Annotated in this window: 50 protein-coding genes (2 of these 50 only partly in view); 24 read left to right on the top strand and 26 right to left on the bottom strand. The window is 45.3% G+C overall.

From position 1 onward, the window contains the following. The 6 genes from gldD to DDT91_RS12890 all read right to left on the bottom strand — a co-directional run. Window positions 1-50 carry the beginning of a gliding motility lipoprotein GldD gene (gldD, locus tag DDT91_RS12865; RefSeq protein WP_187176590.1) on the bottom strand. Its footprint begins 523 nt before the window's first position, so 50 of the gene's 573 nt are visible here — the first part of the coding sequence; the start codon lies at window positions 48-50; its stop codon lies off the left edge, out of view. A 173-nt stretch (window positions 51-223) separates the two neighbouring features. Further along, on the bottom strand, window positions 224-1,471 hold the full coding sequence (locus DDT91_RS12870; protein WP_187176591.1) for an FAD-binding oxidoreductase: 1,248 nt from the start codon (window positions 1,469-1,471) through the stop codon (window positions 224-226). A gap of 172 nt (window positions 1,472-1,643) precedes the next feature. After that, window positions 1,644-2,693 (bottom strand): hypothetical protein, encoded by a 1,050-nt coding sequence (locus DDT91_RS12875; protein ID WP_187176592.1) that lies wholly within the window; start codon window positions 2,691-2,693, stop codon window positions 1,644-1,646. A 136-nt stretch (window positions 2,694-2,829) separates the two neighbouring features. After that, window positions 2,830-3,834 carry a 4-hydroxyproline epimerase gene (locus DDT91_RS12880; RefSeq protein ID WP_187176593.1) on the bottom strand — a complete coding sequence of 335 codons (1,005 nt, stop codon included), beginning with the start codon at window positions 3,832-3,834 and terminating at the stop codon, window positions 2,830-2,832. Between the two features lie 158 nt (window positions 3,835-3,992). After that, window positions 3,993-5,438: an aldehyde dehydrogenase (NADP(+)) gene (locus DDT91_RS12885; RefSeq protein WP_187176594.1), complete on the bottom strand. Its 1,446-nt coding sequence runs from the start codon at window positions 5,436-5,438 to the stop codon at window positions 3,993-3,995. 100 nt (window positions 5,439-5,538) lie between these two features. Continuing rightward, entirely contained in the window at window positions 5,539-6,429 is an 891-nt protein-coding gene (locus DDT91_RS12890; RefSeq protein ID WP_187176595.1) for a dihydrodipicolinate synthase family protein, read from the bottom strand. Between the two features lie 159 nt (window positions 6,430-6,588). Here DDT91_RS12890 and DDT91_RS12895 point away from each other — a divergent pair, with 159 nt between their 5' ends. Further along, a complete protein-coding gene (locus DDT91_RS12895; RefSeq protein WP_187176596.1) occupies window positions 6,589-7,458 on the top strand; it encodes an AraC family transcriptional regulator in 870 nt (289 codons plus the stop codon). Window positions 7,459-7,463: 5 nt separating this feature from the next. Here the strand turns inward: DDT91_RS12895 and DDT91_RS12900 are convergent, their stop codons facing one another. The 3 genes from DDT91_RS12900 to DDT91_RS12910 are packed head-to-tail and all read right to left on the bottom strand — an operon-like array spanning window position 7,464 to window position 13,099. Next, entirely contained in the window at window positions 7,464-8,510 is a 1,047-nt protein-coding gene (locus DDT91_RS12900) for an SMP-30/gluconolactonase/LRE family protein (RefSeq protein WP_187176597.1), read from the bottom strand. A gap of 43 nt (window positions 8,511-8,553) precedes the next feature. After that, window positions 8,554-12,201 carry a M1 family aminopeptidase gene (locus DDT91_RS12905; RefSeq protein ID WP_187176598.1) on the bottom strand — a complete coding sequence of 1,216 codons (3,648 nt, stop codon included), beginning with the start codon at window positions 12,199-12,201 and terminating at the stop codon, window positions 8,554-8,556. Between the two features lie 10 nt (window positions 12,202-12,211). Next, window positions 12,212-13,099, bottom strand: a complete 888-nt coding sequence (locus tag DDT91_RS12910) for an ABC transporter ATP-binding protein (protein ID WP_187176599.1) — start codon at window positions 13,097-13,099, stop codon at window positions 12,212-12,214. A gap of 442 nt (window positions 13,100-13,541) precedes the next feature. On the opposite strand from DDT91_RS12910, the gene DDT91_RS12915 reads away from it, so the two are divergent. From DDT91_RS12915 to DDT91_RS12925, 3 genes are all read left to right on the top strand, one after another. Further along, a complete protein-coding gene (locus DDT91_RS12915; protein WP_187176600.1) occupies window positions 13,542-14,774 on the top strand; it encodes a VOC family protein in 1,233 nt (410 codons plus the stop codon). Window positions 14,775-15,157: 383 nt separating this feature from the next. Next, complete coding sequence (locus tag DDT91_RS12920) at window positions 15,158-15,568, top strand: GxxExxY protein (RefSeq protein WP_187176601.1); 411 nt, start codon at window positions 15,158-15,160, stop codon at window positions 15,566-15,568. A gap of 188 nt (window positions 15,569-15,756) precedes the next feature. Then, window positions 15,757-17,439: a DUF885 family protein gene (locus DDT91_RS12925; RefSeq protein WP_187176602.1), complete on the top strand. Its 1,683-nt coding sequence runs from the start codon at window positions 15,757-15,759 to the stop codon at window positions 17,437-17,439. A 129-nt stretch (window positions 17,440-17,568) separates the two neighbouring features. Here the strand turns inward: DDT91_RS12925 and DDT91_RS12930 are convergent, their stop codons facing one another. The 3 genes from DDT91_RS12930 to DDT91_RS12940 form a co-directional block, all read right to left on the bottom strand. Then, window positions 17,569-18,339, bottom strand: coding sequence for a hypothetical protein (locus tag DDT91_RS12930; RefSeq protein ID WP_187176603.1), 771 nt, complete (start codon window positions 18,337-18,339; stop codon window positions 17,569-17,571). 47 nt (window positions 18,340-18,386) lie between these two features. Continuing rightward, entirely contained in the window at window positions 18,387-18,707 is a 321-nt protein-coding gene (locus DDT91_RS12935; protein ID WP_187176604.1) for a hypothetical protein, read from the bottom strand. A 129-nt stretch (window positions 18,708-18,836) separates the two neighbouring features. Continuing rightward, the gene (locus DDT91_RS12940) at window positions 18,837-19,343 is read right to left on the bottom strand and encodes an RNA polymerase sigma factor (protein ID WP_187176605.1); all 507 of its coding nucleotides are present in this window, start codon (window positions 19,341-19,343) and stop codon (window positions 18,837-18,839) included. 604 nt (window positions 19,344-19,947) lie between these two features. Here DDT91_RS12940 and xerD point away from each other — a divergent pair. Continuing rightward, window positions 19,948-20,844, top strand: coding sequence for a site-specific tyrosine recombinase XerD (gene xerD, locus DDT91_RS12945; RefSeq protein ID WP_187176606.1), 897 nt, complete (start codon window positions 19,948-19,950; stop codon window positions 20,842-20,844). Between the two features lie 25 nt (window positions 20,845-20,869). On the opposite strand, the gene DDT91_RS12950 is transcribed toward xerD, so the two are convergent. Next, window positions 20,870-21,526, bottom strand: a complete 657-nt coding sequence (locus DDT91_RS12950) for a peptidoglycan DD-metalloendopeptidase family protein (RefSeq protein WP_255502111.1) — start codon at window positions 21,524-21,526, stop codon at window positions 20,870-20,872. Between the two features lie 348 nt (window positions 21,527-21,874). After that, on the bottom strand, window positions 21,875-23,782 hold the full coding sequence (locus DDT91_RS12955) for an ABC-F family ATP-binding cassette domain-containing protein (RefSeq protein ID WP_187176608.1): 1,908 nt from the start codon (window positions 23,780-23,782) through the stop codon (window positions 21,875-21,877). A gap of 183 nt (window positions 23,783-23,965) precedes the next feature. On the opposite strand from DDT91_RS12955, the gene DDT91_RS12960 reads away from it, so the two are divergent. Continuing rightward, window positions 23,966-24,451: a peptide deformylase gene (locus DDT91_RS12960; protein ID WP_187176609.1), complete on the top strand. Its 486-nt coding sequence runs from the start codon at window positions 23,966-23,968 to the stop codon at window positions 24,449-24,451. 249 nt (window positions 24,452-24,700) lie between these two features. Continuing rightward, window positions 24,701-25,645, top strand: a complete 945-nt coding sequence (locus tag DDT91_RS12965; protein ID WP_187176610.1) for a pyridoxal-phosphate dependent enzyme — start codon at window positions 24,701-24,703, stop codon at window positions 25,643-25,645. Between the two features lie 73 nt (window positions 25,646-25,718). Here DDT91_RS12965 and DDT91_RS12970 read toward each other — a convergent pair whose 3' ends face one another. From DDT91_RS12970 to DDT91_RS12980, 3 genes are all read right to left on the bottom strand, one after another. Continuing rightward, complete coding sequence (locus DDT91_RS12970; protein ID WP_187176611.1) at window positions 25,719-27,428, bottom strand: GMC oxidoreductase; 1,710 nt, start codon at window positions 27,426-27,428, stop codon at window positions 25,719-25,721. Next, a complete protein-coding gene (locus tag DDT91_RS12975; RefSeq protein ID WP_187176612.1) occupies window positions 27,421-27,993 on the bottom strand; it encodes a gluconate 2-dehydrogenase subunit 3 family protein in 573 nt (190 codons plus the stop codon). Before DDT91_RS12975 ends, DDT91_RS12970 begins: the two co-directional genes overlap by 8 nt. 92 nt (window positions 27,994-28,085) lie before the next feature. Beyond that, window positions 28,086-30,137, bottom strand: coding sequence for an alpha-L-fucosidase (locus DDT91_RS12980; protein WP_187176613.1), 2,052 nt, complete (start codon window positions 30,135-30,137; stop codon window positions 28,086-28,088). 133 nt (window positions 30,138-30,270) lie between these two features. On the opposite strand from DDT91_RS12980, the gene DDT91_RS12985 reads away from it, so the two are divergent. The 3 genes from DDT91_RS12985 to DDT91_RS12995 all read left to right on the top strand — a co-directional run bounded on the left by DDT91_RS12985 (window position 30,271) and on the right by DDT91_RS12995 (window position 34,906). Further along, the gene (locus DDT91_RS12985) at window positions 30,271-32,502 is read left to right on the top strand and encodes a TonB-dependent receptor domain-containing protein (protein WP_187176614.1); all 2,232 of its coding nucleotides are present in this window, start codon (window positions 30,271-30,273) and stop codon (window positions 32,500-32,502) included. Between the two features lie 223 nt (window positions 32,503-32,725). Continuing rightward, window positions 32,726-34,237, top strand: coding sequence for a S10 family peptidase (locus DDT91_RS12990; RefSeq protein WP_187176615.1), 1,512 nt, complete (start codon window positions 32,726-32,728; stop codon window positions 34,235-34,237). 60 nt (window positions 34,238-34,297) lie between these two features. After that, entirely contained in the window at window positions 34,298-34,906 is a 609-nt protein-coding gene (locus DDT91_RS12995; RefSeq protein WP_187176616.1) for a nitroreductase, read from the top strand. Between the two features lie 347 nt (window positions 34,907-35,253). On the opposite strand, the gene DDT91_RS13000 is transcribed toward DDT91_RS12995, so the two are convergent. Next, window positions 35,254-35,817, bottom strand: a complete 564-nt coding sequence (locus tag DDT91_RS13000) for a TIGR00730 family Rossman fold protein (protein WP_187176617.1) — start codon at window positions 35,815-35,817, stop codon at window positions 35,254-35,256. Between the two features lie 101 nt (window positions 35,818-35,918). On the opposite strand from DDT91_RS13000, the gene DDT91_RS13005 reads away from it, so the two are divergent. The 11 genes from DDT91_RS13005 (at window position 35,919) to DDT91_RS13055 (ending at window position 46,501) form a co-directional block, all read left to right on the top strand. Then, window positions 35,919-36,500, top strand: a complete 582-nt coding sequence (locus DDT91_RS13005) for a non-canonical purine NTP diphosphatase (RefSeq protein WP_187176618.1) — start codon at window positions 35,919-35,921, stop codon at window positions 36,498-36,500. A 33-nt stretch (window positions 36,501-36,533) separates the two neighbouring features. Continuing rightward, window positions 36,534-37,154 (top strand): uridine kinase, encoded by a 621-nt coding sequence (udk, locus tag DDT91_RS13010; protein ID WP_187176619.1) that lies wholly within the window; start codon window positions 36,534-36,536, stop codon window positions 37,152-37,154. 56 nt (window positions 37,155-37,210) lie between these two features. Beyond that, window positions 37,211-37,555 (top strand): hypothetical protein, encoded by a 345-nt coding sequence (locus DDT91_RS13015; RefSeq protein ID WP_187176620.1) that lies wholly within the window; start codon window positions 37,211-37,213, stop codon window positions 37,553-37,555. Window positions 37,556-37,648: 93 nt separating this feature from the next. Continuing rightward, a complete protein-coding gene (gene secDF / locus DDT91_RS13020) occupies window positions 37,649-40,633 on the top strand; it encodes a protein translocase subunit SecDF (RefSeq protein ID WP_187176621.1) in 2,985 nt (994 codons plus the stop codon). Window positions 40,634-40,761: 128 nt separating this feature from the next. After that, on the top strand, window positions 40,762-41,127 hold the full coding sequence (locus tag DDT91_RS13025; protein ID WP_187176622.1) for a molecular chaperone DnaK: 366 nt from the start codon (window positions 40,762-40,764) through the stop codon (window positions 41,125-41,127). A gap of 14 nt (window positions 41,128-41,141) precedes the next feature. Further along, window positions 41,142-41,900 (top strand): hypothetical protein, encoded by a 759-nt coding sequence (locus DDT91_RS13030; RefSeq protein ID WP_187176623.1) that lies wholly within the window; start codon window positions 41,142-41,144, stop codon window positions 41,898-41,900. Continuing rightward, the gene (locus DDT91_RS13035; protein ID WP_187176624.1) at window positions 41,893-42,648 is read left to right on the top strand and encodes a sensor histidine kinase; all 756 of its coding nucleotides are present in this window, start codon (window positions 41,893-41,895) and stop codon (window positions 42,646-42,648) included. Before DDT91_RS13030 ends, DDT91_RS13035 begins: the two co-directional genes overlap by 8 nt. A gap of 71 nt (window positions 42,649-42,719) precedes the next feature. Continuing rightward, complete coding sequence (locus DDT91_RS13040; RefSeq protein ID WP_187176625.1) at window positions 42,720-43,346, top strand: response regulator transcription factor; 627 nt, start codon at window positions 42,720-42,722, stop codon at window positions 43,344-43,346. A gap of 8 nt (window positions 43,347-43,354) precedes the next feature. Continuing rightward, a complete protein-coding gene (locus tag DDT91_RS13045) occupies window positions 43,355-44,401 on the top strand; it encodes an oxidoreductase (protein ID WP_187176626.1) in 1,047 nt (348 codons plus the stop codon). A gap of 60 nt (window positions 44,402-44,461) precedes the next feature. After that, entirely contained in the window at window positions 44,462-44,899 is a 438-nt protein-coding gene (locus tag DDT91_RS13050; protein ID WP_187176627.1) for an outer membrane insertion C- signal, read from the top strand. Window positions 44,900-45,034: 135 nt separating this feature from the next. Continuing rightward, window positions 45,035-46,501: a glycine--tRNA ligase gene (locus DDT91_RS13055; RefSeq protein WP_187176628.1), complete on the top strand. Its 1,467-nt coding sequence runs from the start codon at window positions 45,035-45,037 to the stop codon at window positions 46,499-46,501. Window positions 46,502-46,597: 96 nt separating this feature from the next. Here DDT91_RS13055 and DDT91_RS13060 read toward each other — a convergent pair whose 3' ends face one another. Next, window positions 46,598-47,086, bottom strand: a complete 489-nt coding sequence (locus tag DDT91_RS13060) for a DUF6702 family protein (protein WP_187176629.1) — start codon at window positions 47,084-47,086, stop codon at window positions 46,598-46,600. Window positions 47,087-47,168: 82 nt separating this feature from the next. Here DDT91_RS13060 and DDT91_RS13065 point away from each other — a divergent pair, with 82 nt between their 5' ends. From DDT91_RS13065 to DDT91_RS13075, 3 genes are all read left to right on the top strand, one after another. Then, window positions 47,169-47,747 (top strand): HupE/UreJ family protein, encoded by a 579-nt coding sequence (locus DDT91_RS13065; RefSeq protein WP_187176630.1) that lies wholly within the window; start codon window positions 47,169-47,171, stop codon window positions 47,745-47,747. An 82-nt stretch (window positions 47,748-47,829) separates the two neighbouring features. Next, window positions 47,830-50,157, top strand: a complete 2,328-nt coding sequence (locus tag DDT91_RS13070; protein WP_187176652.1) for a M1 family metallopeptidase — start codon at window positions 47,830-47,832, stop codon at window positions 50,155-50,157. A gap of 291 nt (window positions 50,158-50,448) precedes the next feature. Beyond that, complete coding sequence (locus DDT91_RS13075; protein ID WP_111393628.1) at window positions 50,449-51,225, top strand: NIPSNAP family protein; 777 nt, start codon at window positions 50,449-50,451, stop codon at window positions 51,223-51,225. 60 nt (window positions 51,226-51,285) lie between these two features. On the opposite strand, the gene DDT91_RS13080 is transcribed toward DDT91_RS13075, so the two are convergent. The 7 genes from DDT91_RS13080 to DDT91_RS13110 form a co-directional block, all read right to left on the bottom strand. After that, complete coding sequence (locus tag DDT91_RS13080) at window positions 51,286-53,331, bottom strand: hypothetical protein (RefSeq protein WP_187176631.1); 2,046 nt, start codon at window positions 53,329-53,331, stop codon at window positions 51,286-51,288. Window positions 53,332-53,468: 137 nt separating this feature from the next. Continuing rightward, window positions 53,469-54,584 carry an amidohydrolase gene (locus tag DDT91_RS13085; RefSeq protein WP_187176632.1) on the bottom strand — a complete coding sequence of 372 codons (1,116 nt, stop codon included), beginning with the start codon at window positions 54,582-54,584 and terminating at the stop codon, window positions 53,469-53,471. 76 nt (window positions 54,585-54,660) lie between these two features. After that, complete coding sequence (locus tag DDT91_RS13090; protein ID WP_187176633.1) at window positions 54,661-55,272, bottom strand: hypothetical protein; 612 nt, start codon at window positions 55,270-55,272, stop codon at window positions 54,661-54,663. A 99-nt stretch (window positions 55,273-55,371) separates the two neighbouring features. After that, window positions 55,372-56,484, bottom strand: a complete 1,113-nt coding sequence (locus DDT91_RS13095; RefSeq protein WP_187176634.1) for a Fic family protein — start codon at window positions 56,482-56,484, stop codon at window positions 55,372-55,374. Window positions 56,485-56,620: 136 nt separating this feature from the next. Beyond that, window positions 56,621-56,770, bottom strand: a complete 150-nt coding sequence (locus DDT91_RS13100; RefSeq protein WP_187176635.1) for a hypothetical protein — start codon at window positions 56,768-56,770, stop codon at window positions 56,621-56,623. Between the two features lie 55 nt (window positions 56,771-56,825). Next, a complete protein-coding gene (gene purE / locus DDT91_RS13105) occupies window positions 56,826-57,341 on the bottom strand; it encodes a 5-(carboxyamino)imidazole ribonucleotide mutase (protein ID WP_187176636.1) in 516 nt (171 codons plus the stop codon). Beyond that, window positions 57,338-57,671, bottom strand: the 3' portion of a protein-coding gene (locus DDT91_RS13110) for a 5-(carboxyamino)imidazole ribonucleotide synthase (RefSeq protein WP_187176637.1). The gene runs 812 nt beyond the window's last position; only the last 334 of its 1,146 coding nucleotides appear in the window; its start codon lies off the right edge, out of view; the stop codon is at window positions 57,338-57,340. Before DDT91_RS13110 ends, purE begins: the two co-directional genes overlap by 4 nt.

Raw genomic sequence — 57,671 nt, forward strand, 5'->3', positions numbered from 1 at the left:
CAGGAAAACAAGCAAAGGGAAAGCAGGCCTATCGTCAAAAGTCTCTTCATGACCTAAAATTAGGTGTTCTGTTTGGATTGATTTTAGAATGAAGAAACTTTAACCTCAACACTTTTTCATTTCATTCTGAACTCAATAAAGCCTCCCAATGACGTAGCGCTATTGAACAAGTCAATAAAAGAGGCTGAATTTGTTGAATTAGTAAATTAGCCGGTCTGCCGGATTAGCTATACCTCCCCACTTCAAATCCCTTCATTTCCAGAGAAGTTTCCTGTTGCTGATGCAACTCGGTGAGTAGTTTTCCTGTAGCAGGTGCCATGGTCAGCCCAAGCATAGCATGACCTGCTCCTACGAGCACATTTTCATAGCCCGGGGCCATTCCTATGTATGGCAATCCATCTGGTGAGCAGGGTCGGAGGCCTTTCCAAATCTGATCTTCATTAGGGAACTTGGCTTTGAACGTCGGGTAATACTGATTGATGGATTCAAAAATTCCTTTTACTCGATTGAGGTTCACCTTTTGATTGGTGCCCGCAATTTCCAGGGTTCCTCCAAATCGAACAAAATTGCCATAAGGGCTTACCGCTACCTTTCGTTCAGTCAAAATGGTGGGGATTTGGATGGCTGGATTATTTTCTTGGATGAAGCTGTATCCTTTACCTCCCATAAGCGGAAGAGAGAAGTTGAGCTTTTTAGCCAATTCAGCTGTCCAAGCGCCTCCGCAAAGGACGACTTTTCCTGTATCGATTTTTCCTTTATCAGTCAAGACAGCATGGACTTTATGCTGGTTTTTTTCAAAACCCAAGACCTGTGTATTAGGATGGAATTTTACTCCCTTGGCCAAAAGGTTCTTTTTCAAATAGGTATAAAGCACTCCCGGATCAAGATGTGAATCTCCAGGGAAATACACGGCCCCTCGGGTATGTACTTCCAAGTTCGGTTCAAGCTTTTGTACTTCTGCCGCATTCAGCACCTCCGCCTCCAATTTGTATTTTTTGGCTAAATGGGCCAGTTCAATTTCTTCCTTTTCCACCGCCTCAGTTTGATAGATCATCATCAGACCTTTTTGAGACAGTTGAACCGAGGATACGGGATGCTCCTCCTGAAACTCTTGGTACAAGGCCTTGCTAAAAAGCGTCAGGTGATTGAGGTAGGGAATACTTCGTTTAACCTGAGATTCAGACGTTGCCTTGAAAAAAAGCAAACACCACTGCACCAGTTTATAATCCAATCTAGGATGGATGTAAAACGGACTTTTGGAAGAAAACATCCAAGCAATCCCTTTACTAATCATTCCTGGAGCTGCTAAGGGAATGATGTGGCTGGGGGTAATCATGCCGGCATTGCCTGTGGAGCAATTTTCCTGCATGTCGGTCTGGTCTATGATTTCGACTTCTATTCCTTCTTTATTGAGAAAATAGGCGGTAAACAAACCGACAATTCCGCCGCCGATGATTAGGGTTGGTTTCATAACTTCGATTGCAAAGTCACTCAGTAAATCAGTATTTTAATTGATGCCTTCCATTCGTTTATAAAAGGGAATCCGAAACGAAGGTAAAATGGAAATCTTGATTTATGTTGGCCTGAATTGACAAGAAATGATGGTGTATTGATTGGATTTTCTGATTTTTTCATCCAAAGCGTCAATTTCCTATCAGCTCATACTTTTGACAGGCCCCGGCCAGTTGGGCTTGGAACTCAGTTTCATTTTTGAGTATGGAGAAAAAGTCAACCAGGTAGTTTCGTGCCGATTCAAATTCGGGATTTGGTAGAAAGGAACTGTATTTTTCCAAGGTCTTTAAAATTTGAGATTCGCTTTGCATAAAGTCATTTTTGACCAGTTGGGTAAGCGCTTCATTTCTGCAGATTCCCCGGTACAATCGTTCGGTTACCTTTTTGATGGGTAAATAATCATAGGGTATCGCATACGACGCATTGACAAAGCCCGAATAGTCAAAATCATACGCCACAGGAATAAACTTCTCCTGTCCTTTATCCAGCATTTTTACATTGTGTTGGGTCGTATTGGACCAATCGGTATTTCCGATCATGAAGGCAAAAAAATCCTGTTTTAAGGCCAGTGTGTCATTGACTAAATGAGGTAAAACCAAGCCTGAGTCTTTTGTATTTGCATCATAATTTTCGGCCACATTATCCACATCTTCAAGAACAAACGCTGTCAAGGAATAGGACTTACTTTTTTTGTTTTGCCTGTCTGTCAGGATTAAATTGATTAATCTGGTTTGGAAAAAGTAGGGACTGACCTGTTCGTAAAGTTTATATACAATAAACTCCTTCATGATCAGATGATTGTAATATTCACCTTCCTGACAGGGGAGCACCAGCTTTAGGCTCCTGTTTCCCTCAAAAGGGGTGTTTTCGGAGGCTCCTTTGGGAATTTTTAGCCAAAGTGGTATGAAAAAGCATTGGGCTCTCCTGGAATTTCCCCTTCCTCTCAGATTTACGGGGACAGAGTCAGGCTTACCCTCTTGGTCTTTGAATTTGATGAATGTCGGGAAAAACACCGTATCCGACTTTGAACCCTTGATCAGTTTAAAATTGGTCACTATCTCAAGGTCAAATGGCGTCTCGGAAGCAAAAAGGATGTCTTTTTGAAAGGCGGATGCCCGAAGTGATAAACCAACCAACAATGCAAAAGTCAGGGCTCTTGCGATAAAAGAAATTCGCAGCATAAAAATCAAGGGATAAGTACTCCATTAAGTTAGGAATAATTCGACCTTCCAAACCAAAATTTTCTCGAAGTTCTGATAAACAACAATGACTTCCTTTTGGGGAAGTCATTGCCGTAAGTCGATTGTAAAATTTTGATTAAATCACCTGAAATCCATGGACATAAGGATCATCGTCATCCAGGATGATGGTGTTATAGCCATAGACTTTAGCCCAGCCTTCGATACTGGGTATGATGGCCGGCTGGCCGGCAATTTCGGTTACTTCTTCGATCCTTCCGATAAACTTGGACCCGATGAAACTTTCGTGTACAAATTCATCCCCAGACTTTAGCCAGCCTTTGGCAAACCACTGCGCCATTCGGGCAGAGGTGCCTGTGCCGCAAGGAGAACGGTCGATGGCTTTGTCACCGTAGAACACTGCATTTCGGGCGGTGCTGCTTTGATCCAGGATTTTGCCAGTCCACATCACGTGAGAAAGTCCTCGGATACGGTCGTGCTCCGGATGAACAAAGTCGTAGCGCTCGTTCATTTTTGCGCGGAGATTTCGTGCCATGGAGATCAATTGCTCCGCTTTGAAATGCTCCAAACCGGGGAAATTTTCCTGTGGATCCACGATGCAGTAGAAATTGCCACCATAGGCTACATCCACGGTCAGTTTGCCAAGCTCCTCAATTTCGATTTCCAGGTTTTCTGCTGCGAGGTAGCTTTTCACGTTGGTCAGCTTCACGGACTTTACTTTTTTCCCTTCCTGCTTGTACTCGACTAAGACCAATCCGGCTGGAGCTTCCATTCTTAGGAAGCCAGGGGTTTTGGGATGAATCAAACCCTCCTCAATGGCAATGGTGATCGTACCGATGGTGCCGTGGCCACACATGGGCAGGCAGCCAGAAGTCTCGATAAAGAGAATGGCGAAGTCATTTTCCGGATCGTGCGGAGGAAACAGCATCGAGCCCGACATCATGTCGTGGCCCCGAGGCTCAAACATCAGTCCCGTGCGAATCCAGTCTAGGTTTTCCATGAAGTATTGACGCTTTTCCAACATGGTGTTTCCTTTGAGAAAAGGGACACCACCGGAAACCACCCGGACGGGATTTCCGCAGGTGTGAGCATCGATGCAAGAAAAGGTATGGCGAGAAGGCATTGAGATTTAAAATTCGAAGTTTGAAACTATAGTGAGAAATACTGTTGAAATACACCAGAAATAAGTCCCGCAAGCGGGACGAAATACTTTAGAAATCCATTCTGGGCAGAGCATATTTCACTGAGCGAAACGAAGTGTATTTCCACGGTATTCCCATTTTATTTAGTGTAAGCACCATTCACCAATCTCCAGATCCCAAGCGGATTATCGTCTCTCAAGGCATCCGGAAGAAGGTCTTGAGGCATATCCTGGAAAGCGATCGGTCTGGCAAATCGCTTGATGGCATGAGCACCAACCGAAGTACTGTTTGGAGCGGTGGTCGAAGGGAATGGTCCTCCGTGCTGCATGGCATAGCCGACTTCTACTCCGGTAGGCACACCTTTGAAGAGTAATCGGCCACACTTTTCTTCTAGGAGATTAATGAGAAACAGTTGGTTTTGGAGTTCCTCGGCATCCGCCCATACGGTGATGGTCAACTGTCCGTGAAGATGCTTGGCGATTTCCAAGAGTTCGTCTTCATTTTGGTACACCACCATTATAGCAAAGGCACCAAAGACTTCTTTTTGGAAAAGGGAGTCCTTCAGCCAGTCGGCTGCCTTAATTTCCGCCAAAGCTGTACTTCCGTTGATCAGGTGCTTGGGATCCGCCACCTTCACCCAGCGGAGTTCTTCACGCGACTCCAAAAACTGAATGGAATCGTAATACGCTTGAGCAATTCCCGGATGGAGCATGGGGGCGGCGGCAATGTCTTTCAGTTCGGCCGCAATGGCGTTTTCAAAGACTTTTGCCTGTTTTTCCGGCACAAAGATCAACCCGGGATTGGTGCAAAACTGGCCTACACCTAGGGTCAGTGAAGCGATGAAGGCTTTTGCCAAGGCATCGTTTTCTTTTTCCAGTTTTTGAGGAAAGCAGAAAATTGGATTGACTGAACCCATTTCGGCATATACAGGAATGGGTTCCTCTCGCTGATTGGCGAGTTGGAAAAGTGCCATGCCACCTGCATGAGAACCTGTGAAAGCGACAGCTTTTGCCATCGGATGCTTGACCAAGGCTTGTCCCTCAGCAATTCCTCCTTCCACATGAGTGAAAAGCGCAGAAGGAAGTCCGCATTTCAAAATGGCCTGATGGATGCAATCGGCGACTTTTCTGGAAGTCTCCGGATGTGCTGGGTGCGCTTTGTAAATCACAGGGCAGCCTGCTGCTAAAGCGGAAATCGTATCTCCCCCGGCAGTCGAAAAGGCCAATGGGAAATTGCTTGCCCCAAAGACTACTACCGGTCCTAGCGGCGTCAAGAATCTGCGGATATCTGCTCTCGGTAGCGGTGTGCGGTCGGGCATGGCCGGATCGATGGTCGCTTCTACCCAAGAACCTTCTTTTACCAGATTGGAGAAAAGCCGGATTTGACCCGTGGTTCTACCCAATTCCCCGTTGATCCGGCCTTCGGGCAGGTTGGATTCCTTGACCGCCAAGGGGACGATTTCAGCGCGATGGGCTTCTAAGGTATCCGCGAGTGTATCCAAAAAGGCTCCTTTCTCCTTTCCTGGAAGGTTTTTGTAGAAAAGAAAGGCCTCTTGGGCGGCACTGAAAAGGTTGTCGAGGTTCATGGGAATTGAAATATTGTAAAATTGAAATATTGTAAAATTAGCTTCGCGAAGCTCCAGAGCAATTAGTCTTGTGTCTAATGTCTAGCTTCTTGCGTCTATTTTACAATTTCGGTCTTTTTGCCAATCCGTCTGTAATTATTTTCTCGATTCTCGCTCTTTCTTCCCCGATCAAAGTCAATCTTGGAGCGCGGACATGCTCAGAACCGATGCCGCAATGCTGCTCGGCAAGCTTGATGTATTGCACGAGTTTTGGGTGAATGTCGAGCTCCAGCAAAGGCAGGAACCAACGGTAAATTTCACGTGCTTCTTCGATTTTGCCTTCTTGAATAAGGTTATAAACAGCCACTGTCTCCTTTGGAAAAGCACACACCAAGCCAGCAACCCAACCAACTGCACCCATCAGCAACTCCTCCATAGCCAGGGTATCTACTCCACAAAGCAATTGATATCGATTGCCGAATCGGTTGATCATTCGGGTCACATTGGAGATGTCGCGGGTAGATTCTTTGATGGCTTGGATGTTTTCGCACTCTGCCAACTCGGCAAACATGTCGATGGTCACCAGGGTCTTATAGTCCACCGGATTGTTGTAGATCATCATTGGTAGTTTGGTGGAGTTGGCGACCGTTTTGAAGTAAGTCACTACTTCGCGAGCATCTGCTGCATAGCGCATCGGAGGCAAAATCATCAGTCCGGAAGCTCCTAATTCTTCTGCTTTTTTTGACCAAAAGAGAGCGTCTTGTGTAGCTCCTTCAGCTATGTTTAAAATCACCGGAACCCGACCGTTGATGTGGTTGACGGTTTCTTTTGTGAGTTTGATTTTTTCCTCATGAGAAAGCACGGAGCTTTCCCCTAATGTACCGCCAAGGATGATTCCATGAACTCCGCATTCAAGCTGGAAGTCCAGGTTTTTGAAAAACAGGTCCATATCCAGACTTCCGTCTGCGTGAAATTTGGTCGTGACCGCGGGGAATACGCCTTTCCAGTTCATAGTTTGTTGATTTTAACCACAGAGGGCAGGAAGATTTTTATTCAAAAGTAAAATAAGCCCATAGGAAAATCTTTCACTGGATTAGTTCATATTGACACGATATTGACTGATTAGTCAAATTTTGAATCTATTTTTACTCAATCTGATACTATTTGCACCATGGCCAAAGTCATTTCCTTTCAGATCCCAAAATCTCAACGTGAGTTTGCTCGCTATCAAGAGGATCGGGGAGCCTATTTTTATGACAAACTGCATCAACATCCTCAGTTGCAGTTAACGGTGATTTTGGAGGGGAAAGGGCAGTTTCTTAGCGGGGATTACGTCGGTAGATTTCAGGCCGGGGATGTGTTTTTTTTAGGAGAAAATGCACCTCATGTTTTTCGCAGCGATCCTGAGTTTTTTGAAAAAGACACCCAGCTTAAATCGAAAGGCAATACCATTTATTTTGATTTTCAAGCATTGGAAAATGCCCTCGTTGAATTGGACGAGCTTCAGTCCCTGAAAAAATTTCGTGGATTTGAGGGCCTTTGCTTCCAGATTCAGGGAAAGACTGCCGCTCAGATCAAGGAACTTTTTTGGCTTTTGGGCTCAAGTGAGGGACTGCAGCGGTTTCAATTGGCCTTTCAATTATTGGCTTGGGTAGATCAAGCTGGGGAGGATTTGGTTCGGTTAAACGAATCGGGTCTGATGCGTGGCCTATCCGAGAAAGACGGGAGCCGCATGGACCGGGTGATGCAGTTTTTGCTGGAAAACCGCTTCAAGCCCATTTCTCTTGAGGATGTGGCAGGCAAAGCTAATCTCTCAAGGGAAGCTTTCTGCCGGTTTTTTAAACTCCGCACAAGAAAAACTTTCACTGCATATTTGATTCAGCTTAGGATCAGTGAAGCCCAAAAGCTGTTGCAGGAAAGCGATTGGCCCATTTCTGAAATAGCCTATCGTGTTGGTTTCGAAAATTTGGCCTATTTCAACCGTAGCTTTAAGAAAATTTGCGGAGTAACTCCCAAAGAGTGGCGGGCCATCAGTTCCTGATCAAATTACTTTCCCTTCCTGAGGACAATCATTTTAGAGTCCATCACATTGCCCAGAAAAAGATACTCTCCGAAAGGAATGGCCACTGAGCTGGCAGACATGGTTTCGCCTTTGTCCAGCCAAACTGTAGTCTGTTTGAGCTGCTGATCAGAAAAGTGGATTTTTAAAATCTCCGAAGGAGCAGTGGTTTTTTTACCTGCTGCATACGCCGAAAAAGTCATCAAATCCGGATGTGCTCCAGACCAGATGCCTCCTTCTTCATCCCTCTCTAGGTTATCTACCCCTGTGGCTGTAGGAATGTCTTCCAAGAAGGTGAGATCTCCGTTTTCTTGGATCTCAAAAACCCGAATCAGGAAATGTCTGGAAGAAGCCACGAGAAGATTTTTTCCGGATTGATCCAACACCAGCCCATTGGGGTAGGCCATGTTTTCTGCCACGATGCGAAAGGATTCTCCGTCATAATAGCCCACATTGGCTTTGGCTACTCCAAGGTAATTTTCTGCAAAAATTCCCAAGTCAGAAGTAGAGCCATGATCATTGGAGTAGTAAAACCGATCAGCATCTACCCATACTAGGTCATTTGGAGAGATTAACTTGGGATCTCTTAGGCTGTGGCTATACCGCACGGTATCCTGATCGATAGTGAAAACCTCAATAGAATGTTTTCCCTCTACATGGTTGATCACAGCCAACCGATACTGCTTTGGTCCGGTCTCGATCAGGCTAATACCATGAGGATAGAGCACCAATTCGGAAGGTAAGGGAATGGGATGCGCTGTAAAAGGCGCATCCTTCAGGTCCATCCAATACAAGCCATGAAGTCCTTTTTCGCCTGAGCGCCTTTTGGCTCGATCATCAACGGACAGGATCATAAAACTGTCCGTGCGGGAAATAGCCATGTCTTCCACTCCGGGCAAACCTATAGTTTGCTCAATCCCTCCAAATTCATGGTAGGTTTCAATTTTTCGAAAGAAGCCCGTACTCCAAAAGGTATAGAGAACAAAGAGCCCAAGTGCCAGTAGCACAAGACCCAGAGAGATGCCGATTTTCATGGACATGGTTATTGTTATTGGAAGTTTTTGATTGGGTGGTAGCTTACTGCCTTTCTACTGAAATCGTATTGTCATCCGGAATGCGATCGATAAGCTTGTTGTAGGGATCGATGCCGGCCTTGACGGGTTCACCCTTTATTTTGACAGTGATCGTGGATTGACCGGGTTTGATCTTATGCTTTTGGATATAAAGCGGATTGACTCGGGTGCGGCCATTTTCGTCCTTATCCTCTGCCGCAAAAACGCCTACATCGATGTAGTCGGCTTGGTAATCCGCATTCGATTCCTTACCGGTCTCATCTGCATAGAGTTTCTGGGAGCGAAGATTGAGCGTGACTTCATATTCACCTTCTCCAATCTTTTTGGCCGTAACACTTTCAGCTTTGTTGTCATAAAGGGTGATTTTGTTCCAGGTGTCCTCCAGGTAGTATTTGACGCTATCAGGAGTCACTGCTTCCAGATGACGGTACAAATCATAGCTCCCGGGAAAAGGTGGAGTTTCCTTCAGCCCAAATTCCTGATTGAAGGCAAAAAGAGCCGAATCCATCGTCTCTGCACCAATCAAGTCCCGAAGTCCATACAAAATCAAACTTCCTTTATAATACCATTGATAGGCCCGATTGCAATTGATAAAGGTGTTTTCTTTTTTGCTTTCAGTAGCCCTCCCTCTCAGGTAATTATCCAGTTCTTCTTTTAGGAAGCGCTTCATGTTGTCTTTTCCATACCTTCTTTCGGTAAGGATCAAGGCGGAAAACTCCGCCAAAGCCTCCGAAATCAGGTTGGATCCACGGGTATAATTCGGTGTAATCTGATGCCCCCACCACTGATGGGCCAGTTCGTGGGCAGTCACGTAGTAGACAAAATCAAAATCGTCCGGTTTTTTGAAATCTGCCACCCAGCCAAAACTTTCCGAAAAAGGCACGGTGTTAGGAAACGATTGGGCAAACCCTGCATACCGAGGAAACTCCAAGAGGCGCATTTGCCTAAACTGGAAGTTGCCATAGGTCTCCGAAAAATAAGTCAAGCCGTCTTTGTAGGCTGCTAGGAATCGGTCCAGATTGTAAATGTGTGTGGGATGATGGAAGATCTCGATGTTGACTTCTTGTCCATCCGGGAGCACAGCCTTGTCTTTGAGCACTTCATACTCAGCCGACACGAAAGTGAAGAAAGCCTGAATCGGAGTGTCCTGTATGTAGTGGAAGTAACGCCTGCCATTTTCCTCCCATTCCCGCTGCAAATAGCCCGGTGCGACAGCAATCTGACTTGGGATCGTGCTTACAATGGCTTCAAAAGAAATCAGATCCGCGTCATTGACAAACAGCAAGGTAGATTCTCCGTATGGATCTCGGTGCTCCGGCAAGTCTTCCGGTTTGGGAGGGAGCCCGTATTTCTTTCTGTCCTCGTCGCTGTTCATTTCGTTGTTGGGATCATAGCCCATGGTAGGGATTCCCCCAGAAAAGAAGGTGCCATTATAGACGATATCTCTTCCATAGCCTGAATTGGGGATGCCCGAATATTTCTTGTTGCTGACGATGAGCAGGTTCAGTGTATCACCAGGCTGCATCGGCTGTGGCAAAGCGGTGATCTGATACCAGTGTTTCTCCTGCTTCTTTCCCAAAATCTGGAATTTTGAGGGTTCATAGTTCAGTGGGAATCGGTAAGGCAGCGTATCGCCTTGATAGATGACCTTAAAATCGCTCAAGTCACTGGAATTGAAGTGAATCGAATCGATGGCTGACTCGGTCTTGTTGACCAACTGAACTTCCGCTTCAAAATAGGCTTCGCGCTCCATTGGAAACAGGTCTGCCTTTATCTTGATTTTGGTGACTTTGGGCTGAGGAATCCGCTCGTATTTTTTGAGTTGTTGCTCATAGGCCACTTGACGGAGTTTTCCCTCTTCTACGGTTCGATAGTCATTTTGGTACACCACAGATTGGAAAATATAAGCACCTGTGACCAATGCCAAGACCAAAAACGCAAATCCAAATCGGGTGGAAGGCAAGGAAAGTCTTCGTTTGGCAGTAGCCCAACGGCTTTTCCAGGAATCTTCTGTTCCTCTGCTGAAGAAAATACTGAAAAACAGTACCAGAAATATCCCAAATGAGGTCCAATAAATATTGAACCAAACGAGTGCATCGCCAAAGTGTCCCAGCCCGTTCATGTCACTCCAAGTGTACCCAGGCTTGTAGCTGAAGAAAAACAGGTTGAAATTATAATCTGCAAAGCTTCTCAGCACAATCATCACCACCCAAATCCCAATGGCCGCGGCATGGCCGGCAAACTTGTTGTTGACAAGCAAGTGGACAGCAAACACCAGCATGACCATTTGTAGGTAATCGGGGAAGGTAATCAGGTAGCTGTCGATCAAGTAGACGGGCAAATCAAAAAGGAAATACCCTTTCAAAATCTGAACAATCAGACCAACAACAATCGGCAAGGAGGTCAGCACCAAGCAGACAAAGGCCATCCCCAAAAACTTGGAAGCAATCACCACTCCGTCCTTGACCGGAAAAGTGTCATTGATGATCGAGTACCCTGTAGAGCGATCCCGATGTAGGGCCTCCCCGGTAAAAAACACAATGATGATGAAGACAAACAGGTTGTAATCGTACCCTTTGTACTCCATCAGAAAGGAGGTCGAGGGCAAAATCGGAACACTGTAGGTGGTATTTCCAATCCAGAAGTCCAGCACCAAAAAGATCATTCCACCCAGCAAAATGGATCGGAAATAAATGTCTTTGAGGACATTTTGGACTTCGATTTTGGTGAGGGTTTGTAAGGATCGCCATTGGTAAGAAGAAGAAAAGTCCGGCAATACCTTTCGGAAAGCCCCCGTGATGACAGATTCCTCTTTTGTGGATTCGGCTTTTTTGCTTTTTCTGGAAGCTTGGAAAAAATAAGAGAAACTGAATCGGTAGTAGGAGGCAATGAAAAAAGCCAAGCCCACGCATGTCCAAAGTACCCGGTTTAGCAGAAGATTACCGGTGACGGAGAGCAAAAAGGTATTTTGCTCATAGGGTGTGAGGTAACGTGTTTGAAGATCAAAGGAATTCAAGCCAAAAGGATCAATCAGCTGAACCAAGTCCTTGTTTTCAATATCCTGAGCCAAAAAATTGGCAAGCAGATATCCTATGAAAATCACAATTCCTCCCGAGTAGATCGAGCGGATATTGCGCGTAAAAATGATCAAAGCAAAAAACAAAGCTCCAGCCAGCCAAAGGTTGGGAAGCACCAAAGTCAGCCAGGGATGGAGGTAATTCATCAGCTCGTTTGGGCCGTATCGCTCTGCATCTGTGCCGAACAGCGGACCCAGTACGCTTCCCAAATAAATCCCCAAAAGCGAACCCAAACTGATGAAAAGCAAGGTGGCAAAGGAACCCCAAAAACGCCCCATAAAGTACCCAAACTTGCTGATCGGGTAGCTGAAGAGAAAGGTACCGGTGCCATGCTCCAAATCCCGATAGATAGGTACCCCCATGATGGCAGAGGCAATCAGAATCCCGAAAAGAGAAACCAAAATTTCAAAATTAGCGATCACGATTGGAGAGTTGTGATAGACTTTTTCGGAGGCCGGCGTATTTCCAAATCCAAAAAGCAGAAGAGGCACAATCAGCAAAAGGGCAAAATAGATGTAAGTCGCCGGTCTGCTAAAGCGGTACTTTAGCTCAAATAGAAAGATGTCCTTAAACATACGATTCCGATTAAATGGTGATAGGATCCACTTTTTTAGAAATCACACTGAAGTACACATCTTCCAGATCTCCCGCTACAGGTTCAAAGTCATTTCCCAGCCTTTCTTCGCTTTCGATGCGAAGGCTCAGCTTTCCTCCGATCAGCTTGGTGGAGATCACGTGGTAGTCTTTTCGATAGTGATCCAATTCACTTTTTTCAATCGCTTTTTGATAGATTTTTCCCTGTACCATGGCGAGTCCGTCTTTTGGCTTGCCTTGCATGAGCACCTCTCCCGAGCAGATGATGGCCATGTTGGAGCAAAGGGTATTCACGTCCTCGACGATGTGTGTGGAGAGAATCACAATCGTGTTTTCTCCGATTTCGGAGAGCAGGTTATAAAAACGGTTACGCTCGGAAGGGTCGAGACCTGCGGTAGGTTCGTCCACGATGATCAGGGACGGGTTTCCCACCAAAGCCTGCGCAATCCCAAATCGCTGACGCATCCCGCCCGAAAAAGTACCGAGGCCTTTTTTTCGGTCTTTGAAGAGATTCACTTTTTGTAAAAGAGAGGCAACGAGTTCTTTTCGGTCACTTTTGCTGCCGATGCCTTTCATTTGGGCAATGTGATCGAGCATGGTCTCGGCATTGATCCGGGGATAAAGGCCAAAATCCTGTGGGAGGTAGCCCAGACGCTCACGAACGGATTGTTTATCCTTCAGTACATCGATTCCGTCCAGCTGAATACTGCCAGAGTCCGCATCCTGAAGAGTGGCGATGGTACGCATCAGGGTTGATTTTCCGGCACCATTAGGGCCTAAAAGTCCAAACATCCCCTGTGGAATAGTCAGGGAAATATCATTGAGTGCTTTCACTCCGTTGGAGTAGGTTTTTGAGAGATTTTTGATGAGTAATTCCATGTCGAAAGATTGGGGTTAAGTAATAATGGGACTCGAGAATTTATTTTCTAATCGGTAAAAAACGGTACTCAAAAATTTGCGAAGGATAAGATAATCAAATGATTCTAAAGGTGATTTATAAAAACATACTAATGCATGTTCTAGAGGTCAGATGCAGATTTTCCAAGATTGGTTGTCGGGAAAAGAGATTTTTTCTCCTAATTCAAACCTTGTCTCAACCTTGGGCTTTTATACTGATGATGAAATGCCCATGTGAAAATGTCTCACACACGGGAATGATTATTTAGGGCATTCTCCCGATGAAAAATCGGGACAGGCTATGTGGCAAATGAAAATCAAATAATAATCACCTGAAATCGAGCATGACGCAAGCGACACACAGAGGGAGGATTATAATCCATGCGAGATTCTATCTGACCAATGAAAAACAAATTATAAACAGATGAAAAGACAATTCCTTACGCCACTACTCCTGCTTTACCTCTTTTTTCTGTATTCCTGCGAGCAAAGGAGCTTCGATAAGCAGTCGGGGCAAATCGAATCCTTTGCCGAAATGGTCAAATCTGGGGTCAAACCCCTAGCCCTAGGTCCTCCGATGACCTCGGCCGAGTTGGATCTTTTTATGCCGGAGGTGGAGCGCATCAGTCAGAAATACGGGGTGAGTTTCTATCGGGAAGCCGACTTAGTGCAGACCGATTTGTTTCCTGCCTCAAGTGTGGAAGGAAAGGAAGTCGTGTTGTTTTACAAAGGAAACACGCTCAAAGCCTATGAAGATCTCAAGCAGGAGTTGGCCAAAGACAATCTCACCGCTGAGAGAAAAAGGGAATTGAGCCGGAGATTTGGCAGGTTATTAGGCTATCCAACCGAGCGAATCAATGACCTGTTAGCCGAGAACAGCTCCTTCAGGGACCTGGAGGATTTTGGCATTCAAGGACTGGAGTTTAAGTGGTTTTACAAGGATCTGGCTAAAGCAAAGGCCTTTTACCAAACTACGCTCGGGTTGGAACTGGTGCAGGAAAATGACAGCTTGGCCAAATTTCTCATAGCCGGGGATTCTTTTTTGACGCTTCATTCCATTGCCAATTCAGGCTATACCGGAGCTGAATCCAAATCGGTCGCTTTGGCTTTTCTTACTGATCAGTTGGAGGCATGGTATGCCCATCTGCAAGAGCAAAAAGTGACCATCAAGTATCCGCTCAAGCAAAATCCGGGAGGTCCGCATGACGGTTTTGTGGCAGTGGATCCGGAGGGGTATCTCTTGGAGTTTGAGACATTTTTTCAGCATCCGGAAAATGAAGTCTTTATGCCTGAACTGGACGAGTTGCAGCCAAAGTCCACGCGTCATGGAGAAAAATTGCAGTTTAAGGGATCGGTGGTTTGGTTGTATTACAAGGATATGTTGCCTGCCGAACTCTTTGTGGAGGAAAGCCTGGGATTGACCAAAAGTGCGGATCAAGGATGGGCTAAAGTGTACCGATTTTCCCAACATGGTTACCTCGGCTTGGTCGATGGACTGAGAGGCATGAATACCTTTTCCCCTGAAAAATTGGTGGAAATCAGCGTCGATCTGGAAAACCCCGGCCCTTGGGAAAACTACCTAAAAGCAAATTTTCCCGACTCCACCCGAAAAGCCAATTCCTTAAAAGATGCCGGTGGGTATCTGTTTAGGTTTTGACCTTCTTTCAAGACACTAGATTTTTTATTGACCACATAGACAAATAGAAAGCATAGAAAAATGAGTACAATATTTTAGAACTGTGTAGACTTAAGTGGCTAAGTGGAACCAAAAAAACCGATGTACAGAAAGTGTGATTTTCATTAAAAACCACATAGACACATAGAAAAAATAGGAAATGAGTTTTCCTATTAGAAACTATGCTAACCTATGTGTCTATGTGGTAGTCCTTATTTTTAAATTATGTAATTGATAAAGAGAAAAGAGCATCCAGCTCCCCTGGGACCTAAAGACCTTCTTTCAATACATTGGAAATCAATCGAAATCTTGTTTTTTTAAATTTTTAAATGAAAAGTGATCAAAGATTTTTAACGATAATTTTTATGAGAAATACAAGAAAACAAATTGATGAGCTTTCCTATCAAATCATCGGGGCAGCCATTGAGGTTCACAAGCATATCGGGCCGGGAATGCTGGAAAGTGTGTATCAAACCTGTTTGGAGATAGAATTAACAGAGCGAGGCTTGTCATTTCAACAAGAACTGGAAATACCGATTGAGTACAAAGGGCACCATGTCCAAGGTTTGTTCAGATGTGATTTCCTGGTTGAAAACCAAATTGTGATAGAACTGAAGGCGGTGGCTGAACTTTTGCCAATTCATGAAGCACAAGCAATCAGCTACATGAACCTGCTAAAAATCCCAAAGGGAATCCTGTTGAATTTCAATGTGACCAATTTATTCCAACACGGACAAAAAACCTTTGTGAGTAAATACTATAGCTCACTTTGTTGATATTATTTAACCGCATAGACACATAGAAATAGGCTAATCCTCCTAAAACTATGTGTCTCTATGTGCCTATGTGGTGTTATTCTTCTTTTTGAAATCCAATTTAGCCATTGAGGATTTTGTGGTTTTTTAAAGAGCCAGAATATTCTATGTTTATATTCCTTCTACTGCTTTCTTGAAAAATAAAACTTATGAAAAAAATAGCGCTTTTCGTATTTCTCGTTTTAGGCTCCTTGTGGGCTGAAGCCACCGAGCTGGCCAATCTGATCACCACCTATCAGGCGGATCGGGGGGCGCTTTCTCGTCTGTACACCAATCGGTTATCAGCGGAGTATTTTGCCCGAATGGAATCCTTCAATCAGGACTACCTCAAGACCCTCCAAGCCCAAAACTATGAAGCCCTCTCTGAAGACGGGAAAATCGATTACGTCCTATTCCGCAATTTTCTCGAAAAGCAACTCGCCGAGCTTGACCTCGAAAAGCGGGATTTTATGGCTATTCAGTCGGTAGTTGCTTTTGGTAAGCCATTGGAAGACTTTGTGGTAGCCCGTCGCCGTGCCAAGCAACCGGACGCTCAGGCCTTGGCTGCGTCTTGGGATGCCGTGGCTAAAGCCGTGGCCGCCCAACACAAAGCCCTAGCCTCATCTTCCAAATATACGTCTTGGCAGCAGGCCGACTTGGCTGCTCAAGCTGTAGAAAGCCTCAATCGGGTGGTTAAAGAAGCCTATGATTTCTACTACGACTACGATCCAGCCTTCACTTGGTGGATGCCAGAGCCCTGGAAAAAACTAGACGCAAGTATGAAAGCCTATGCAAAAGCCCTTCGCGAGCACTACACCAACTCAGTTAAAGACGACGGCTCAGGTATCATCGGGAAGCCGATTGGAAGGGAAGCGTTGGAGAAGCAATTGGCCTTCGAAATGATCGCCTATTCTCCCGAAGAGCTGATCGCCGAGGCAGAGAAGCAATTTGCCTGGTGCGAAAAGGAAATGCTGAAAGCCTCCAACGAACTGGGTTTTGGCAATGACTGGAAAGCAGCCTTGGAAATGGTGAAGGAAACCTATTTGCCAGCGGGAGCATGGCCGGAAGAAGTGGCTAGACTCGGAGAAGAGGCAATTGACCTCATGGTGAAAAACGACTGGCTGACTGTGCCACCGCTGGCAATCGAAACCTGGCGGACCAGCATGATCTCTGCGGAAAGACAGCGGGTGAGTCCTTTTTTCCTTGGAGGTGAAGTAATTCAAATTTCCTACCCCACCTCTGAGATGAGTCACGAGGAAAAGATGATGTCTATGCGGGGCAATAATCCGCACTTTTCAAGAGCTACTGTGCAGCACGAACTCATCCCGGGCCACCACCTGCAGCAGTTTATGAATCAGCGCTACATGACGCATCGACGACCTTTCGGCACGCCATTCTGGACTGAGGGCTGGGCTTTGTATTGGGAGTTTGTGCTGTGGGATCGCAACTTCCCGAGAGATGCCAAAGACAAAGTCGGCATGCTCTTTTGGAGAATGCACCGCTGCGCACGGATTATTTTCTCCTTGAATTATCACTTGGGAAAAATGACTCCTCAGCAATGCATCGACCTGCTTGTGGACAAAGTCGGTCACGAGCGTGCCAATGCCGAGGCAGAGGTGAGACGCTCCTTCGAGGGAAGCTATGGACCGCTCTACCAAATCGCTTACATGATAGGAGCCCTAGAAATCTACTCCATGAGAAAGGAAATGGTGGATTCCGGCAAAATGCCTGAGAAGCAATTCCATGATTTGATCATGACCCAAAACGCCATGCCGATCGAGATTCTGAGAGCGAAAGTCACCGGCAAGCCTTTGGATAAAAATCACAAGGCGAGTTGGAGATTTTTGGATTGATTTATTTCCCGCAGATTTTCGCAGAAAAAGACACAGACCTGCCTACGGTAGGTAGGTTTCCGCGGATAATAAAAAAAAGGAAGGCCAAGTGACCTTCCTTTTTGAGTTGAAAATTAACCAATTGAGTACTTAATTTTCCAGGGGAGCTTCCTCTTTCTTTTCCTTTAGGGTAAAGATGATTGCACCGTTTTTTCCATTCTGCCCAAACTTTTCAATGGCTTTATCATCTTTCAATACTTCGATCGCTTCGATATCGTCGGGGTTTATTTCGCTGGCACTTGGGATTTTTAGGTAATGATTGTCCTTTTTTATGTAATAAGCCGGGCTGGCTTCCGATGAAGTCAAACTTTGGACATATACCCTTGAATTAGTTTTTCCAGAGACACGGGTTTCATCAATAGACGAGGCTTGTGGCGATTCTTTTCCAATTCTGTACTGTGGAGTGGATACGGAAAGACTGGTGGCTGTTCCTCCTGGCGCATATTCCCAAGAGGTCACACGACCCATTACCTTGGTTTTTTTGAGGTCGCTTTGTTGGGCTTCGGTAAGTTCACTTTTGATGGCTACTAAAGTAGAAAGCTGTTTTTTCTTGAGCTGGTTTTCCAGATTCAAGACGAGATCCATTTGTTTGGAAACTGCCGCGACATCGGGCTTGGGTTGTTCGAGGAGCTTTTTCAGCTTTTCGGTGGCGGCATCCAGATCCCATTTCAGCGTACTGAAATCTGCGGCATTAGTGCTGTGGATTTTCTTGATTTTTTCGGCCTGGGCATCTGTCAGGGAGATTCTGTCCCGGTTTTTCATCACCAAGTCGGCGGAGAATAGGTATTCCTGAAACATGTCCTGAGCCTGAGTCAGGCTAGAAGTCAGGAAAAAGAGTAGGAAAAGGCTTCGTTTGATCATTTAAATTCTTGTTTTGATTGTCTTGTATCTTATGTCTAAAGTCTTTTTCAATATTCCGCCAAAAGAGACTCCGTAGGCGATTCCCAAATGTCGAGATAGGTTTTTTCCTCGATCACGATCTGCTGCTCTTGATTTTCATCTTCCTGCAGGGTAATGATGATTACCTCTGTGGGAGGTGCTGGAGCCGGTTCTTCACTTGGCCAAAGGAAAAATCCTAAAGCCAGTGAGGCTGCGATACCCAAAGGAATCCACCAGGAAAAGCTTTGTTGCTTGGTCATTTCAGGGAATTCAGGAGTGGGTATAGCTTGGTCTTTTTCCTTGAGTGATTTGAAAAAGGCGTGTAGTTCGGGGTCTTTATCGATGTTCATTTCTTTATTTTTTCCCGTAGATTTTCGCAGAAAAATCCACAGATGTACACAGATTCTTTTCGATTTGGGAGGGGTCCCTCCTTCGAGGTCTTGGGTCACTCAAAGGATCTTCGGTGTTCAATCCATTCTCTAGCCCGAGGCAGTGTCCTCATTGCCGCAATTACGATTTCTATCCATAATCCATTCTTTCAGTTTCTTTTTCCCCCGATCGTAGTGGGTTCTGACGGTTCCGATATGCAATTGAAGGACTTTGGCAGCTTTTTCCAGTGTCATGTCGTGGTAAAAGACCATCAGCAAGACTTCCTGCTGCATCTTGGGTAGTCGTCGAATCAGGTCCTCGTGGCTTTCGGATTCTGTGGGTTCGGACTCCCAAGCCATGTCTTCCTCGATTTCCACGGTCAGCCACTTTACTTTGGTACGGAGTTCATCCATCGCCGTGAATCGAATCACCGAAAACAACCACGTCTTCGGATGGTCATCCGCTTTTAGTTTGGCTTTTCCCTCGAGCACCTTCAAGTACACCAGCTGGATCACATCCTTGGCCAGTTCCCCATCAAATCCGCAGCACTGTCTGGCCCAAAGAAAGGCCTCCCGGTGATGCTGACGGAGAAAAGTTTCGAGCTGTGATCGGTTCATGTACACTACTTAATCGGAAATCGTCTGGATTTATATGACAACTGAAATGAAAATTTTTGAAAACAAAATAAAACTTGTCAAAAAGGGGTTTGGATCCTAAAAGTTTTTGATTTGCCAATAAGGGTTTTAAACCTCATAGACACATAGAAAACATAGAATAAAGCATCAATGAAAAATCTATGTGCCCCAAGTATCTATATGGTGAATATTCTCAAAAGGTGGTAAAGTTGACTTAACCTTTTTTCCCATCTTTAGAAAGAATAGTTTAAAAACCACATAGTCACATAGAATACATAGAAAAAAGACCCATATAACTATGTGAACTTATGTGCCTATGTGGTGAATCCTTTTTAAAAAATTATGAGGTGGTGAAATTGCCTCAACTTTTCCAATCACATGAAGGAAGATGGCTATACCAAACAGTTGAATAAAAACCACATAGACACACAGAAAACATAGAGTAAAGTATCAATGAAAAATCTATGTGGCCCTATGTGTCTATGTGGTAAGTCTTCTTTTGTAATAGTTCTTATTGGTACTTTTGGAAATGTAACTAGTTGTAAGGTTAGACCAACTTTGCAACTTCACCACTCTCTTTCATCCCATGTGGCCCCAACTGATTCGCCAATTCCGTCATTACCTTAAGCTGGAGCGCTCTCTGAGTGAAAACTCCATCGAAGCCTACTCGCTCGATGTGCAGAAGTTGGCGGATTTTTCAGAAAAGGAGTTTCCCCAAAAAAGCCCCCTCGAACTCGAACTGGAGCATCTCCGACGCTTTGTGAATACCTTGGCTGCCTTGGAAATTTCGGCTTACACCCAAGCACGGATTATCTCCGGGATCAAAGCCTTCTACCGCTTTCTGATGTATGAGGACCGGATCAAGGAAGATCCTGCCCAACTCCTCGAAGCACCCAAGCTGGGGCGCAAACTCCCCGATACCCTGAGCTATCCCGAGATCGAGCAGTTGCTGGAGGCCATTCCGCTCGGTGAACCCGAAGGCCACCGCAATCGAGCCATACTCGAAATGCTGTACAGTTCTGGCTTACGTGTCAGCGAGCTGGTTGAGCTTAAGAAAAGCCAGGTCTTTGCCGATATCGGATTTCTGAGAGTGGTGGGTAAAGGTAATAAGGAACGCCTGGTACCAATCGGAAAGGATGCCTTACGCTACCTGAAAATTTACCAAGAGCAGGTTCGCGTCCATCAGACTCCCGCCAAAGGGCATGAGGAATATGTGTTTCTCAACCGGCGAGGTCAAAAACTCACTCGGGTGATGATATTTCTGATCATCAAAAAGACCGCTGAGCAAGCAGGTGTAAAAAAGAACATCAGCCCACACACCTTCCGGCATTCTTTTGCTACGCACCTGATCGAAGGTGGGGCAGACCTGCGTGCGGTGCAGGAAATGCTCGGCCACGAAAGCATCACCACCACAGAGATTTACACCCATTTAGATCGGGATTACCTCCGACAGGTGCTGACGGAATTTCATCCGAGAAAGTGAGGCCATTAGCTATCGGATTTCCGAATTAGTTTAAGACCTCACAACCCAAAACCCAATTCGGATCCGGGCAATTTCCCCGATAATACTCCAAATCCTTTTCTGCCGCCACGCCCGGATAATCTCCCCAATTTTCGCCCAAATCCCACATCAGCTGAAAGTGGAGGTGAGGTGGCCAATCCCCGTTTTCGGGAAAAGGACCTACATGACAAAGCAGTTCTCCGGCTTCGAGTCGCTGACCAATTTTCAGAGCTTCCAAGTCCTTTCGGAAAAGGTGTCCATAAAGTGAATACAGTGTTTTTCCCTCGATCTGATGCTCCAAAATGATGGTCGGACCGTAATTGCCAAAGCCGACATTGTCCTGAAAACTGTGGATTTTTCCCGGATATGGAACAAAAACCGGTGCTCCGGCCTCCGTCCAAATATCGACTCCCAGGTGGATGTTTCGGAAGTCGGCTGATTCCGTCGCAAAAACTTCACTCCGACGGTAAATTGCCCGATTCTCTAGATAACCGCCGATGCCATAGGTTTTCCCTGCGCTGTTTAACCGAGCAAATACAAACTGATCAAATTCAGCGGTATCGCCTAGGTTCACAGCGTCTAAGGCCTGATTGGCAGCTGTAAAATCAAGAGGAAGGGTGTTTTCAGCGGTCAATTTTTCTCCCATAATGGGGAAGAATTCCATTCCGATTAAATTCATTTCGCAAAATATAAAACCTTAACCCACATTGCTTCTAACTGATCTTTACCCATTGCATTTGAGTTATTTCCGTTTTTCCGGTTTCAATCGTGTGTATTACAGATTTTCTCTTGGTTGAGAGTGAAGATTTTCTTTGGAGGATAGTTTTTAATCTGCTCGGGGTTAGTAAAGACTGACTAAACTAAAATTAGGACAACTCCTTGATTTCAATGATGCTTTAATTAAAGACGGGATTAAGAGATTGGTAAATCATTTGAAAATCATCCATTATCGGTTTGATTCATCGCAAGTCTTTTTTCATTCTTTGAGGCTTTGTGAGAAATACAGGCTTCCTCAATCCGCTATCCCATCCAATTCACTCAGTTCCAACCAAGTCAGTTCCAATTCCTCGAGTTCGCCATCGATTGCTTGCAAGCGATTGGTCCAGGTCATCAACTGATTGACATCAGAGGTGCCAGCAGAGATTTGGTCAGTGATGGTGGCTTTTTCTACTTCAAGCTTGGCAATGCTTTCGTTGATCTTCTTGAATTCCTGCTTCTGCTTAAAGCTCGCTTTCACTTTTGGCGCGGATTCTTGCTTCTCGCTTCTTGATTCTTGCTTCTCAACCTTGGGCTCTTCGATCTTCTGTCCTCGGTCTTCCTGCTGATTCTCCTTCTCCCACTCCCTGAAATCGGTATAATTCCCCGGGAAATCCTTGATTTTCCCTTCTCCCTCAAACACAAACAAGTGCTCGACCAATCGGTCCATAAAGTATCGGTCGTGCGACACGATGATCAGGCAGCCCGGAAAAGTGTCCAAAAATTCCTCCAGGATATTCAGGGTCATCAAGTCCAAATCGTTGGTTGGTTCGTCCAGGATCAGGAAGTTGGGGTTCTTAATCAACACCATCAGGAGCTGAAGTCGGCGTCTCTCTCCTCCACTCATCTTACCGATCGGGGTGAATTGTTGCTTGGGAGGAAAGCCAAACTGGGTCAAAAACTGACTCACCGTGATCGTTTGCCCCTTGTCCAGCACGACGACTTCGGCCACTTCTTTTACCACATCGATCAGTCGCTTCTCCTCGTCAAAACGGTCTTCTTCCTGACGGTAATAGCCGAAAGCAGTGGTTTGACCGACTGAAATTTTACCTGAATCAGGATCAAGCAGTCCGGTGATCATTTTCAGAAAAGTCGTCTTTCCGGCACCGTTTGGTCCGACGATACCGATCCGATCTTTCTTTTTGAAGATGTAAGAAAAGTCCTTGACAAGTGTTTTTTCGTCAAAGGACTTGCTGATTTTCTCGATCTCAAGAATCTTATTTCCAAGTCGTTGGGTTGATACCGACAACTCAATATCCCGCTCTTCCCGCTTGGTGAAGGCTTTTTCTTTGGTTTCTTCGAAAGCATCCACGCGGTATTTGGCCTTGGTGCCTCGGGCCTTAGGTTGACGTCGAATCCAGTCCAACTCCTTTTTGTAGAGGCTTTTGGCCTTTTCGATCTCAATATCTTCGATCTGAAGTCTCTCAGCTTTCTTATCCAAAAAGTAGCCGTAATTACCTTGGTACCGATGGATTTTTCCCTGATCAAGTTCGAGAATTTCGTTGGTCACTTTATCTAAAAAGTAACGGTCGTGCGTGACCATAAAAATGGACAAATTGGCTTTGGCCAAGTAATCTTCCAGCCACTCGATGGTCTCCAAGTCGAGGTGGTTGGTGGGTTCGTCCAGCAGGAGCAAGTCCGGCTTTTCCAAAATGGCTTTGGCCAAAGCCACCCGCTTTCGCTGACCACCGGAGAGGTTGCCTACGGGAAGTTCGGTATCGTGAAGACCCAATTTCCCCAGAACTTCTTTCACCTGGTACTCAAAATCCCATGCCTGCAGCGCGTCCATTTTCTCAAACAACTTGGACATTTGAGCCGAATTGTCAATGCCACGCTCGGAGTCCAGCATGGCTTTGTAGTAGTCCTCGATCACTCGAAGGACCTCCGAATTACTTTGGTCAAAGATGGTCTGATAGATCGTCAGGTTGGAATCAAACACCGGATTCTGATGCACATAGGCAATCTTCACAGAGTTGTTGATAGCTACCTGACCGGTATCGGGGATTTCCTGACCCATGATGATTTTCATCAGGGTGGACTTGCCGGCGCCATTGATACCGACGAGGGCGATTTTCTGTCCTTGGGAAATGCCGAAAGAAATATTTGAAAAAAGCTTCCGTTCCCCGAAAGCCTTACTGAGATTCTCAACTGAAAGGTAATTCATGGGGCAAAAGTAAGGGAATTACTGCTGAAACACGGTAGAAATACAATTGAATTAGGTCCTCCTTCGTCTGACGAAATATTTTGCAATACACCTTTTAGGAGAAAAAACCATTCTAACTTATTTCACCGACCGAAGGGAGGTTTATTTCTAATGTGTTTCGCAAAGCATATTTATTTTAGCACCATGAAAACCATCCACGACATTCTCAAACTTGGCGATCCTCGACTCTATGAAGTCTGCGAACCAGTTCAAAAATCTGATCTTCCCTTGGTTCCCGAATGGACTCAACAGCTTCATGAAGCCATGGAGGATATCCGTCGGGTGTATGGGTTTGGAAGAGGAATCGCGGCTCCTCAGTTGGGCATTATGAAGCGGATGTTTTACCTCAATCTGGATCGGCCTTACATCATTCTCAATCCCGAACTAAAAGGGCTTAGTGAAGAGCTTTTTGAGCTGTGGGACGACTGCATGAGTTTTCCCAATCTGCTGGTGAAAGTAAAGCGCCACCAGAGTCTGACCCTGGAATACTGGGATGAAAACTGGGAAAAACAAAGCTGGACTGTGGACGGAGCGATCTCTGAATTGATCCAACACGAATACGATCACCTTGACGGGGTGCTATGCACGATGCGCGCGATTGATGAGAAAAGCTTTAAGTGGAAGGGATAAATGGAAACACAGTTGAAATACTATGGAAATAAACCCCGATAAATCAGGGTGAAATAGTTTTGATCGGCTCATGGTCGCAAGGAATACGGCTCAAATCCTAATAATATTGAGCCGTATTTACCTAATTTTTTGAAGTTTTTGAGCCGATTGAATCTCAGGTTTTCAATTTTTCACGAAGCGAAGCGAAGTGTATTTCGATTGTATTTCAACAGTATTTCCACTTTGTTTCCCTTCCCCTATCTTTAACCCATGAATTTCCCGACCCTCTCTGATATCCGAGCGGCGCATGCCCGCATCCAGTCGTTTATCCACCGCACCCCAATCATGACCTCTACCGCGATCAATGATATTGCCGGTTGCGAGATCTATTTTAAATGCGAAAACTTCCAGAAAGTCGGTGCTTTCAAAGCCCGAGGAGCTGCCAACGCAGTGATGAAACTGTCCCCAGAGGAAAGAGCCAAAGGAGTTGCGACACACTCTTCCGGTAATCATGCCGCCGCCCTAGCACGTGCCGCAAGTGTGGCAGGAATTCCTTCCTACATCGTGATGCCTTCCAATGCTCCCGAGATCAAAAAGAAAGCAGTCAAAGGCTATGGAGGAGAAATCATCGAGTGCGAACCCAACCTCAAAGCAAGGGAAACAACCCTCGAAGCAGTCGTAGCACGAACCGGAGCGACCTTTATTCCTCCTTATGATTACATGGATGTGATCGAAGGACAAGCCACTTGCGCGCTCGAACTTTTGGAAGACCAACCCGATCTCGATATTGTCATGGCCCCGGTAGGAGGTGGCGGACTTTTGGGGGGAACAGCTTTGACAGCCCATTACCTAAATCCTGAGATCGAAGTTATCGCAGGGGAACCGGCAGGTGCTGACGATGCCTATCGTTCTTTTCATGCCGGTCACATCATCCCGCAAACGGGCCCAAACACCATCGCCGACGGGCTCTTGACTTCACTAGGCAAGTTGAATTTTGAATTGATCCAAAAGTACGTAGATGACATCCTGCTTGCCACCGACCCGCAGATCATCGAAGCTATGCGACTGGTCTATGAGCGAATGAAGATCGTGATCGAACCTTCCTGTGCGGTTCCTTTGGCGGCTTTACTAGCAAATAAGGAACGGTTTGCCGGTAAAAAAGTCGGAATCATTCTATCCGGAGGCAATGTGGATTTGGGGAAATTGCCTTTTTAAAAACAAAAAAGCCCAAATCTCTCGACTTGAGCCATTTTTCAGCTTTCTGATTTCTAACTTCTGATTTCAGACTTTACTTTTTGCTTTCTGCCACCGCATGATGCGCTGCTCTTGCCGCAAAAGCCATATAAGTCAAGGATGGATTTTGGGTCGCAGTGGAAGTCATGGAAGCCCCGTCGGTCACGTAAACATTGGGAACAGCATGCAACTGATGGTTTGCGTTGAGCAAAGAAGTTTTGGGATCCTTACCCATACGTACCCCGCCCATTTCGTGAATATCCAAGCCCGGCGCTTGCTTGCTGTCGCTGGATTGGATATTGGTAAATCCTGCTTTGGTAAACATCTCCGTCATCTGCTCGATGTAGTCTTTGACCATTTTCTCATCGTTATCGTCGTAGTCAACAGATATTTTGAGCTGAGGCATGCCCCATTCGTCTTTCAAGTTCGGGTCCAAAGCAACGTAATTGCTTTCTTTTGGAATAGTCTCGCCCATCATGTGGGAACCCACTCTCCAAGGACCATATTTATCCGGATTGAGCAGACTGTTTTTCAAGTCCATGCCAATTCCACTAGTATCCGGACCTACCCCACGACTTGCAGAGAATCCCGCTGCATACCCGCGGAGGAAGTCTGTCTCCTGCTTGTACACGTTTCGGAATCTTGGGAAATATCCGCTAGTCGGTCTACCTCCAGAAGTGGTGAATTCGGAATGTCCTTCGTATTCTCCGGATACTCTAGCTCTGTAATTATGGAAAGCTACGTATTTGCCAAGCAGACCATTATCATTCCCCAGTCCATTCGGGAATCGATTGGATGTCGAGTTGAGCAAAATCGCATTGGTATTCAGCGCTGCGGCATTCACAAAGATGACGTCGGCATAGAATTCTTCTGTTTCCTTGGTCAAACGGTCGATGATGCGTACCCCGGTCGCTTTCCCTTTTTCCTCATCATAAATGATGGAGTGAACCACAGCATCAGGTCGGAGGGTCAAGTTGCCCGTTTTCAAAGCCCAAGGAATGGTCGATGAATTGGAACTGAAGTAGCCTCCAAACGGACACCCTCGCTGACAGAGGTTACGGTTTTGGCACATGGCCCGACCTTGCTGGGCGTAAAATTCTGCATTGCCATGAATATGCGCACAGCGGGCAGAGATCATGTGTCGGTCATTGCCGTAGTGCTTTTTGAGCTGCTCCGCAAAGTATTTTTCCACCACATTCAACTCGTAACCCGGCAAAAACTCCCCATCGGGAAGATGAGCGATTCCATCTTTAAAGCCTGAAACTCCGGCAAATTTCTCTACATGGCTGTACCACTTTTCGATGTCTTTGTATCGAATCGGCCAATCGACTGCAAACCCATCTCGTGCCGGCCCGTCAAAATCAAAGTCAGACCAACGCTGCACCTGTCTGGCCCAAAGAAGCGATTTTCCGCCTACCTGATAGCCTCGAATCCAGTCAAAAGGCTTCTCCTGTACGTAAGGATGATCGGTATCTTTTACGAAAAAATGCATGGCATCCTCACGGAAAGCATAACATCGGCTGATCACCGGATTGGCTTCCTGAATGTCTTGAGGAATCTGATTCCGATGCGGGAATTCGTAGGGAAGCATATTGGTAGTGGGATAATCCTTGATGTGCTCCACATTGCGTCCTCGCTCCAGCATAAGGGTTTTGACTCCAAGGTCACAGAGTTCCTTGGCAGCCCATCCCCCACTGATGCCAGAACCGATGACGATGGCTTGGTAGGTTCGTTCCTGTTTGCTGCGGATATTCAGATTAGCCATTGATGCGTGGTTTTTGTAGGTCAGTGATCAATACGGCGCCATTGTATTCGCCAGGTATAAGGGAATAAGGAATTATTTCAGTTTGGATGTATTCGGACGCCATGTATCCTTGGATGGTAAATCGCTTGGTGGAATTGAGGAAGTAGGCGATGTTTCCCCGCTCTTTTCCCTCAGGCGTGTCATCACCTTCGAGTTTGGTGCTGTTGAGGATGAGTTCTTCTTTCTCCTTGGTGGAAAGGGCCTCGAATTTCTTTCCGGCTGTCTTTTGTACATAATCCGGAAAAGCCGTCAAACCTGCCGTAAATTTCTCCTGATTTTCCTTGGTAAAGCAGTCATTGACCATCACCAGAATAAAGTCAGGCACTTCGAGATCAAGTGCTCCTTTGATTTCACCAGCTGGAATGATGGTATCGGAAATGGCTGCAAGAAGGGCTTTTTGTGAGGTGGTGACTTTCAGGTTTTGGTACGCGGCGAGGATGTCGTCTTTGCTGAAGTCGCAGGAAGGAATCAAGGCAAGTCCTCCGGATATCAGCGCAATATGCCGCAAAGCATGTCGTCTGTTCATAAGTATAGGCGATAGATTGGGTTTATAGCAATTGAGGGGAGAAAGTAGGGATTTTATCGAAAAATCCCTACCTGAATTTTATAAGGCTATGATTATCGGGTGATGACCCCAAACTCCCCAACCGTTGCCAGATTACCATCTACCGTCCGAAGGGCTTTCAACCGTACAAATCGGGCTTTGGTCGCATCGAATTTGATGATTTGCTCGATTGGGCTGTTTTTGATATTGGAAAATTCTCCTTGGGTGACCCGCTTCCAGCTTTTCCCATCTCCACTAACCTCCAATGCATAATCCGCGATGTATCCGCTCGGGTATCGGGCCTGCATGGGCAGATAGGTAAATCCTTTCAGTTCCACTTCCTGACTCAGATCGATCGTCAAGTCATTGGTTTTTGAGGTCCAATAGGAATTAGCCAGCTCATCGATGGAGCGAATGGCAAGTGTGTCGGATGATATCACTTTCCAGCTGCCTTTGGCTAGGTCAAAGTCCACTCGGGCAGGATCGGAAGTTTTCCCGGTTTTTGGATCTACCGCAATAGCTTGAATGGTAGCAGGCACTGGGAGGTCAAACGCATCTGAATAAGCATTTTGGCCTGCTTTCGGTGCTGACCCATCCGTCGTAAAGTAGACTTCCAGGTCGCTTTCTGCGGCTTCGATGGTTACTTTTCCAGCAGGGGTTCGGGTGATTTTAGGAGGAAAAAGCAAAGCAGGTGCGGAATAAACGCCAATTTCCGAAATCACAGGAATTCCTTTCCCATCAAGGAAGTTGATGCGGATTTTCTGGGCCTCCGTATCCGCAAATCTCAAAATTCGCTTGTAGCCGATGGTCGTACCCTCTGCGATTTTTTCCCAGTTGCCATTCACTTCTTTTTCCAGGGAAAAAGCTTTCACGCGTTGCCCAAGATTGACAAATTCTTGAATAAGCAGGCGATTGAAGGAAACTGTTTTTCCAAAATCCATCTCCACGGAAGCCTGCAACTGACCATCCGGTGTGGTCCAATAGGTATTGAAATCCCCGTCTTGGAGCAAATCTGCCGTGTATCCTATGCCTCGATCGGCACTTGCGGAAAAGGAGGCGTCTTTGGCCAGATTGAGCGCAAAGTCTTCCTTGACCTTGGCAGCCATCTTCAAGATAGCCTCTTCGTCTTTTTCATGAATTAAACCTCGGGTATCGACGGGGAAGTTGATCAACAGGGAGCTGTTTTGACCAATGCTTTTATAATAAATTTCCATCAACTCGGGTAAGGTTTTCACCTTGTGATCCTCATAGGCATGGTAATACCATCCCGGACGGATGCTCACATCGGATTCTGCAGGCACCCAATGGGTCCCGTTTTCCTGACCAGTAGCCCATTTGTCAAAATCCGGCATGCCCGCATAGACTGAATCCCTCATCAGGTTGGACCAAGTGGTTTCATAGGCAAACCCATGCTCATTCCCCACCCAACGCACATCCGGACCTGCATCGCTAAAGAGCATGGCGCCGGGCTGAAGGGTTCGCACCAATTCGATCGTGGTCGGCCAGTCGTAATAGCTGAATTTATCCACTTTACGCTCTTCATTGGCTCCTCCATACCAGCCTGTTCCACCATTGGCCCCATCAAACCAGACCTCGTAGATTTCTCCGTAGTTGGTCAATAACTCCGTCAGCTGATTGCGCATGTAGGTGATGTATTCGGGCTTGCCGTAGTCGGGATGATTTCGGTCCCAAGGGGAGTAATAAATCCCAACTTTGAGTCCATATTCCCGACAGGCGTCCACAAATTCTTGGATCAAATCGCCCTTTCCGTCACGCCAAGGACTGTTTTTCACCGAATGCTCGGTGTACTTCGACGGCCAAAGGACAAATCCATCATGGTGCTTAGCCGTAATGATCAGCCCTTTCATTCCCGCTTCCTTAGCGATTCTCGCCCATTGTCTGGCATCGAGGGCAGTGGGATTGAACTGCTCCGGTTTTTCATCCCCAAAGCCCCACTCCCGATCGGAGAAGGTATTCATATTGAAGTGGACGAAACCATAATACTGAAGCTCTTGCCAAGCGATTTGGCGTTCGTTCGGAATGGGTAGAATGGGTTCTGGTAGGGTGGCCTTTTCTGCACAAAAACTCAAGCCTAATGCTAAAAGTGGCCAAACATACTTTTTCATAAAGGGAAAATTAAGTTCAAAACCTACCGATTTTGCTTGGGAATCGAAAACAAAAATTGACCAGTAACTGAGTTTGGAAACCTTTGCGCAGAAAATCGGCTTTTGTCAGTGTCTTTCCTTGTAATTTTCCTCCATGAAAAAAGCAATTACTCTTCTCTTTTTCTTAATTACTCTCGGTCTCCAAGCCCAAATCCAACTCAAAATCACCGATCAAATTTCTGGGCTTCCCTTGGAAAATGTCCGCGTCAAGGCTGACAAAACCATCCTCCGAACCAACTCTTCCGGAATAGTCTCATTTCCCGGAGAAAACCTGAAAATATCTTTTGTCCTCGAAGGCTATGAGACCTTGGAAAGAACCTTTTCCAATGGTGAATTTGAAGTGCAGCTGATCTCAACCGTGCTCAATCTCTCTGCTGTAACGGTAACTGCATTTGAATCCGAGCGTCCCCTTTTGGAGCAATCGGCTGCTGTGGTGACCGTATCGGAGCGAGATTTTAGCCGGTTCAATGAGATTTCTCCCGTCAATGCCTTCAATCAAAAGGCGGGTGTTCGCATTGAGGAAAGAGCGCCTGCCAGCTATCGGGTGTCTATACGGGGGAGTTCGCTTCGTTCACCCTTCGGAGTTCGAAATGTAAAAGTCTACTGGAATGAGGTGCCTTTTACTTCACCGGATGGGACTACGGCTTTAAATCTGCTCGATTTGTCCAATATCCGAACTTCGGAAGTGGTCAAAGGACCCTCTGGAAGTATCTATGGAGCGGGTAATGGCGGGGCGATTTCGCTATACTCTCAGCCCAGCTTGAGTGAAAACAGAATTTCCACCGACTTTTTGGCTGGAGATTTCGGGCTTTCCCGTTTTCGGTTGGGTCTTTCTCAGCAAATGGGAGAAGGTGGAATCGAGGCTTCCTTTGTCAGCCAAAAATCCGATGGGTATCGGGAGCATTCGGCGGTGGATCGGCAGGTATTTCAGTTGGGAGGGTTTTTCCCGGTTTCTGAAAAACAGGAAATCCGCACCCAATTGCTAATCTCAGACTTGGATTACCAGATTCCCGGAGCACTAAATGAAGCCCAGGTGACCGCCAACCCAAAGCAAGCAAGACCGGGTTCAGTTGCTCAAAACAGCTCCATTTCTCAACAGGCGATTTTACTTTCCTTGGGGCATTTGTATCGCTTTTCGGAGAAAACAAGCAATAACACGACGATTTACCTCAACACCAACAACTTCGAAAATCCATTCATTCTGGATTACAAAAAGGAATTGGGCTTTGGCTATGGGGCTAGGACTAAATTCACCCATGAGACCCAATTGGGTGGAAAAGCACTTCGACTAATTGCAGGAGCTGAGTTTCAAAATGCCATCACCGATGCTCAAAACTTTGGAAACCGAGCAGGAAAGGCCGATACGGTTCGCTTTGCAGACAAACTTCGAACATATCAGGGATTCTTTTTCCAGCAGGCAGAACTCAATCTGAGCGAAAAGTTGCTCTTTACCTTGGGCCTTAGTGAAAACTTCTCCGGCTACGAGATTGACCGACAAATCGATGCTGCTGGCGGACCGACAGGACTTCAAACCCGAACCTTCGACCCGATTGTGGTACCAAGAGTCGCGCTTAATTATCGATTAAATCCATTCAGCTCGGTGTATGGCTCGATCAGCAGTGGGTTTTCCCCACCGACGATCGATGAAGTCCGAACCAACGAGGGAAGCTTGAATCTGGATTTGGAAGCTGAAAAAGGTGTGAATTACGAGATGGGCTATCGTCTGGGGAAAGAGAAGTTTAACCTCGAACTGATCGCCTACTACCTCAAACTAAACGAAACGATCACCACTTTCACCAATGAAAATGGCGTGGTGCTCTTCCGAAATGCCGGTTCGACCGATCAAAAAGGAATTGAAGCTTCTTTGGATTACGCGATCTTGAGAAATGCGAGTGGTTTCATCAAAGACTTCTTGGTCGGAACAGCTTACACAGGGCAGTTTTTCACTTTTGTCGACTATAAAAAACAAACCAATGACTTTTCTGGAAATGACCTGACCGGAGTGCCTCCCCATAACTTGGTCAGCAGAGTTGACCTGAGAACCAGACCGGGAATTTACCTCAACTTTACCCACCAGTTTACGGATGAGATCCCTCTCAACGATGCAAATACGGTCTATCAGGACTCCTATAATTTGATTAATCTGAGGGCCGGTTGGGTGAAAAGTCTTGGAAATTTTGACCTAGAGCTTTTTGTCGGAGTGGACAATCTATTGGATGAGAGCTATTCCTTGGGCAATGACTTGAATGCCTTTGCGGGACGATTCTATCAGCCTGCCCCGACGAGGAATTGGTATGGGGGAATAAAATTAGGGTTCAATTATTAAACAGAACTTCTTTTGAAATAGACTTCGCGAAATACAGTTGAAATAACCTTTGCTTCGCAACGTGAAATACAATTGAAATAGACTTAGCGAATTTTCAGAGTGCTAATCTCATTGGTACATTCAATGGGAGGAAGGTGTCCAGTATTCAATTTATTTCATTCTCCGCAGGAGGAGCTATTTCAACCGTATTTCTATATATTTCTCAAGCAATTATCGATTAATCATGAAATACTATTTACTCTTTTCCCTCGCTTTTTTAATTTCCTTCTCCACCTTTTCCCAAGAAGAAAAGTCAGAATCCAAGTGGGTTCCCCGGGATCCTCAAAAGTTTGAAACCACACATTCAGGCACATTCAATGGTCAAAAAATCACCTACAAAGCGGTTGTTGGGGAGACCTTTTTGAAAAACTCCAAAGGAGAAGTGACGGGAGCACTTTGGTCGACTTCGTATATCCGCGAGGGCGTGGATTCTTCCAAAAGGCCCGTTCTCTTTATCTTCAACGGAGGTCCGGGTTCAGCGAGTATATGGCTGCATGTGGGATTCTTTGGCCCCAAAGTGGTGAAAACCGATTCGGAAGCCAAGACCGATGATGGTGCCGCACCCTATCGGTTTGTGGACAATACTCAGGCACTTTTGGATCTCACCGACCTAGTCTTTATCGATCCGATCGGGACTGGATTTAGCCAAGTAGAAGGTGTGGGCAAGACTTCCGATTTCTGGGGATTGAATGAGGATGCGGCTTCTGTTGCGCAGTTTATGCGGACTTGGGTGACGCAACATGGCAGATGGCAGGCACCAAAATTTATGGCAGGCGAAAGCTTCGGAACCACCCGCGCCGCCAAAGTGGCTGAGGTCCTTGAGGAAGGCGGACAAACCATGGCCTTGAATGGAATCATTCTGATTTCTCAGGCTTTGGATTATGCGGGTTCGTCCAGTTGGGCGGATAACCTGACCTCCTTTTTCACCTATCTTCCCTCCCAAGCAGTGACCGCCTGGTATCACGGCAAAGCCGGAAAAGGAAAAACGATCGAAGCTTTTGCCCAAGAGGCTAGAGAATTTGCCTACGGAGATTATTTGACTTCCCTTTTCCTCGGGGAAAAGCAAACCCCAGCGCAAAAGGAAGCCATTGCCGAAAAACTAGCTTACTTCACCGGATTGGACAAGGCGTATATCCTTCGCTCTGATAATCAAATCCTGATGCATCGCTTCAAAAAAGAATTGCTGCGCGAAGAAGGCAAAGCCATCGGGACTTTAGACGGCAGGTATTTGGCTACTGAGACAGACAAGGCTGCTGAAGGTCCGGTTTTGGGTGACCCAGCAAGCTACATGACCAGTGCGGCCTACACGGCTGTTTTCAACGATTATCTGATGCGGGATTTGAAAGTGACTTTGGATCGGCCGTATTTCACTTCGGCTTCTGGCATGGGTGGCAGCTGGAACTGGAAGCCGGTGCCCGATGGCGCCTATTGGGAGCCGAGCTACGTGAGCACTGCAAGAGCTCTGAGCGAAGCCATGCACCGTAATACACGAATGAAAGTCTTGGTAGCCAACGGGTACTATGACCTGATCACCCCGTTCTTTGATGCGGAATACACTTTCGCAAGACACAACTTCCCTCAGGACCGAATCGAAATGACCTACTATGAAGCCGGCCACATGATGTACAACCGACAAGAGGATTTCGATGCGCTAGCAAAGGATGTGAGGAAGTTTTTGGAGGGGATGTTGAAATAAAAGATTTTTTCACGGAACAAAATCAAGTCGAAATTGACTTGAATAGAAAAATTAGAAACCATGCAAAAACCCGAATTCAATACCGAAGAGGTTTCCAAAATCATCCGTGGACGTCGGTCCATGTTTGTCGCCCAATTCAAAGAAAATGACCCGGTGGACGACTCCATCATCGAGGAAATGCTCGAAAACGCCAACTGGGCACCTACCCATAAGCTTACCCAACCTTGGAGATTTATTGTATACACCGGTGAAGGACTAAAGAAATTTGGTGACTATCAGGCCGAGATGTACAAGATGCGAGCAGAGAAAAACGGTACTCCATTCATCGAAGCGACCTACCAGAAGTTTAAAGAAAATCCAACCAAAGCTTCTCATGTGATTGCCATCCTGATGAAGCGAACCGAAGGATCTGGCATTCCGGTAATGGAGGAAATTGCTGCAACCGCTATGGCGGTACAGAATATGTACCTGACTGCCTGCGCACACGGATTGGCCTGCTATTGGGGTACGGGTGGACCGACGTTCTGGGCAGAAGCTCGGGAGGATTTCGGACTCGAAGGCGAAGACATGCTGATGGGCTTCTTTTATGTGGCCAAGCCAGCAACGGACAACTGGCCTGCTGGAAAGCGCGAGCCGATTGGGGAAAAAGTGAATTGGGTGAGGGAGTAATAGTCATCCAGAATTAGAAAAATTTGGGTTTCCAAAAGAGTCTGGATAGAGTTTTTAGATTCATAACCTTGCCTTATCATTTCTGATTCAAATCCTTTTTGATTACAAAACTCTGTTCTGAATGGCGCGTGGGCCGACACAGCAGCGGGCCAGCGTTTGGCCTTGTGCGGTTGGAGCTTTGCTGTGTCAAGGGTTTTTGGTTACTTTTTGCCCCACAAAAAGTAACAATGGAAAAGATGGAATAAAGGTCAATAGGAGGCAAATGGTGGGTCTAAACCGCTTTATCACCACTAGTAATATAAACTCAATACCATCATAAAAGGAAGGCTAAACACCTTCCTTTTTCATTACCAATCTGCCGGTCTCCTAGCTTGATACGCTGCCATTTGATCCAATAGGTCCGAAGGATCATCGGAAATAATCAGCATTTCCTCCTGCTCGGGATAGAGAAATCCCTCCTCCATAGCATGATTGAGAAAGGTGATCAGCTTGTCATAGTACCCATTGACATTATAAAGCGCCAAGGGCTTTTGGATGTAGTGAAGCTGATTGAGGGTCATGATTTCAAAAAGTTCTTCGAGTGTCCCGATTCCTCCCGGCATGGCAATAAATCCATCTCCCCGCTCGGCCATCAGCCACTTCCGGTCGCGCATCGTCTCCACAATGATCAGCTCTGTGCACCCTTTGTGAGCAACCTCCCGATCGACTAGTTTTTGGGGGATAATGCCCAAAACTTCTTTGCCCGCAGCGAGCATCTCATCCGCAATCACTCCCATCAAACCCACATGCCCGGCTCCATAGACCAGTGAATGATCCCGTTTGATCATTTCCTGAGCTAAGGCCCTTACGCCAGCTTCATAAACCGAATTGATTCCCTTCTTGGAACCGCAGTACACCGTGATCTTTTTCATGGCTGAAATTTAGGAGGAAAAAATAAGGCTCCCTTGCGGGATAATTAAAAACGTTTGGATAAGGGCCATACACTTTTCATTTTTGTCAAAACCGAATCTCCATGAAAATTTGCTTCGCTACCAACAACCAAAAGAAAATCGAGGAAGTAAAAGCCGCCCTTGGGCCAGAGTTTGAACTCGTCTCCTTACAGGAAATAGGTTGTGAAGAAGAACTTCCGGAAACCGGTGACACCCTAGATCACAATGCTTTTCAAAAGGCCCGTTACGTGAAAGAGCACTTTGGAGTGGATTGCTTTGCGGATGATACCGGCCTGGAAGTGGAGGCTTTGGATGGTGCTCCTGGAGTGTACTCGGGCAGGTTTGCCGGAGAGCCACGAAGCGATGAGCGGAATATTGACTTGCTATTGAAGAAATTGGAGGGTAAAACAAACCGAAAAGCACGATTCCGGACCGTTATCGCCTTGATTTTGGAAGAGAAAGAATATCAATTTGAAGGGATTGCCGAGGGCGAAATTCTGCTTCAGCGAGTTGGAGAAAGAGGGTTTGGCTATGATCCTGTTTTTAAGCTGGTCGGTTTTGACAGAACATTTGCTGAGCTTTCCCTGAGAGAGAAAAATGAAATTTCCCATCGTGGAAAAGCGGTAAAGGCCTTAATTGAATTTCTAAACCATAGAAAATTCTGAGATCAAGCTAAAAATAAGTTAACTTTGGGGCCAATGAAAAAGCCATTCATCGTCGGGATCACGGGAGGTTCAGCCTCTGGAAAAACCTTGTTTTTAGAACGTCTACTCAGCAGTTTTGATCCCGGAGAAGTTTGTCTTATTTCCCAAGACAATTATTATAAGCCGCGGCATCTTCAACCTGTGGATGCACAGGGAATTCATAACTTCGATACTCCCTTCAGTATTGATTTTGAGCAGTACGCAAATGACATCCGAAAAATTCAGGATGGTGAAACAGTTTTCAGGGAAGAATATACATTCAACAATGCCGCCAAAAAGCCAAAACTGCTGACTTTCGCCCCTGCCCCCGTGGTGGTGGTTGAAGGTATTTTTGTCTTGTATTATCCTGAATTGGCTGATCTCTTGGACCTGAAGATTTTTATCGATGCCAAAGACCACATCAAACTCAAACGTAGAATCATCCGGGACAAAGTGGAGCGAGGGTATGATCTGGACGATGTACTCTATCGCTATGAAATGCATGTGATGCCTACCTATGAAAAGTACATTGAGCCTTTCAAAAGTGAAGCGGATTTGATTGTGCCCAACAACCAAAGCTTTGATCGTGCACTCGATGTGATCCGAACTTACCTTCGGGCAAAATCTCACACCTGAGCAAAAAAATCAGGCGGAAAGACTTGAATTTCAAATATTGTCTATATTTGCCGCTCATGAAAAACAGAATTTTAAATAGCACCATGTTTCGGCAGAGATTCTCTGTCTTGATGGCTTTGCTATTTTGCCTGTTTGTATCCGGGGTTGAGTATCTCCCCGATAATCAAGAAAAACCTCGTTCAGAACAATCTTCTGAGAATCCTGATCAGACATTTTTAAATGTAGCGGTAGACGCAGTAGTACCTTTTGTATTGCATGTTGCCGACACGGTGCTTTATCTGATCTATCAGATTTTCAGCTTCGAATTCAAAATTCCTACCCATCAGGCGGTATCTGCTTTTTATCCCAATCAACTGATTGAGATCCTTTTTGAGCGGATTATTTCTACCAAAGGGCCCTGATTTCTTAGCAATTCGGCACTTAATACCTTACCCCGGTTCTTTTACGGACTGGTAAATCCTCTGTATTTATTTATCAATTAACTAGTTATCCTTATGCAAAACAAAGGTGTCATTGTGTTTTTGACGGTGATTATTACGGCGCTATGCCTGTATTACCTGTCATTCACATTAGTATCCAATGGCGTACAGCAAAAAGCAACTGAATATGCAACTGACGCCTCCGGCAATGTAGACTTTGCCAAAAGAAGAGCTTACCTCGACTCTGTCTGGAGACAGCCAGTGTACAATTTCTTGGGGGCAGATTTCACCTACCAAGAAGTAAAAGAGACCGAACTTGGACTTGGTCTTGACCTTCAGGGCGGTATGCATGTAACCTTGGAAGTTTCTCCTGTAGAAATCGTAAAAGGAATCGCGGGCAATCCAAAAGACGAAGCCTTCAACAAATCTGTGGATGAAGCAAGAGAGGCTGCTAAAACCTCTAATGCAAAGTTTGTAGACCTGTTTTATTCTGCTTGGCAGAACAATAACCCAGGCAAAAACCTCAGCAGCATCTTTGCTACCGCTGCCAACAGAGGAAGAATTTCCTTGGAATCTTCCGATGCAGACATCTTAGCCATTATTGACACAGAGGTAGAGAACGCAATTGACCGTTCCTTTAATATCCTTAGAACCCGTATCGACCGGTTCGGTACTTCTCAGCCAAATATCCAGCGGATTGCCGGTTCAGGAAGAATTCAGATCGAACTTCCGGGTGCTGACAACCAAGAGCGTGTAAGAAACTTGCTCCAAGGGGTGGCAAAACTACAATTCTGGGAAGTGCTTGAATTGAATGAATATGGAGGAGCGATTGAGACCATCAATACTACCTGGGTAGCTGATCAAAAGGCTTCCCCTTCTCAAACTGTAGCTTCAGATTCTACAAGTGCTGATTCTCTAGCTAACCTTTCTCCCGAAGATTCTCTGAGAAATGCGTTGGAAAAGCAATTGGAACAAATCGATCCGCTAAATCCCAACAACAGCGTTTCTCCTTTGATCTCTTTGATGAAGGCAAACTATGGACTTGTGTACGATGTCAGAGATACTGTCATCATTAATAGAATCCTAAAAAATGAACGATACAAGTCATTCTTACCAAGAGATCTAAAACTTCTTTGGGGTGTAAAGCCTACCAAAGCAGAGGACGGAACTGAACTCTTGGAGCTTTATGCGATCAAACTGAACAAAGGCACTGACCAAGCCCCTCTAGAAGGCGATGTGGTAACTGATGCCCGGCAGACTTTGGATCAGACGTCTCGTCCAGCGGTATCCATGCAAATGAATGCAGAAGGTGCCCGAAAGTGGAGAAAACTCACTTCTGAGAATGTTGGTAGAAGAATCGCGGTGGTCCTTGACGACTACGTGTACACTGCACCGGTTGTAAACGGTGAAATCCCTAACGGTCAGTCTGAAATCTCCGGTAACTTCACCCTGCTAGAAGCACAAGATTTGGCGAACATTCTAAAGTCAGGTTCTCTTCCTGCACCTACCCAAATCGTAGAAGAAAGCATCATCGGACCTACTTTAGGTAAAGAAGCTCAAAACCAAGGTATCATTTCCATGATTGCCGGCTTGGTATTGGTTGTGTTGTTCATGGTGGCCTACTATTCTAAAGGTGGTTTGGTAGCCATTGCAGCCTTGGTATTCAACATCTTCTTCATCCTCGGAATCTTGGCACAGTTGGGTACGGCTCTGACCTTACCGGGTATTGCGGGTATCGTCTTGACTATCGGTATGTCTATTGACGCCAACGTGTTGATTTTTGAGCGTATCAAAGAAGAACTTCGAAATGGTGTGGGATTGATGGCATCGATCAATGCCGGTTACAACAAAGCATTTTCTGCTATTTTGGATGGTAACGTGACGACCTTCTTGACAGGTGCCATTTTGTATGCCTTAGGCCAAGGTCCAGTGAAAGGTTTCGCAATTGTATTGATGATCGGTATCGCTTGTTCTTTCTTCTCCTCCGTGTTTATCACCCGAGTGATCGTATCCTGGATGACCAAGAAAGGTGACAAGAGCAGCATCAATTTCTCCGCTCCTTTCGCCAAGAATGCGCTTTCCAGCCTTAATATCGACTTCCTGAGCAAGAGAAAAGTAGCTTACATTACCTCCTCAACGATCATCGTAATCGGTTTAGCGATTGCCGTTATCAATGGATTGAAGTTCGGTGTGGACTTCACTGGTGGTCGTTCTTATGTAGTAGCGTTTGATGAGCCAGTAGTTCCCTCTGATTTGAAAGTTGGATTGGATGGTGAATTTGATGGATCGGTAGAAGTAAAAACTTACGGAGCCAGCAATGTCTTGAAAGTAACCACTTCCTACTTGATCAATGAAGACGACGATGCCTCCAATAAAGAGGTTGAAAACAAAGTAAAAGAAGGAATTGCAACCGTGACAGGATTCTCTTATGTGGAAAATGCCGAACAGCTTGGCGATAAGCAATTCTCTATCACAGGATCTTCCAAGGTAGGTGCTACTGTGGCAGACGATATCAAAGCTTCTTCTGCTGAGGCGATGATCGCAGCCTTGATCGCCATCTTCCTGTACATCTTGTTGAGATTCCGCAAGTGGCAGTTCTCCCTGGGTTCTATTATCGCCCTGGTTCATGACACGTTGTTTGTGATTGCAGCTTTTGCGATTGCCAGTGCATTCGGAGCTACGTTCGAAATCGATCAGGTATTTGTGGCCGCTATCTTGACAGTAATCGGTTACTCAATCAACGATACAGTGATTGTATTTGACCGAATCCGTGAAAACATCGAAAACCGCGGGAATACCAAGTTGGTAAAAGTGTTCAACGATTCGATCAATCAAACTTTGGGTCGTACCTTGATCACCTCCTTCACTACCTTGATCGTAGTGATTGTACTTCTCTTGTTTGGTGGCGAGGTATTGAGAGGTTTCTCCTTCGCTCTATTTGTCGGTATCACAGTAGGTACTTTCTCTTCGATCTACATTGCGACTCCGATTGTAGTGGACTTGATGAAGAAGGAACTGGAAGCTGAAGGAGCCGGAAAAGAGACCAAAAAAGTAGCATAATTTTAAAAAGTTGATCTTTGGAAAAGGAGTGAGAGAAATCTCACTCCTTTTTTTGTCAGGAAAAGTTTTTAACCAGTATCTTTTCGATTCAAAGAAAGTATGAACCAACAAACTTTTATCAGCAACTTATGAAAATCAACAAAACAGACTTCGATCAAATGAAGGCGAAATATGATCAGGAAGTAAAAAAAGGCAAGGCAGCAAAAGGTAAAAAGGGTGATGTAGATAATCAGACCGACTGGATTTTCTTTGATCGAGAAACCTTGGAAGAAATATTGGCTGATCCAAAAGCGAAGGGAATCAAAATCTATTTTACCGAATATACCGAAAGCATAGCTAAAGTATACTATCCAGAGAATCCGGACGAGTTTGTTGGAAGGATTAACTTGGTCTTAACTGCTTCTTCTGACATGGGTCAGAGTAATATTTCGGATGCCAATGGAACCACTGCTTATTACAACAAAGGGCAAATGTGCCCCCCGTATTGTCAATAATTAGTTGAATTGCAGTGTTTACCGAGCTAATAAATAGGATCCTAGGTAATCCCTACATACTTATAGTCAACATCATTGGAATATTGGGGATCATTTCTTTTATCGTATTACCAGCGTCTAAAAAAGTAAAAAGCGAAAATTACCTTCCCTTCTTCTTACTGGCTTTGGTCTTTTTCTATGAAGACCTAGCGTCGATTACCAATACTTACAAGGCTTTAAACCAAAAAATACACGAATGGCTATTTGACGTGCCTTTCAAAGGTTGGAATCTTTGGGTTTATAACCTTTTCAATTTCCATGTCTCAAAAGTTCTTTTTCTCTTGATTATACACCCGTATGTAAGAAGAAAGTCTTTTCAGAAGACTATTACTGGGCTATGGGTATCTTTTTTGGGTATCTCCATAGGACTTCAATGGACTGGGATTGAACCAATCCATCACTTTCAGCCCATAATTTACCTTCTAGGAAACACCATTATTATCGCTTCCTGTGGTCTGTTTTTCATCGACATGATCACTTCCGAATATTACCTAGATTATGATCCTTTAAAAATGTGGATCTTTTGGTTCATTACCTTAACTCTTTTCCAAAGCAGTCTGGCATTCCTTTCAGATGTATCTCATGAATACCTTTCTTTAAATAATGAGAAACTCTTTGATTCTTTGACCAGCTTAACCATGTTGCTTTACCTCTTGATTCTGCTCAGTATCATGCTAAAATTGGCTGCAGGAAGTTTGAATTTTTCAAAAAAGAAACCCTTACAACATGTTTGAACAAGACAGCCAACTTACCTTTTTGATCATATCTGGGACATTTTTATCAGCCTTGATGGGGACTTTCATCGTCGCAATGGTTGTTCTCCATCGGCAGCGTCAAGTCCAAAACCGTCAGAAAATCGACAATTTAAAAGCAGAGTACGAGAGAACCATTCTGAATATAGAAAATGAAATCCAGCAGGAAACCTTAGCCCACGTAGGTCGGGAACTGCATGATAATATCGGTCAGTTGCTATCTCTGGCAAAACTCAATCTCAACTCAGCCAAACCGGAAAAGCAGGCTGAAGGCAAGGAATTCATCAATCAAATCATCAAAGAAGTCCGTGGACTCTCCAAAACTCTCAATCTGGATTGGGTGGAAGAAATTACCTTGGATGACTTTATCAAACAGCAACTGCAACGAATCGAATCTACCGGGTATTGCCAAACCGTTTTTGATTCTGACCATTCCTTAAACGAACTTCCAAAAGACAAAAAACTGGTGTTGATCCGGGTCATACAGGAATGTCTCAACAATGCCATTAAACATGCTTCCCCATCCCATATTTCGATTCGGGTTTTCCAAAATGAAACCTCCAGAAAAATCGAAATTACCGATGATGGGTATGGTTTTGACACTTCAATTCAGTCCTCAGGTAGTGGCATGACCAATCTCAAAAAACGGATGGAAACCATCGGAGGCAGTTTTTCTCTGTCATCCACCGTCGGAAAAGGCACCCAAATCACATTAAATTTGCCTTTTTAGTTAAAGTGGCCTATTTTCAAAGGCTTTTAAAGATACTTAATCCCACTAACCTCTTTCCAATTTCCTAAAGAATGATCCGAATCGCATTGGCAGATGACCACAAACTCTTTGCAAAAGGATTGGAGGGTCTGATTGAAGAACATCCAGGATTTGAAGTACTTGGAGTTTTCCCAAACGGGAGAGAGTTGCTGGAATTTTTGGATAAGAAGGAAGTAGATGTGGTTCTCACAGATCTCAATATGCCAATTGTGGATGGTTTTGGGGTGCTCAAACACAGTAAAAAACATCATCCTCACATCAAGGTGATCGTACTTTCAATGTATGATGAAGAGAAGATTTTCAAGGAAGCCATGAAAGATGGGGCTGATGCCTTTATCCTCAAGGATGCAGACCCGGACGAATTGATTTTTACGGTGACCGAAGTATATGAAGGCAGGTATGTGAAAAACTTTGAGCGGGTAATCCAACAGGCCAATCAAAGTCCTTTCTTTGACGCATTCAGAGAAAAATATCGGCTATCAAGGAGAGAAACACAAATTCTCAAGATGATCAGCGAAGGAATGATCAATAAAGATATTGCCGAAACCCTCAGCCTAAGCATCCAAACGGTAGAAACTCACCGAAAAAACATCAATCAAAAACTTCAGATTAATTCCCGAATGGATCTCGTTCACAAGGTTAATGAGATGAATCTATAAACTCCAGTATGAAATCAACCATTCGGACAGCACTTGTCGGCTACGGATCCGTAGCCGAAAAAATGCACGCACCACTAATCGACATTTGCCCTGACCTAGATTTTGTGGCAGTAGTAGAACGGCACGGCAACCGATGTGAGGAAAAATTCCCCAAGGTGAGGACGTTCAGAAGTTTGGAAGAGCTTTTGGAGTCAGATCTTGTGGATTTAGTCTGCATTACTACTCCCAATGAGTTTCATTTCCCTATGGCCAAACAGTGCCTACTGGCAGGAAAACATGTGGTGGTAGATAAACCGGTGACGGTAAATTCTTGGGAAGCGGAAGAGCTTGAAAGTATAGCCAGCGAAAAGGGATTGATTTGCAGTATTTTCCACAATCGACGATACGACGGTGACTTCCGCACATTACAAAAATTGGTGTCTGAAAATACGCTTGGAAGACTGGTTTATCTGGAGTCGCATTTCGATCGCTTTAGACCGCAAGTATCAGAAAATTGGAGGGAAAAAGAGGTGCCCGGAAATGGAATTACCTACGACTTGGGGGTTCATTTGATCGATCAGATTGTAATGCTCTTTGGAGCTCCGGAAAGCATTTTCGCAGATATTCAAAAACAGCGGACTAACGCTGTTTCGGATGATTACTTCGATATTTCACTTTTTTATCCTGGCTTCAAAGCAAGGGTAACGGCTGGCGTTTTGGTCAATGTGACCACCCCAAAATTTCTCCTTTTGGGAGAAAAAGGAAGCTACCAGAAGTATTTCCTAGACGTACAGGAACAGGCTTTCAAAGATGGTCGAAAGCCTGAAGGCACAGATTGGGGTGTGGATCCTGAGGAGCGATGGGGAAAACTATACCTGGAAAACGAAACCCGCTCATTGCCTACCGAGCGTGGTGACTATCGGATTTTTTATCAAAATATAGCAGACGCCATTCTTGGCAAAGCCAATCTGGAAGTCACTTTGGATCAGGCTACTTCGGTATTGAAACTGATTGAATCCTCATTCAAGTCCGCCAAAGAAGGAAGAAAAATCTCCAGAGAAGAAGGTAAATGGTAGGATGGATTGGCTTGAAGTTTGTCAAACGACAAATTGAAACCAATTTTACATTTAGCTATTATGAAAAAGCTTCTTTTCTCATTATTCCTTTTCATGGGAATTGTTACACTGGCCGAAGCTCAGGTAAGCGCCGGTATAAATTTTCAAAACACCCGGACTTTCATCACTGTCGGTTCCGACACAGACAAGGAATTCTTTGGTGAGGGTCGTCTAGGTTTAGGTGATGACCTTGGGCTTGAGCTGATGGGGGGATACAATTTTGTCCGTAAAAGTGAAGTGAATGCCTATTTCGGATTTGGGCTTGGTCTGTTTGGTGACCACCACCGAAATCATAAACATGATCACGATGATGTTTATCTCGCGATTCCATTTGGTGTACTGATCAAGCCTTTTGACAACAAGAATTTTGGATTCCTTATCGAAGCTGCTCCGGTCTTCGCAGATAATCATGATGGCTATCTCAGGGGAGGAATCGGATTCAAATACACCTTTAGATAGTTTTGACCAAATGCGCCTTTTGCCCACATTTCCACAAGGATTGTGGTTTTTTTTTGAAAAAAAATAAATTAATCCATTTTTTACCTGTTCTTGTTCATCATTTGAAATCAATTTGTTTCCTTATTTTTGCGGCCTATGGCAAAGACAGAAACCCCGGGCGAAAACGCCCAATTGAAAGATATTATTTCCCATGCCAAAGAGTATGGCTTTGTGTACCCAAGTTCGGAAATCTACGACGGCCTGCAGGCAGTGTATGACTACGGGGCTTATGGGGTCGAACTGAAAAACAACCTCAAGCGCCTCTGGTGGGAAACCATGACTCGCGTCCACGACAACATTGTCGGCATAGACGCGGCGATTTTTATGCATCCCACCACTTGGAAAGCTTCCGGTCACGTGGACTCCTTCAACGATCCCATGATCGACAACAAGGACAGCAAAAAGCGCTACCGTGCCGATGTCTTGGTAGAAGAGCACGCTGCCAAGTTGGAAAATGAAGGCCAAGTCGAAAAAGCAAGATCGCTGACCGCTGCTCTAGCAAGATTGCTGGAAGCCGAAGACCTAGCCGGTGTCCGCGATTTGATCACTAATGAAGGCATCAAATGCCCGATCTCCGGTACCTCCAACTGGACCGATGTCCGTCAGTTTAACCTGATGTTTTCTACCCAAGTAGGTTCGGTAGCCGAAGATGCATCTACGATTTACCTGCGTCCTGAAACGGCTCAAGGTATTTTTGTCAACTTCCTGAATGTGCAGAAAACGGCCCGAATGAAAGTTCCTTTCGGTATCGCCCAAATTGGAAAAGCCTTCCGAAACGAGATCGTAGCGCGCCAATTTATCTTCAGAATGCGTGAATTCGAGCAAATGGAGATGCAATTCTTCGTTCGCCCTGGTACCGAGCTCGACTGGTATCAGAAGTGGGCCGATACGCGGATGAGATGGCATTTGGCTTTGGGTACGCCTGCGGCAAAGCTCCGCAAACATGACCACGAGAAATTGGCTCACTATGCCAATGCCGCCATGGATATCGAATTTGAGTTTCCGTTTGGATTCAAAGAAGTGGAAGGAATCCACTCCAGAACAGATTTCGACTTGAAATCGCACCAAGAATACTCCAAGAAAAAGCAGCAATACTTCGATCCGGAGATCAACCAAAATTACATCCCCTACGTGATCGAGACTTCGATCGGAGCAGATCGCTTGTTCTTGTTAACGCTTTGCAACGCTTACACAGAGGAGAAAACGGAAGAAAAGAGCAGAACTTACCTGAAATTCCATCCGGCAATTGCCCCTGTGAAGGCGGCCATTCTTCCGATCGTAAAAAAAGACGGCTTACCAGAGAAAGCACAGGAAATCGTGGATGCCTTGAAATACGACTTCAACATCATTTATGAAGATTCCGGATCGATTGGCAAGCGTTATACCCGTCAGGATTTGATCGGTACGCCATTCTGTATCGCCGTGGATCATCAGACTTTGGAAGATAATACCGTGACCATCCGTCATCGGGATACCACCGAGCAGGAACGTGTTGCCATCGCTGAGCTTCATGGTCGAATTGCCGAGGCGACGAGCTTTAGAAGGATTTTTGAGAAGATTTAATGACCGATGTCGGGTGTCCGATGTCCGATTTAAAAAGCCGCCAGAATTGAGTTTCTGGCGGCTTTTGTCTTGCTTCTTGTCTCTAATCTCTTGTCTCTAAAACTCAACCTTCCCCTTTTCTTTTCCCTCTCCCAACAGCAGGCTGCGAGGCGACTTCGATTGGGCGTAGACATGGACGATGTTCTGTTGCCCTTCGAAGTCCTTCATTAGTAGGGTATTTTGAACCTCTACACTTTTAGGCATTTCTGCCACGGATGACTCCAGGTAAAACCATGCCGCGTCCTCTTCCACCTCATAGCCTAGGTAAGTCAGGGTCACCGATTTTCCATTGACCCATACCTGATTGTGCTTGAGCAAGTAGGTTTTGACTTGGCTTTCCAGTTTGGCTTTATCCTTGGGCTTGAGAAAATCCACTTTTTCCTTAAACTCATTGCCCAAGGCCACTTCTAAATCATCCCAAAAGATCTTCTGAGCAATCTCCATTTTCTTGCTTTCGGGATTGTACCGCATTTCGGTCAGGGAGATAAAAAAGGGATGAAGTCCGGTCATCCACGCAGCCATGACGAAAATGTAAACAAGTTGCATTTAGAAGAGAGATTTAGATTTTTGTGAGAATTATCCTGTATTATTGCCCGCAAATTAACTCTTTTAGAAGCATCACCCGAATATGACTTCATTTGAACTTTACTTCAAATTAGGACTACAGCACATTCTGGATATAAACGGTTTTGATCACATCCTGTTTGTACTTGCCCTTTGTGCCGTGTATGTGGCAAGAGATTGGGCTAAAATCCTGATTTTGGTCACTGCCTTTACCATCGGACATTCCCTGACCCTGGCTTTGGCTACCTTCAATATCATTCAGGTACGCTCTGATGTCATTGAATTTCTGATTCCGGTCACGATTGCCATCACGGCTTTGGTCACCATTTTCAAGCCAAAACCAAGCTCCGGCAAGGGGGTTCAGCTGAATTACTTTTTTGCAGTTTTCTTCGGATTGATTCACGGGCTTGGATTTTCCAACTACCTCAAGGAGCTTTTGGGAAAAGAGGCTGCCATTTTCCAACCCCTTTTGGCATTTAACATTGGTCTGGAAGTAGGCCAAATTGTAATCGTTGCCTCCTATCTACTGCTTAGCTCTTTGCTCAGTCTGGCGGGGGTAAACCGTAAAGAATGGACGCTGATTGTTTCCGCATTTGTCTTGGGAATAGCCTGCATGCTGATGCTGGAGACCAAATTTTGGTAAAAAATTACCACCCAAAACAGAATTGCTTTCTCTATGGTTACCAATTCCTTATTTAGAATCTGATTAGACCTGAATGTATATGATGAAAAAATTACTGGCTATTGCAGCGATAGGGTTGGCAGGAATTTCTCCTGCACTTGCTCAGCATACCGAGCAAAACCACGCGGTTAGATTTGAGCAGCTTGGCACCATGCTCCGTACGCCCAACGTGTACCGTACTGCCTCAGGTGCTCCGGGACACATGTATTGGCAGCAACAAGCCAACTACGTGATCGATGTCGAGCTCAATGATGACAATCAGTCCATCAAAGGCTCCGAAACAATCACTTACATCAACAACTCCCCAGATCAACTGACCTATCTCTGGATCCAACTCGATCAGAACAATAGAAGCAAGGATTCTGATACCCCCAAAGTGACTGAATCCAGCATTACTCCCCGCATGAGCTTGCGTCAGCTCGAAGGAATTCTCTGGCATTCGGAAGACTACGATCTGAAAATCCTTTCTATCAAGGACGCTTCTGGTAAGCCCCTCAACGTTGCCATCAACAAAACGATGATGCGCGTGGACCTTCCTCAACCTTTGAAAGCAGGGGAAACCTTTTCCTTCTCCATCGACTGGAGCTTTAATATCCACGACCGTGTAGGATTCATCGGTGGACGCCCGGGTTATGAGTTTTTCCCCAAAGACGGCAACTACCTCTACACCATGGCCGAGTGGTTTCCACGCATGGCGGTGTACTCTGACTTCGAAGGCTGGCAGAATAAGCAGTTCCTCGGTTCTGGTGAATTTGCCTTGACCTTTGGTAACTACGAAGTGCGGATCACCGTGCCTGCAGATCACATGGTCGGTGCTACTGGCGTACTTCAAAATCCGGAAGAAGTGCTTTCTGCTACCGAACTCGAACGCTGGAATAAGGCAAAGCAGACCTACGATAAGCCAGTGATCATCCGTACGCAAGCTGAGGCTGAAGCGCTGGAAAAGAAAAAAGCTACTGGAAAAAAGACCTGGATTTTCAAAGCTGAAAATGTGCGTGATTTTGCCTGGACTTCTTCCCGAAAGTTTATCTGGGATGCCATGGCGGTGAAGCTTGCAGGAAAAGACGTAATGGCCATGTCCTATTATGGCAAAGAAGGCAACCCTCTTTGGGAGCAGTATTCTACTCGAGTAGTGGCACATACCCTGAAATCTTACTCGGCTCACTCATTTGACTATCCTTATCCGGTTGCTATCTCCGTAGAGGCAAGCAATGGTATGGAATACCCGATGATTTGCTTCAATTATGGCCGTCCGGATGCTGACGGAACCTACTCTGATGCGATCAAATACGGCATGATCTCCGTGATCATTCACGAGGTTGGCCACAACTTCTTCCCGATGATCGTCAATTCTGATGAGCGTCAGTGGACTTGGATGGATGAGGGCTTGAATACCTTCATGCAGTTTATGGCAGAGCAGGAGTGGGACCGAAATTACCCATCTCGCAGAGGTCCGGCACATAAGATCGTACCCTACATGAGAAGCGAAAAGCACCTGCTCGAGCCGATCATGACCAACTCCGAAAACATCATTCAATTTGGAGCTAATGCTTATGCCAAGCCTGCCACTGCGCTAAATATTCTACGTGAGACCGTAATGGGCCGCGAGCTGTTTGACTTTGCGTTCAAGGAATATTCGAGAAGGTGGATGTTTAAGCACCCAACTCCTGATGACTTCTTCCGCACCATGGAAGATGCCTCTGCCGTGGATCTGGATTGGTTCTGGAGAGGTTGGTTCTACGGTACTGAGCCGGTTGATATTTCCATCGAAAATGTGAGCTGGTACAAGTTGGAAAACCGTACTCCTGCTCAGAAAAAGGCCGCTGCCAAGGAGGAATTTGACCGCGAAGAAACCTATATCTCTAAGGAATTTAATAAAACAGATGTAGCCCAGACGGTAGTAGAAGCCGATCCGGCCACCCGAGATTTCTACAACAGCTACAATCCGTTTACGGTGACACCCGAAGATGAAGAAGCTTACAAAAAATTCATGGCTAACCTGACAGAAAAAGAGAAGGCTTTGCTAAACAGCAACATGAACTTTTACGAGATGACCTTCAAAAACGTGGGCGGTCTGGTGATGCCATTGATCATTGAGTTCCACTATGCTGACGGCACCTCCGAAATCGAGCGGATTCCTGCCGAGATCTGGAGAAAAAATGAATCTCAGGTAACCAAGGTTTTTGCCAAGCAAAAGGAAGTGGTTCGATTTGTCCTGGATCCTAAGCGGGAGACTGCCGATATCGACGAAAACAGCAACTATTGGCCAAGACAATATCAACCGACCCGATTTGAACTCTTCAAAGGAGGAGGCGGAGTAAGAGGCGCTTCTATCGGAGACAATCCGATGAAAAAGGCGCAGAAGAAGTAAGAAGTTGGAAGACGGGATACCGAAGACAATAGAGATAACCAGTTCAAATATCTATCAGTTCTGGCTGATTCCATTAAGATAAAAAGCCCTGAGGGAAAATTCCTTCGGGGCTTTTTTGGATTTAGACCTGTCAGGTTTTGAAAATCTGGCAGGTCTCCTCCCCTCCGGCATCTATTATCGGGTGAAAATTACCTGATCGATCCAAGCCCTATTTGAATGGGATAGAAGCCAAGGCTTTTTAATCTAAATTGGAAATCAGATCAACCCCTCAAACCCTAAAAACCTAGCATTATGTATTTGAAAAACCTGTTTTCACTCGTACTACTGACCTTCCTTTCTATAAGTCTTTTTGCCCAAAAAGGAAATAGAGACTTTTACGAACTGAGAATTTACCACATTGAGAATGCCAACCAGGAAAGTCAAATCGACTCCTACCTGGAAAAAGCGCTACTGCCTGCCCTTCACCGAAACGGAATAGCCAAGGTGGGGGTCTTTAAGCCCATCGCTTCCCAAGCCGATGCCGGTAAAAAAGTTTATGTCTTTATCCCTTACTCTTCCATGGGGGTATATTCCGAAATGGAAGGAAAGCTGGCTAAAGACCAGATTTACCAAACCGCAGGATCTGCCTACATCAACGCCCCTTTTGACAATCCTCCCTACCAAAGGATCGAAACAGCTTTTCTCCAGGCTTTCACCGGACATCCGAGGTTTACTGCGTCCAACCTAACCGGACCCAAAAAAGATCGGGTGTATGAACTGAGGAGCTATGAGTCTCCGACTGAGAAGCTTTACAAGCAAAAGGTCAGGATGTTTAACGAAGGAGAAATGGACATTTTCACCAAGCTCGACTTCAATCCGGTCTTTTACGGAGAAGTGATTGCCGGTGCCTCCATGCCTAATCTGATGTATATGACCACTTTTTCCAATATGGAATCACGCGATGCACATTGGGATAAATTCCGCTCCGACCCAGATTGGGAGCGAATGAAAGTGATGCCGGAATACCAAAACATCATGAATAAAAACGATCAGCGATTGCTGTATCCGGCGGAATATTCTGGTTTCTGATTTGGTAAGACCGGTGATGAGCCGGTCTTTTCTTTTCCAAAAAAATCAGAAAATACACATTCAGTTTAGCATGTTCCCTTTTTCATCAAAAAGCTTATAGCTGAAGTATTCACTGATCAAAAATCCTTCAAACTGCTGGGTTACCAAGTCCTCAAAACCATACCCTGGGATAGAAAAATCTTTAGGGATTTTCATCATCAGCACCGTCTGATCTTGGAATAAGAGATACTGTACAAATCGCCTGTTCGGATGGAGAATATGCAGCGAAATCACGTCGGTGAAATCTTTACTCTCTTTGATCTCATTCGGAATCTCGGAGGTGATTCTACCATTCCGATCCACCAAAGATCGATCCGTTACAAAATTGACATATAGTCGGTTCTCAGGATCTTGATCCATTAACTTCCGGAGAAACTCATGTTCGCTTACCCGCATTTTTAGCACGGGCATTTGATCCAAAAAATTGGACAGTGGAGTAATCCCTTCCTCCATAGACATGGTGAGGTTGTAGATGATTTTTCCATCACTGCCTTTCTCCGTCAAAGTGGCATTCCAACAGTCTCCACTGAAATCAGAGGAAATGATATTGGCCACAGAAGAGCGAAGGACCTCAAACCGATCTAGCTCCTTTTGCTCCTTGTGCAAGACTTCAAAAAGCTCCATGTGTGGATTATCTATCCTCGCCCTGATGGAGGCAGGCAACTTCTTTTCCAATTCAAGAATAACCTGCCCTATTGCCTTTGCTCTCGACGTTTCCCGCAAGAAATACTGATAATTCAAAAAGGTATTGTAGAAGTGTAAGGAATTAAAATCATCCAGTGTAGAATCCGAAAGAATGCTACTAAGCTCGTTTTCAAATCTGACTTGGTACTCCTCTGAAAGCGATGCAAATGCCTGGGCGATTTTATCTCCCGATCCAGAATAGTGTTGGTCTCCTTCCTCAACCAAGATTCTGAAATTGATGCCTAGTAGCAGCCTAAAAAGATCCAAGTCCAATTTGGTCAATTCTTCAGCGTAGGTTTTCCTGGAAGCAGAGGCAATATTACTATTTGCAACCCGCGAGGCCCGGTCATTCATGATATTCAAAAAAGCCTGGATAAAAATGTTCCACTGGTGCGTCTCGGCAGCTAAACCAGCTATCCGACGAAGTTGATTTTCAGGACCGGTGTCAAAACTGCAACTTCCAACCTGTTGATTTTGCCTCATCAGATTCAAGGCTCGCTCTTTGGAAATGAATTGTGCTGTGAAATTTTCCAGATAGCCATTGCTGACTTTCTCCTTCTCGGCATAATTCAGGCTTTCTTCAAGCAAATTCCTAAATGCTGAATCATGGAGGAAAAGACTGTCTGCCAACAGGGAAACTCGATCCTGCCAAAGACTGGATGCCTGGTAAAATTGTTCCAAATTTGCCTTATCATCAGGATATTGAGGCTTAGCGGAAGTGATTTCAAAATAGGAAACCAAGGAGTCAATAATGCTCCGTTCTCTGATCATGAATTGTTCATTACCTGAATCTTTCTCAAAAAACACAGGAACTGAGACATCTACGAGCGTTTCCCCATAACGCAGCCAATCGGCATATCGCTCGGGTATGGGCTCTTTTTTGAGAGGCTGAGGCAGATAAAATCCAAAAATCTTCTCGGGGGTCTTGGTGCCATAGTGATTCCTTACTGTGAAATGATAATCCCCAAAAGTCATCAATGAATCGTATTGATTGGAAAGCAAATGGTTTCTACTATTCCGGATTTCAAAGGTCTTCAGTTCGGTGATTTCTTTGTTTTTATAGTTGATGTAGCGGTTTTCAAGAATTAACAGATTACGGTCGATTTGAAGATTTGCAAACTCTTCCATCAATCTTTCGAAGGCCGGATTATTCTCCAGTAACTGGATCAAGGGAGAAGGATCTGAAGTTTTGAGCTCAAAATAATGCCCGACCGTCTGAGGCAAAGACCAATATTGACGTTCTCTCTGCTTTTGGTACTCAGACTCTAATCGGGCAATTTCCCGATTTAAAGCGGGGATATCCGTATCCTTGATCAATTCATCCTGAGCAAAAGCATGAAAAGCAAAATTCAGAATCAAGAAAAAAACGAGGAAAATTCGCATAAGAAAACTAAAGGGGAATATGAATTTAGAAAATCAAAATATAAGATTAGTTTCAAACTAAAAAATCTGATGCGGAAAAGTTCCGGTCTTAACCGATTTCTCAAAGATTCATTTCAGACCTGCCAGGTTTTGAAAACCTAGCAGGTCTCCTTTACCAACTCCCAAAACATCTCCACTCCCGTCTCAATCAACTCATCGGGAAAATCATAGGTGCCTTCATGGAGTTGGGGGCAGTTTTCTCCTGCACCCAAGCCAAACAAAAACGAAGGACAGACTTGAGAGAATAAGCCAAAATCCTCCGACCAGCGAAAAGGTTCTGGTTTTTCAATTAGACTTAAGCCCAATTTTGTAGCTGCATTTTCGACTAGGGAATACAAATCCGGATCATTGACCGATACGGCAAATTGCTCCACAAAAGAATACTCCAAGTTTAAACGTTCAGATTCAGCCACTGCGGAGGCTTTCTCTTTTACTCTTTCGATCAAGTGGTCCAAGTCCTCCTGATCAAATGCCCGCAAGGTCATACTTAAGCTTCCCTTTCCTGCACTGGTACCAAAAGCTAGGCTGCCTAACTCCGCGTGGATCAAAGTCAGCAAAGCAAAGCCGTTCGCTTCCTGAGGCAACTTGGGCAATTCTTGAATGAGTGTGGCAAGTGCATTTGCCGGATTGATGCCTGCTTCCGGGTGGGCGGAATGGGAGGTTTTACCGGTCAGGTAAATTGTCATTCCGGTACTTCCAGCTGCAAAAGTTCCTTTTCTCATCACAATCTGATGCAAAGGATAGCCGGGAAGATTATGCAACGCAAAAGCAATATCGGGTTTGATCTGCTCAAATCTGGAGTCAGAAAGCACCGCTCTTGCTCCATCACCAGTCTCTTCCGCAGGCTGAAAAAGCAAAACGACTTCCCCGGATTCGGGCCGATTTTGAGCGAGTTTTTCTCCCAAACCACACAAAATCGCCATATGCCCATCGTGTCCGCAAAGATGACCTTTGCCGGGAATCTGACTTTGGTGATCAGTTGGGTTCAAATCCTCGATGGGTAACCCATCCAATTCGCAGCGAAACAACAGTCGCTTTCCGTGTTTTTTTCCTCGAAAAACAAAAGCCAGCCCGGTACCTCCCAGATTTTCTAAAATCTGATCTGGGGAAAGCGGTCGAAAAAACTCCAAAATCCGCCTTGCGGTCTGGGTTTCCTCAAGCGCGGTTTCTGGAAATTGGTGAAGCGTATGACGGAGTTGGATCAGGTGATTCATGGGTTAAAAGTAATGAATCAATACTACTGATGCCTCTAATTCAGCAAAAAGCAACTCTTTCCTTAAAGTTTGAGATTCATAGAATCCCTTCTCTCAGGGCTGTTTTCACGACATTTTTTGAAATATTTCGCGCTAGCTTAGCCCGATCTGAACCAATTTTTCCTCCAATTCCCAGGTTCCATTGCATATCGGTGCTCTGACGATTGTAAAACGAAACTGATCCAGAAAACTTTTGAACCTGCTTAGGACCACCTGCTATCGGGACATTGGTCCCCAAAAAGCCTCTGAAAATCCCGACTCTAACAGGAATTCCAAGATTGGCATTGACGGAAGGTGAATTCTTGTATTCTGAGGTTAATGGATCAAAGTTATACACCAAAAGAGCATCTGCCTCTAGCTGATCAGCTTTGGCTATAAATGCATTTTCTGAGGCCAAATCCCGCTCTGTAATGTTGGAATAAGCAGGAATAGCCTGAATTCCGTTGGCTTGAAGTTCAGCCACTGTTTGATCCTCTAAGAGCCTTTTAGCACCTGGGTTGCTAGTCTTTGCCAATACGACGACCTTGCGATAGTTTTCCTTTCGGTAATCTGAAGACTGCCAGGAAGACTGAGCAAATCCTTGAGTCAAGGAAGACAAGAATAGAATGCTCGTAAGGAAAAACGTTGATGTTGAAAAATTGAGTTTCATTTTTAACAGTTGAATTGGTTGAAGTAAGAATTTACCCAGAATTTCTAATACTAATCCATTTCCGTTCAAAAGGTTTCTTCAATTCTTGCATAAGAATTCTCAATGATTCAGATTCACCTGATACCGCACACTTCGCCCACCGCCTTCTGCCACAAAAATTCCCAAATCCCGCAAATGCTGAAGGTCTCGGGTTGCGGTAGCTTTTGAAGCACCGGTGAGGAACATGTATTTTTTGGCATTCATTCCACCTTCAAAACCTGAGGGGCCTTCCTCCAGCATTCGGTTTAGTACTTTCAGTTCACGTTCATTTAGCTCGTCCCGAAAAGTGTCAAACAGCCGGGTTTTCTGAAGTGAAAATTCAATTAATTCCTCCACTTTTTCCTGAGCTTTCAACACAACCCCGGCAAAGTAAATGATCCACTGATCGACCTTCAGCGTGTGCTGCGCCAGCTTGAGTTGCTCGTAATATTGATTTCGCTCGGCTTCAATAACCTGAGAAAGACTGATCAAAATCGGTTGCTCTATTCCTTGATGGAGTGCTTTTTCGGCTAATGCCCGTCCGATTCGTCCGTTCCCATCCTCGAAAGGGTGAATACTCTCAAAGTACAAATGCACCAATGCTGACCGTAAAATCGGATTTAAAATCTGCTTAGTTCCACCGGGAACTGTCGCATTAAACCATTTGATGAACCGATCCATTTCCATGGGAACTTGGTCAGAGGGAGGTGCTTCGAAATGGACGATTTCTTTTCCTATCGTACCAGAAACCACCTGCATGGGTTCCGTTCCACTTCGCCATTTTCCGGCTTGGATGTAGCGATTGCCTTCCATCAGCATCTCATGCCAGGAGAAAAGTAGGGTGTTGCTAAGCGGTTCCTGCCAGGATTGTCGCACAGCCACCATCAGCTTGGCAATGCCTTTGGCACGATGATCCTTGACCAGTCGGGGCTGCTCCTCGTGAATGCCGAGATTCATTTTGAGCGAGGACATCACATCGGCTCGGCTGAGAAATTCTCCCTCGATCTCGGAAGTCTTGATTGCTTCAGACAACAGAATATCCACAAGAAGTTGTTCTTTTTTTTCGGAAGAAACTCCAGCATACTGCCCGTTGGATTTACCGGATTTCAGCAGGAATTTGAGCTGAACATCCTCGATCAATCCCGGGGTAAACTGAAATTCCGGCCAGCCTTTCTGGTGCCAATTGTAGCTCATGAGCCGATTAAGATTCTTATTCGGCTCAAATGTATCAATTTTTTGAGCTGAATAGCAGATTTATTCGGCTCAATATTATAAAAATAATGAGCCGATTAGGGTCGCTAATCGGCTCATAGGAAAATTTCACAGGGAGTTATAACTGACCAGAACCAAACTGAAAACCCAACCAAGCTCCGCCAAGCATCAATACCAGGGTCAAAAAAATCAGCAATAGCAGGGTGGAAAGGGGCATTTCCCAGTCTTCACCACCAAATTTTAATTTGACGGGTTTGTTCCAATCCATAGCTCGACTATTATAAAATTAGCCTTGGAAATTGATCATTGAAATTGGCCATTGATCATTTCTTCAACACCGCTTTCCAGCCCTTTTCCTCAATCTGGGCGGCGGATTCTTCGACTTTTTGGCGAAGACCTGCTTTGAAAGCATCCATTTTTTTACCGACTTCTGCATCATAGGCACCAATCATGGAAGCTGCCAAAATCCCGGCATTTTTCCCTCCATTCAGCGCCACAGTCGCCACCGGAATCCCGCTTGGCATCTGCAAAATGGACAAAATACTATCCCATCCATCGATGGAATTAGAGCTCAACACAGGGACTCCGATCACGGGAAGACTGGTCAGGGAAGCCACCATCCCCGGAAGATGCGCAGCACCTCCCGCACCTGCAATGATCACTTTGATCCCTCGCTCGCGTGCCGAACCGGCATAGTCGATCATCCGCTGGGGGGTTCGATGAGCACTTACCACGGTAAGCTCGTAAGCGATTCCGAGTTCTTCGAGAAACTGCGCGGCTTCTGCCATTACGGGGAGGTCTGACTGACTTCCCATGATGATTCCTACCTGTGGGTTCATGAGATGGATTTTATTTTGATTAATTCTTTGATTCGGTTGGCTTTGACTTTGAGAGACTCCACACTTTCATCCAGTATGGTCACGTGACCCATTTTGCGGAATGGCTTGGTTAATTTTTTGCCGTAAAGGTGAATGTACACTCCTTTTTCAGCCATGGCTTCTTCTTTTCCCTCCACGATCGCAGGGCCGGAAAATCCATCTTCACCCAGCAGATTGATCATAGCAGCTGGGCATCTCAATCCCGGATCCCCTAAGGGCCAGTTCATCACTGAGCGCAGATGCTGCTCAAACTGGGATGTAAAATTAGCCTCGATGGTATGGTGACCGCTG

Origin of the sequence: Algoriphagus sp. AK58, from assembly GCF_014324365.1 — a bacterium.
Lineage (GTDB): Bacteria > Bacteroidota > Bacteroidia > Cytophagales > Cyclobacteriaceae > Algoriphagus.

Coding starts and splice junctions, on each gene's coding strand:
- DDT91_RS12870 (WP_187176591.1), bottom strand. CDS start 1,471: ATGAAACCAACCCTAATCATCGGCGGCGGAATTGTCGGTTTGTTTACC.
- DDT91_RS12875 (WP_187176592.1), bottom strand. CDS start 2,693: ATGCTGCGAATTTCTTTTATCGCAAGAGCCCTGACTTTTGCATTGTTG.
- DDT91_RS12880 (WP_187176593.1), bottom strand. CDS start 3,834: ATGCCTTCTCGCCATACCTTTTCTTGCATCGATGCTCACACCTGCGGA.
- DDT91_RS12885 (WP_187176594.1), bottom strand. CDS start 5,438: ATGAACCTCGACAACCTTTTCAGTGCCGCCCAAGAGGCCTTTCTTTTC.
- DDT91_RS12890 (WP_187176595.1), bottom strand. CDS start 6,429: ATGAACTGGAAAGGCGTATTCCCCGCGGTCACGACCAAATTTCACGCA.
- DDT91_RS12895 (WP_187176596.1), top strand. CDS start 6,589: ATGGCCAAAGTCATTTCCTTTCAGATCCCAAAATCTCAACGTGAGTTT.
- DDT91_RS12900 (WP_187176597.1), bottom strand. CDS start 8,510: ATGAAAATCGGCATCTCTCTGGGTCTTGTGCTACTGGCACTTGGGCTC.
- DDT91_RS12905 (WP_187176598.1), bottom strand. CDS start 12,201: ATGTTTAAGGACATCTTTCTATTTGAGCTAAAGTACCGCTTTAGCAGA.
- DDT91_RS12910 (WP_187176599.1), bottom strand. CDS start 13,099: ATGGAATTACTCATCAAAAATCTCTCAAAAACCTACTCCAACGGAGTG.
- DDT91_RS12915 (WP_187176600.1), top strand. CDS start 13,542: ATGAAAAGACAATTCCTTACGCCACTACTCCTGCTTTACCTCTTTTTT.
- DDT91_RS12920 (WP_187176601.1), top strand. CDS start 15,158: ATGAGAAATACAAGAAAACAAATTGATGAGCTTTCCTATCAAATCATC.
- DDT91_RS12925 (WP_187176602.1), top strand. CDS start 15,757: ATGAAAAAAATAGCGCTTTTCGTATTTCTCGTTTTAGGCTCCTTGTGG.
- DDT91_RS12930 (WP_187176603.1), bottom strand. CDS start 18,339: ATGATCAAACGAAGCCTTTTCCTACTCTTTTTCCTGACTTCTAGCCTG.
- DDT91_RS12935 (WP_187176604.1), bottom strand. CDS start 18,707: ATGAACATCGATAAAGACCCCGAACTACACGCCTTTTTCAAATCACTC.
- DDT91_RS12940 (WP_187176605.1), bottom strand. CDS start 19,343: ATGAACCGATCACAGCTCGAAACTTTTCTCCGTCAGCATCACCGGGAG.
- xerD (WP_187176606.1), top strand. CDS start 19,948: ATGTGGCCCCAACTGATTCGCCAATTCCGTCATTACCTTAAGCTGGAG.
- DDT91_RS12950 (WP_255502111.1), bottom strand. CDS start 21,526: ATGGAATTCTTCCCCATTATGGGAGAAAAATTGACCGCTGAAAACACC.
- DDT91_RS12955 (WP_187176608.1), bottom strand. CDS start 23,782: ATGAATTACCTTTCAGTTGAGAATCTCAGTAAGGCTTTCGGGGAACGG.
- DDT91_RS12960 (WP_187176609.1), top strand. CDS start 23,966: ATGAAAACCATCCACGACATTCTCAAACTTGGCGATCCTCGACTCTAT.
- DDT91_RS12965 (WP_187176610.1), top strand. CDS start 24,701: ATGAATTTCCCGACCCTCTCTGATATCCGAGCGGCGCATGCCCGCATC.
- DDT91_RS12970 (WP_187176611.1), bottom strand. CDS start 27,428: ATGGCTAATCTGAATATCCGCAGCAAACAGGAACGAACCTACCAAGCC.
- DDT91_RS12975 (WP_187176612.1), bottom strand. CDS start 27,993: ATGAACAGACGACATGCTTTGCGGCATATTGCGCTGATATCCGGAGGA.
- DDT91_RS12980 (WP_187176613.1), bottom strand. CDS start 30,137: ATGAAAAAGTATGTTTGGCCACTTTTAGCATTAGGCTTGAGTTTTTGT.
- DDT91_RS12985 (WP_187176614.1), top strand. CDS start 30,271: ATGAAAAAAGCAATTACTCTTCTCTTTTTCTTAATTACTCTCGGTCTC.
- DDT91_RS12990 (WP_187176615.1), top strand. CDS start 32,726: ATGAAATACTATTTACTCTTTTCCCTCGCTTTTTTAATTTCCTTCTCC.
- DDT91_RS12995 (WP_187176616.1), top strand. CDS start 34,298: ATGCAAAAACCCGAATTCAATACCGAAGAGGTTTCCAAAATCATCCGT.
- DDT91_RS13000 (WP_187176617.1), bottom strand. CDS start 35,817: ATGAAAAAGATCACGGTGTACTGCGGTTCCAAGAAGGGAATCAATTCG.
- DDT91_RS13005 (WP_187176618.1), top strand. CDS start 35,919: ATGAAAATTTGCTTCGCTACCAACAACCAAAAGAAAATCGAGGAAGTA.
- udk (WP_187176619.1), top strand. CDS start 36,534: ATGAAAAAGCCATTCATCGTCGGGATCACGGGAGGTTCAGCCTCTGGA.
- DDT91_RS13015 (WP_187176620.1), top strand. CDS start 37,211: ATGAAAAACAGAATTTTAAATAGCACCATGTTTCGGCAGAGATTCTCT.
- secDF (WP_187176621.1), top strand. CDS start 37,649: ATGCAAAACAAAGGTGTCATTGTGTTTTTGACGGTGATTATTACGGCG.
- DDT91_RS13025 (WP_187176622.1), top strand. CDS start 40,762: ATGAAAATCAACAAAACAGACTTCGATCAAATGAAGGCGAAATATGAT.
- DDT91_RS13035 (WP_187176624.1), top strand. CDS start 41,893: ATGTTTGAACAAGACAGCCAACTTACCTTTTTGATCATATCTGGGACA.
- DDT91_RS13040 (WP_187176625.1), top strand. CDS start 42,720: ATGATCCGAATCGCATTGGCAGATGACCACAAACTCTTTGCAAAAGGA.
- DDT91_RS13045 (WP_187176626.1), top strand. CDS start 43,355: ATGAAATCAACCATTCGGACAGCACTTGTCGGCTACGGATCCGTAGCC.
- DDT91_RS13050 (WP_187176627.1), top strand. CDS start 44,462: ATGAAAAAGCTTCTTTTCTCATTATTCCTTTTCATGGGAATTGTTACA.
- DDT91_RS13055 (WP_187176628.1), top strand. CDS start 45,035: ATGGCAAAGACAGAAACCCCGGGCGAAAACGCCCAATTGAAAGATATT.
- DDT91_RS13060 (WP_187176629.1), bottom strand. CDS start 47,086: ATGCAACTTGTTTACATTTTCGTCATGGCTGCGTGGATGACCGGACTT.
- DDT91_RS13065 (WP_187176630.1), top strand. CDS start 47,169: ATGACTTCATTTGAACTTTACTTCAAATTAGGACTACAGCACATTCTG.
- DDT91_RS13070 (WP_187176652.1), top strand. CDS start 47,830: ATGAAAAAATTACTGGCTATTGCAGCGATAGGGTTGGCAGGAATTTCT.
- DDT91_RS13075 (WP_111393628.1), top strand. CDS start 50,449: ATGTATTTGAAAAACCTGTTTTCACTCGTACTACTGACCTTCCTTTCT.
- DDT91_RS13080 (WP_187176631.1), bottom strand. CDS start 53,331: ATGCGAATTTTCCTCGTTTTTTTCTTGATTCTGAATTTTGCTTTTCAT.
- DDT91_RS13085 (WP_187176632.1), bottom strand. CDS start 54,584: ATGAATCACCTGATCCAACTCCGTCATACGCTTCACCAATTTCCAGAA.
- DDT91_RS13090 (WP_187176633.1), bottom strand. CDS start 55,272: ATGAAACTCAATTTTTCAACATCAACGTTTTTCCTTACGAGCATTCTA.
- DDT91_RS13095 (WP_187176634.1), bottom strand. CDS start 56,484: ATGAGCTACAATTGGCACCAGAAAGGCTGGCCGGAATTTCAGTTTACC.
- DDT91_RS13100 (WP_187176635.1), bottom strand. CDS start 56,770: ATGGATTGGAACAAACCCGTCAAATTAAAATTTGGTGGTGAAGACTGG.
- purE (WP_187176636.1), bottom strand. CDS start 57,341: ATGAACCCACAGGTAGGAATCATCATGGGAAGTCAGTCAGACCTCCCC.